Here is a 55,179-nt window from a genome sequence, read left to right as displayed (position 1 = left end):
TAGGTGGCGTAGAGGTAGTCGCCGACTGACAGCAGGGCGGTCAGTGACGTGGAAGGGAGTCCGGTGGCGATCTGGGTGGCGGTGCCGGTGGTGGTGTCAGCGCGATTCAGGGTGCCGTAGTAGCCGGGGAAGTAGATGTAGGTGTTGTCGGCGGCGATGGCTCCGCCGGGCCGGTAGGTGTTGCTCACGCCGAAGCGGGTGGCGGTGCCGCCGCTGGTCAGGTCGTAGCGCCACAGGTAGGTCTGGGTGTCGTGCAGGTAGAGCCACTTACCGGCGATGGTGCCGTAGACCAGCGGGTAGCTGGCGCCGGCCAGGCGCTGGGCGACCGGGGTAGTGGTAGCGCCAGTGGCCGGGTCGACGCGGCGGACACCGCAGTTGTCGATCAAGTAGATAAACCGGCCGTCGGAGCCGACGATCCGGATGACACCGCCGGGCATGGCCACGAACCGGACCTGGCTACCGGTCGAGCCGTCCTGGCAGGTGGTGGTGTCGGCGGAGCCGGCGATCACGCTGGTTGCGCCGGTGGCGCGGTTGACCCGCATCAGTTCGGTGCCCTTGTTGAGGTAGGCGTAGTCGTCGAGGACCGCGACACCGTTCGTGCTCGCGCTGCTCCCGCTCAACGCCCCGTCAGCGGGGACCGTGGAAACCGAGCCGGCCTCCATCACTGGACCCTCAGCGGCGGTGGGAGTTGTGGCCTCCTGGGCGAGGGCTAGAGTAGTCGCGTTGAAGCCTGTTGGCAGGGCAGAGAACCGGTATGCGCTCTGCACGGCTGAAGTTCGCAATGAGGCAACCGATTCAAGATCAGCCCACATGGTGCCGGTGACGGCTGCGGTAGCGGCTATACCGTGCGCTGCGGTCAGCGCCACGCGCGCCATGTGGCTGGCTGCTTGGATCGTGGCAAGAGGAACCGCCTTAGGCGCCGAAGTATCGTTCGCGCCGCCTGACGCCGCGCGATTGCCGAGGCCTGCGGGCACACCCGGGATACCGACCGACTGTGCAGCCTGCGCTGGTGCCGCTGCGAGGCTGCTGATCAAGACCGCGACCAGTGCGGACGCCACCACCGAACACCTGCGCGAGCTCACTACTACGGATCGGTTAGATCCCGCACGCACCCAGCGACTTGTCATCTTCAACCTTCCACATGACCAGAACGAGAAAAAAGTACGCATTCTGCGTCCTGGGCGGGAGCAACTCGGGTGCACGACGCGTCTATAGTCGGCGGCCCTTCGAACCCGGCCCGCTGGAAGTTGGTAGACGAAAGGACGACGCGAACCTCATCAGGACCTCATTGCACGCCACACAAACCGACAGGGGTACCAATACTCACGCCTGCGCCGGCGACGGCGACCGTTGATAGGAACCTCTCAGCCAAGAGACCTAAAGTGATGCGACGTTGTAGGCCACTGGTCAGCTCCCGAAGAGCAAACCCGCATTTCGGCCTGAAAAGTGTCCGTACGCACGGCTGAACATGCGAGCGGCACGAGTTCCAGTGCACTCACATCGGCAGATCCGTGCGTCGATCATGCCGCTCGAGCAGCCACCGTTGCACGAAGCGTGAGGACCGCGGGTCATCGGTCCACGCTCATCGCCGCCACGTCGACGACAGCGGCAACAAGCCGGCCGCGCTGGAGCCCACCCCGGCAACCACCCACCCCAACGCCGTCCACGCACGCTCGGCACCGACGCAAACACCTACGAGACCAAGGGCTCGAAGCGAGTCGCCCACTCCCCTGTCGGGCAGAACATCGACCCCAACCCACGACCACACCGGCCGACCGGCGCCTACCCCAGCACACCAGCCCATCGACGGGACAACCACCGACAACCCGGGACAACCGCCGTCAACTTTTGCACCCGGCCACCAAGCGCGATCGTGGAATCACCGGCCCGACCGGCTCACCAGCCCAAGATCACCGTACGAGCGTCCGTGTCTTCCAGGTGTCACGATCATCCACAGTAGACAGCAGCGTCCTCGACAACCACGGCCACCTTCGGAACCCGAGCCAACCACCCAGAGTCACGTATCCCCAGCTCAGCGCCCCGCCCCAGGAAAGCAGGACCCGAAGCAGCACCGCACCACAAGCGGAAAAGGAAGAGCCGATCAACGACAGATGCGTAAACCGTACGCGCGTTCGTGCAAAAATGCGTGTCGCGATGATCGAAATACAGTTACGCTGGCAAATGAAAAAGGCCAGCTGAGCTGGCCTTTCACAACGTCGGGCTGACAGGATTTGAACCTGCGACCCCTTGACCCCCAGTCAAGTGCGCTACCAAGCTGCGCTACAGCCCGATGCCACGCCCCGAGATCCCCCAGTGCGCGGCAACACGACTACCCTACCCCAGCTCCTCAACCCGATTCACACCGGCATGCCGGGAAGCACCCGGCAGGCTGGAGACCACCGGCAAGCCGGGCAGCCGAGACACCGGCAAGGCCACGGTCACCCGTGTGCCTTGCCGCGCCCACCAGGGCCGAGCTTCTTCCGGGGCCGTACGGCAACCTCCACCGGACTCCCCTCGAACCCGAACTCCTCCCGCAGCTTCCGCTCCACGAACCGCTGATACCCGGCATCAAACGGCCCGGTCGTGAACAGCACAAACCGAGGCGGAGCCACCCCGGCCTGCGTAGCGAACAGCACCCGAGGAGCCCGCCCACCCCGTACCGGGTGCGGCGTGGCCTGCGTCAGCGCCGTCAACCACTGGTTCAGAGCACCCGTCGGGATGCGCTTCTCCCAGCTGGCCAAGGCGCGCCGGATAGCCGGCGCCAGCTTGTCGACAGCGCGGCCGGTCTTGGCGGAGATGTTCACCCGGATAGCCCACGGGATGCGCTTGAGCTCCCGGTCGATCTCCTTGTCGAGGTAGAACCGCCGGTCATCATCGACCAGGTCCCACTTGTTGAAGGCGATCACGAGCGCCCGCCCCGCCTCGACCACCGAGGTCAGCACCCGCTGGTCCTGCTCGGAGATCACCTCCCCGGCGTCCAGGAGGACCACAGCCACCTCGGCGGCCTCGACCGCGCCGGCGGTGCGCAGGGACGCGTAGTACTCCGTGCCCGAGGCCTGGTTCACCCGTTTGCGCAGGCCCGCGGTGTCGACGAATTGCCAGATTTCGCCGTCCATCTCGACCAGGCTGTCGACCGGGTCGACCGTGGTGCCGGCTACCGAGTCGACCACCGCTCGCTCTTCGCGCGCCAGGCGGTTGAGCAGGGACGATTTGCCCACGTTGGGGCGGCCCACCAGCGCTACCCGGCGGGGGCCGCGGGGGCCGCCCTCGATGATCGGGGGCGCCGGGGGCATCGCGTCGAGGATGGCGTCGAGGAGGTCGCCGGAGCCTCGGCCGTGCAGGGCCGAGATCGGGTACGGCTCGCCCAGGCCCAGGGACCACAGCGACGTGGCCTCGAGCTCGATGGTCTGGTTGTCGGCCTTGTTGGCGACGAGGATCACCGGCTTGTTGCTGCGGCGCAGCATGCGGACCGCTTTTTCGTCCATGTCCGTCGAGCCGATGGTGGCGTCGACCACGAAGACGACCACGTCCGCGGTCTGCACGGCGATCTCGGCCTGGGCGGCGATGGCGGCCGCGCGGTCCTTGGCGTCCGGTTCCCAGCCGCCCGTGTCGACCACGGTGAAGCGGCGGCCGTTCCACTGGGCGTCGTACGGGACTCGGTCGCGGGTGACGCCCGGCACGTCCTCGACCACCGCCTGGCGGCGGCCGATGATGCGGTTGACCAGCGTCGACTTGCCCACGTTGGGGCGGCCGACGATGGCCACGACGGGCTGCGGGCCGGCCGGCTCGTCGCCGTCGCCCGTCGTGCCGTCGCTGAAGGTCACGTCGTCGAACTCGGAGAGGTCGACGGGGAAGTCAGTCACTTACTCACCTTGCTGTTCAGCATGTCCAGGAGCCGGTCGACGACCTCGTCGATGCCCAGGCCCGTGGTGTCGAGCTCGGTCGCGTCGGCCGCCTGCTTGAGCGGGTCGGTCGCGCGCGACGAGTCGAGCTTGTCGCGCCGGGCCAGGTCGGCCTCGGTCGCGGCCACGTCGGTGGCGTCCTCGGCGCTGCGCCGCTGCGCGCGGGCCGCGGCGGACGCGGTCAGGTACACCTTGAGGTCGGCGTCGGGCGCCACGACGGAAGCGATGTCGCGGCCCTCGACAACGATACGCGGGGCACCGTTGATGATGTCCTGCTGGAATTGCACGAGCATGGCTCGTACCTGCGGGATCGCGGCGACGGCCGAGACCGCGCCGGTGACCTCGGGCCCGCGGATGGCCGCGTCGACGTCCACCCCGTTGGCCTCGAAGTGCGGCGCCAGCGGGTCGGTGCCGATCGAGAGGTCCGTCTCCTGGGCGACCTTGACGATCGAGTCGGTGTCGGTGAGGTCGACGCCGGCCTGCAGAACGGCCCAGGTCACGGCCCGGTACATCGCGCCGGTGTCCAGGTAGATGCCGTCGATCGCCGTGGCGAGACGCCGCGAAACGGTGGATTTGCCCGATCCCGAGGGACCGTCGACGGCCACCACACACCGCTCGGGCCGTACACCTTGCGCCACCGTGACCTCCAAAGCCGGGGAAGACGAACGGTCCTATTGTGCCCGGTGCCTCCGACAGGATTGCGCCCGCCCGCGTCGTGGTCCGGCAGAGGAATTCACAAGTACGGCTGACGGCGCGCAGCGCAAGCGGCGGGGCGGGAAGGTCGGCAGCGGCCGGCGAGGCGGAACAGCCAACGGAAGGTGGTGGTCGGGCGGCGCGAGGGCCTCTCGGCGTAAGGCCTCCCCCTACCCAGCCGGCTCGTCCCGGCTGAACAGGGCCATCATCAGCGCTGCCAGGCCGGCCAGCAGCAACGTCGCGTGCACCGCCGGCCACGCCCGCTCCCAGTCGGTTTCCGGGTCGAAGACCGCAGGCGTCCACGACGGCGGACCCGCGACCGCCTCGATGTCGCGCACCTCCGGCGGTGCTGGAGGTGCGGGAGCCCACGCCGCGAGCACGGCAAGGTCCGGCGGGGGCGACCACCGGGCATCGCTCACGCCATACGCCGGGACGTCGGGCTGGTACTTCTGCCAGACCGCAGAGTCGACCGTGGGGGCGATCACATTGTTGTCGCTGATGTAGCCGAGCCCCGCCATCGCCATGGACACGACGGCGAGGACGCCGGCGGAGGCCTGTCGCCGCACGCGGCCGGACACCAGTGCGGCATTGGCCGCCATCACCAGAGCGGCAACGACGACGGCGGCCGTCAGAAGGATCGGAACCTGGGGCACCAGTGCCGGCGGCCGCATCCACCCCGAGATGATGCGGGGACGCACCATGAACTCCGCCACGGCGAAGACGTACAGGGCGGCCAGGAGCGCGGCGGGCACGTTGCGCCACCGCCACGGAGACCCCGTGCGGCCGAGCACCGCGGCGGCCAGGGCTGCGCCTGCCGCCGTCAGCAGCGCCGGTTCCGTCATATCAGCCCAGTGGTAGCCGTATCCCGCGGCGAACTCGGCCGGCCAGCCGTACCCGCCCGTACGGTGGTCCACCAGGAACGCGGTCAGCGTGAGCAGGGCCAGGCCGGTGAGCGCCGCGCGGTGGGTCCACCGGCGCGGGCCGCGGGGATCCGGGTCGAGCCGGTCCGACGGATCGGGGCCGGAGGCGGCCAGGGCGAACAGGGCGGCCATGGCGACCGTGCCGCTGTACGGGACCAGCCGGCGATCGAGGAACAGGGCGGCAACCTGCAGGCCACTCGCGGCAAGAAAGCAGAGCCGTAACCACCACGTCGCGAGCACCTCGTGATCGTGGCGATTGCGGCGTCGGCAGACCATCGGCGTCCGGTCCTGCACGGGGGTGCGGCTGGTCGGCAGGAGATCACCGTCGGTCGAGCTTGAGCGGAAAACGGCTGGCAAATCGGTCGACAGGCCGCCGGGCCGGCGCGAGCATGGCCGCATGGACGTCGATGGCTTCGTACGCGACGGCTACACCGTGGTCCGCGGCGCGTTCGATGCCGCGACCGCTGCCGCCTGCCGGGATCGCATCTGGGACGAGCTCGCCGAGCACGGCGTCCGCCGCGACGATCGCGGCACCTGGCAGCGCCCGGCCATCAGGATCAACACTCCGGCCGGGCCGTCGTTCCAGGCTGCCGCGGCGTCACCCTCCCTGAGCGCGGCCTACGACGAGCTCATCGGGCCGGGAAGGTGGAACGCCAACCCCGACGTCGGCGGCACGGTGCCGGTCCGGTTCCCGTCCGAGGCGTACCCGGGCGAGGTGGGGTGGCACATCGAGGGGTCGTGGTGGGGCGGGTCGGACTGGTGGGCGAACGTACGGTCACGGGACCGCGGGCTGCTCGCCCTGTTCCTGTTCTCGGACGTCGGACCGGACGACGCGCCGACCAAGCTGATCCTGGGCTCGCACCGGTACGCCGCTGCGGCCTTGGCCACGAAGGGTGAAGCCGGCATGCCGGGCGGCGACATCGCGTTGCTGCTGCGGGAGTCGACGTTCTGCCGGACGACGGCGGAGGCGACCGGCGCGGCCGGGGACGTGTACCTGTGCCATCCGTTCGTCGTGCACACGGCGACGTGGCCGCATCGGGGCAGCGAGCCGCGGATGATGGCGCAACCCGCGATCCACGCCGACGGGTTCGCGCTGGATGGTTCCGACCCGTCGCCGGTCGCCCGCGCGATCGTCGAAGGCGTCCGCGACACCAGCCAGCTCCGCCCCTGAGAAACCCGTCAGCCGGTGTCGGTGCCCGCGAGCACGGCCAGCTTCCGCCGGTCGGGCAGCCTGCCAGGGCCGGGCACGCGACGGGGGCCCCGCGCGACACGACGGTAGGCCGAGGTCCCGGGACTAGTCGCCGACCGCCTTGAACAGCGCCGCGATCTCCGCGTTGGACAGGTGCCGGAAGCCGCCGGGCCGCATGTCCCCCAGCCGGATCGGGCCGACCGCCGTGCGGATCAGCCGGGACACCGGGTGGCCCACCTCGTCCATCATCCGCCGGACGATGTGCTTGCGGCCCTCGTGCAGGGTGATCTCGACCTGGGCAGTCTTGCCGATCGCGTCGACCAGCTTGAACGCGTCGACCTTCGCCGGGCCGTCCTCCAGCTCGACGCCGGCCAGCAGGCGCCTGCCCACGGTACGGGGCAGCGGGCCGGCGACCTCGGCGAGGTACGTCTTGGAGACGCCGTACGAGGGGTGCATCAGCTTGTGGGCCAGCGCGCCGTCGTTGGTGAGCAGCAGCAGGCCCTCGCTGTCGGCGTCGAGCCGGCCGACGTGGAAGATGCGCTGCTCGAACGTGCCGAGGAAGTCGGCGAGCTCGTTGCGGCCCTTCTCGTCGTCCATGCTGGAGACGACGCCACGCGGCTTGTTCATCGCCAGGTACACCAGCTTGGTGTCGGTCACCACCCGCTGCCCGTCGACGTGGATCTCCGCGGTGGCCGGGTCGACCTTGTCGCCGAGCTTGGCCACGCGGCCGTTGACGGTGACGCGCCGGCGGAAGATCAGATCTTCGCAGGCGCGCCGGGATCCGACCCCGGCGGTTGCGAGAACCTTCTGCAGCCGCACGGAGTTGTCCGGATCAACCTGAGGCATCGAGCACTTCTTCCACGTCGTCGGGCAGGAACGGGGCCAGCGGGGGCAGCTGGTCCACCGAGTTGAGGCCGAGCTTCTCGAGGAACAGCGCCGTGGTCCGGTACAGGAATGCCCCGGTCTCACCCTCGGTGCCGCATTCCTCGATGAGGCCGCGCGTGACAAGGGTACGCATGACCCCATCACAGTTCACACCGCGGATGGCCGAGATCCGCGACCGCGTCACCGGCTGCTTGTACGCGACCACCGCGAGCGTCTCCAGCGCGGCCTGCGTGAGCCGCACCGACTGCCCGTCGAGCACGAACCGCTCGACGTACGGCGCGTACTCCGGCCGGGTGTACAACCGCCACCCCCCGGCGGCCCGCCGCAGATCGAACCCGTGCCCGGCCGCGGTGTACCGCGCGGAGATGTCCTCCAGCATCGCGGCGACCCGCTCGGTCGGCTGCTCCATGATCTGTGCCAGCTGCATCTCGGCGACAGGCTCGTCGACGACGAGCAGAATCGCTTCGAGCGCCGCGCGCAATTCCTGATCATCGAGGGGCTTGAGCTCTACTTCTTCAACTTCTTCGACGGTACGGGTCGAGGCGTCAGCAGAAGCAGCACCGGCTGACCGGCCGCGCCGCCCCTGCCCGGGCACCGAGGCACGGGAAGAGCCCCGCCCAGCCGGCTCCGCAGCGGCGTCCAGCTCGACCCCCCGGCCGTCCCCCCGCGCCGCGCCCCCGCGGGCCTGCGCGTCTGCGCCGGCCTGCGCGTCCCCGGCGGCCCGCGCGTCCCCGGCGGCCCGCGCGTCTCCCGCCGGTTGGGCGTCCCCGGCGGCCCACGCGTCCCCGCCGGCCTGCGCTTCCTCCGCACGCTGCGCGTCCCCGCCGGCCTGCGCGTCCCCGACCGGCTCCGGGTCGGGCTCGTCCTCGTCGTCGACCGGCTCCGCGGCGGCGCCGGGCACCTCCTCGGCGAACAGCAGGTCCCCCTCGGCGTCGTCGCTCAGGTCGTCGTCCGCGGCATGGTCGAACACATCACCGGCGTCGTCCCCGTCGGCCGGCAACGGCGCGTCGACCAGCGGCGCCGACCCGATCTCGTTCTCCGCGGCCTCCTCGATCGCCCCGGGAATCGGCACCTCCGGCCCGACGCCGAGATCGGTGGGAGCGAGCTCCTCCTCCCCCGGCACCTCCCGCGGCGCGTCGACGGTGGCAGGCCCGCCGGCCTCCCCCGGCACGGGCGGCAGCTCCGGCGGAACCTCACTGTCCGCGGCCGGCTCGCCCTCCGCGGCCGGCTCAGCCTCCGCGGCCGGCTCGACCTCGCTGACAGACTCGGCGTCGCCGGCAGCCTCGGCGTCCTCGGCCGGGTCGGCGTCGTCCGCCTGGTGGGCCGCGGCGTAGGCGGGGTCGGGCGGGCGCTGCGCCCGTTCCCAGGGCGGGACCCAGGAGGCCGCCTGTGCGGCCAGCGAATCGGGGCGTTCGTCGGTCATGCGTCCTTCTCCGAGTCCTGGTCCGATGAAGCTTCCGCCCGGTCGTCCTGCTCACCGTCGGCCGATCCCGCGGCGACGGCCACCGGCTCCGCGTCGACGTCCGGGTCCAGGGCGGCGGTGTCCGGTTCGGGCGGCGTGCCTTCGTAGTCGTCGATGTCTATGTCCGTGCCCGCGTCGTCGCCGCCGATCCAGCGGACGGTCAGCTCGTCGAGGGAGACCGGCTGCTCGAAGTCGACAAGGCCCTCGCGGTACAGCTCGAGCAGGGCCAGGAAGCGGGCCACCACCTCGAGGGTGTTCTCGCAGTCCGCGACCAGCAGCGTGAACGTCGCCGTGCCCGCCCGGCGCAGGCGTTCGCGCAGGAGGGTGGCGTGTTCGCGGACGCTGACGCGTACCTGGTGGATGTGGGCGATCGAGACCTGCGGCGGGCCGGGTTTCGGGGTGAACTGCTTGAGCGCGAGCTTGAAGAGCCGTTCGGCGCCGATGCCGAGGACGAGCTCGGGCAGCGCTTCGGCGTAGCGGGGCTCGAGCGACACCGCGCGTGGCCAGCGGCGGGCTCCGGTGCTCTCGAGCTCGGAGATGTGCGCCGCGGCTTCCTTGTACGCCTTGTACTGCAGGAGGCGGGCGAACAGCAGGTCGCGGGCCTCGAGCAGGGCCAGGTCCTCCTCGTCCTCGACCTCCGCGGCGGGCAGGAGGCGGGCCGCCTTGAGGTCGAGGAGGGTGGCCGCGACCAGGAGGAACTCGCTGGCCTCGCCGAGGTCCCAGTCGTCGCCCATGCCGCGGATGTACGCGATGAAGTCGTCGGTGACCTGGTGCAGCGCCACCTCGGTGACGTCGAGCTTGTGCTTGCCGATGAGCTGCAGCAGCAGGTCGAACGGCCCGGTGAAGTTCGTCAGCCGCACGGTGAACTTGCCGCTGTCCGCCTCGTCGGCCACGGGAGTGCCGTCCGCGGCATCGGAAAGGCCGACGGGCGCGGCGTCGACCGAACCGGCGAGCGCGGCATCGGGCGACCCGGCGGGGTCGCCGGGCGGGGGGATGACGGGCTCTTCAGGCACGTGCTGACCGTAGACCACCGGTCCGACAAGCTGTTCCCGGCTCACTGCTCGCACCCCCACACCGTCGGCCGCGGCGCCGGCCGGGCAGCTCTCGCCAAGGTCAACGTCACGGCGCCGAAGCGGTAACTCGCCGCCGGGCTCAGTCCGGCAGGTGGAGCTGGGCGAGGCTGACGGCCACCCCGTCGCGGGTCTGCAGCCGGACCAGCTCCTCCCCGTCGCCGAGCCACTCGTCGAAGTCGGCCGCGGACGCCCGGCAGGTGGCGGCTCCCGTGCTGTCCGCGCACCGGGCCGGGTCGTCGGGGTCGAGCAGGGCCAGGCCGCCGTCGTCCGCGCGGGGCAGGGTGATCGTGGCTTCGCTGCCGGCGATGTTCCAGGGGTACGTGCAGCGCTTGTCGTCGGCCGGGATGCCGAACGCCTGGCAGAAGCCGGGGTTCGTCATGAAGACGACCGGTTCCACGACGACGGCGGTGTTCCGGCCCGGCCGGAACGACATCAGCTTCACGATCGAGTCGGTGTCGCCGCGGCTCACGTCGGTGAAGCCCGGCGCGGTCGCCGGCGCGGGCGAGGCCGTGTCGCCGAGGGTACGGATCTCCAGATCCCGGGACGCCACCCCACCGTCCTGCCCGTGATTGTCCAGCCCCAGCTCGACCCAGCCGGTGATCAGGTCCCGGTCGTCCACCCGGGCCGCGACCACCGGTGTGTCGTCGAGCATCGCGGTCGCCACGTCGTCGCGGATCACGAGCTGGAACCGGTGGTCCTTGCCGTCGGCGAGGGCCGCGGTCCGGACCGTACCGATCGGGGTGCTGGTGTCGTCCCCTTCGTGCGAGAGCGTCACCTCGTCGCCGCACAGCGATGCCACGTAGCCCAGGCCCTCGCCGATGCGCCGGAATCCGAGGGAGGCGCAGCTGTCCGGCTTCAGCAGCGCGACGGTGACATCGATCGACTGGTCACCGGCGAACTTGTCCTCCGGCCCGTGGCAGACGTAGTACTGGGAGTCCTCGCTGCTCACGACGAGCCGGCCGCCGGTGAACGCGCAGGTGCCGACCTCGTCCTCGGACGCTCGCCACTGCCCGGCGCGGTCCAGCCGATCGATGATCACCGGGCCGTTGCCGATCGCGGGTGCCGCCGGGGGCGGGGCCGAGGCGGAGACCGTCGGCTTCGGGGCCGGGCTGCTGGTCACCGCCCACGCGCCGGCTCCGGCCAGAACCGCCGCCGCCACGGCGGCACCGGCGACCACCATCCGACGCCGGCCCCGGCGGGGCCGGCCGGGAACCCGCGGAGGCCGGGTCGCGCGGGCCGCCCGGGCGGCCTTCTGCAGTTCGGGCCGGCCGGCCAGCTCGGCGAGGCTGTGCGAGCCGGTGTCCAGCAGCAGCTCCAGCAGCTCCGCCGCGGTGGGCCGGTCCGCCGGGTCCTTCGCGAGCGTCAACGCCACGATGTCGCGCAGCGGGGACGGCAGTTCGCCGAGGTCGGGCGGCTGGGTGAGGATGCGCGCGGCGGTGGCGGCCGGGGAGTCGGCGCGGAACGGGGTACGGCCGGTCCCGGCGTACGTGACCACCACGCCCCAGGCGAAGACGTCCGCGGCGGGGCCGACGCCGGGCCGCTCGGTGTCGAACCGTTCCGGCGCCATGTACGCGACCGTCCCGACCATCTGGTCCGTACGCGTGTGGTTGCTCGTCGCGTCGAACGCCCGGGCGATGCCGAAGTCGATCACTTTCGGGGTGCCGAGCGAGAACAGCACGTTGCGCGGCTTGAGGTCGCGGTGGATGACCCCGGCGCCGTGGATCGCGGTCAGCGCCGTCGCCACCCCGATCGCCACGCTGTGCAGGTCGCCGCCGGTGAGCGGGCCGCGCTGGGCGACCACCTCGGCGAGGCTGGGCCCGTCCACGTACTCGACGACCAGGTACGGCGTGGCGTGTTCCGGGTCGGCGTCGAGCACGGGGGCGGTGCAGAACGACGGCACCGCGCGGGCCCGGTTCACTTCGCTGCGGAACCGGGCCCGGAACTCGGGCTCGTCGGCGAGCTCCGGCCGGATCGCCTTGACCGCGACGAGCCGCCGGTCGGGGCCCTGTCCCAGGTAGACGGCGCCCATGCCGCCCTGACCGAGCCGGCCCAGCAGCCGGTAACCACCCAGTGTCTGGGGGTCACCGGGGCGCAGCGGTTCGGTCGGCACGGGTTCGCAGGTTACCGCCGCGACCTCACCGGATGCCAGCAGCGCGGGCCGTCGCGACTCGTTCCCGGGACACGAGGGCCATCGCGAGCACCGCCACCAGGCTGATCACGGGAGCCAGCAGGAACCCGTACCGGATCTGCATCCCCACCAGCGTGCCGGTCAGCGCCGCGCCCAGCGCGCTGCCCACCGTGAACGCGGTCATGATCCAGGCGAACGCCTCCACCGCCGTGCCGCTCGGCGCGAGCCGGTCGGCGGCGAGGAACACCGCGGTGAGCAGCGGCGGCAGCGCCAGCCCGCTGACCGCCACGAGCACCGCCATCACCCCGGCACTCGGCGTGAGCAGCAACGGGACGTACCCGATGACGAAGGCGACCGCGAGCAGCGGCAACCGGCGCGCGTCGCCGGGAGTCGCGCGGGTGTAGAGCAGGCCCCCGATCAGCGCCCCGCCGGCCTGCGCCGCGAGCAGCCATCCGGTGAGCGACCGGTCACCGGCCGCCTCCGCATACCCGGTGAGCGCGACGGGGAGGCTGCCCACCGCCGCGCCGACGCAGACGATGCCGCCGACCAGCAGGGCGAAATGCCGGACCCGCAACGGTCCGGCCCAGTGCCGGTGCGCCGGCATGCCGTGCCATTGGCGTACGGCGGGAGCGAGCGTGAAAGCCGCCACACCGGCCAGCTGGAGCGCCGCCGCGGCGAGGAGTCCCGCCGCAGGTCCGGCCAGCGCGACCGCCGCCAGCGTGATCAGCGGCCCCACCACGAAGATGATCTCCTGAACCGCGATGTCCAGGGTGTACGCGGCCGGCACCAGAGCCGGCGGCACCAGCGCGGGCCACAGCGCACGCAGGCACGCCTCGAGCGGCGGCGTGCCGAGGCCCGCGACGACAGCGCCGACGAGCGCGACGGGCAGCCGGTCACCGCCGTACGCGACGAGGACGAACCCGCACGCCGACAGCGCCGCGGACCCCCACAGCACGGGCGGCTGCCGCCAGCGGTCCACCGTACGCGCGAGCAGCGGCGCGCTGACCGCCATCCCGGCGGTGTAGACGGCGACGATGATCCCGGCGAGCGCGAGGCTGCGCTCCTGCCGGGCGTGGATGAGCAGCGCCAGCGGCGCGGACGCCAGCGGCAGGCGGCCGACCTGGCTGGCGGCGAGGACGAGCAGCACCTGCGGGGCACGGAGCACGGCTCGGATGCCGGATTCGGGCATGGGAAATCGCTCCCGGAGATCGGGGACAGGGACTCGGGCGTGAGGAGGGACGCCCGGTCAGGGAGCGAAGTCGCCGCGGTCGTGGTCGTCGCCGTACAGCGGCAGATCAGGGGTGACCCACTGCGCGTACGCGGCGGCGACGGCCTCGAGCGGGATCACGCTGCGACCGTAACCCGGATCGCGCCGCAGGCATAAGGGATTCAGCCGGTCTCGAGGCCGAGCGTGCCGAGCAGGGCGAAGAACTGACTCTCGACGAAGTCCCGCTCCCGCGCGAGCGCCGCCTCGACCTGCGCCACCGGCGACGGGCTCAGCCCGGCCTCCTCGGCCCACGCCACCGCGGCGGGCATTCACTCACGGCGATGGAGCTGCTGCCCTACCTAGACTGGGACATGGGATCGACGATGGGCGCAGTGGCGCGAATCCTCAGCGACAGTGACCGTAACGACGACATCCCGCTGGTCTTCTACGCGTTCAGCGTGGCCGATCGCGCGCACCGGGGCCAGCGCCGCCGCAGCGGGGATCCGTACATCACGCATCCGGTCGCGGTCGCCACTATCGTGGCGGGCAACGGTGGATCCACTCCGGCGATCTGTGCGGCCCTGCTGCACGACGTCATCGAGGACACCCCGGTGCGGCCGGCCGGTCTGCGGGCCGAGTTCGGTGCGGAGATCACCGGCACGGTCGAGGCGCTCACCGCCGGCGCGATCCGTACGCCTGATCCGATCGGCCGTGAGGTGATGCTGGTGGCGGTCGCCGACCGGCTGCACAACCTCCGGACGTTGCGGCCGTGCCCGCCGGCGAGCCGCCGCCGGGTCTCGCTGGACACCCTGGTGCTGCACGTGCCGATGGCCCGGCGGCTCGGTGTGCCGGCGGTGGCCGCGGAGCTGACCGAGCTGGCCTGCACGGCCCTCGAGGATCTGGACCGTGGCCCGGCTGCCCGGCGCCGCAGGCTGGTCGCGGGCGCGGTCCGCCGGGTGGATCCGGTACGGGCGGCCGAGGCGGTCGCGGCCGCCGGCGGGGCGGCCGTGCTCGGCGGAGGGATCGATCCGGAGCTGGCGCTGGCCACGGGTGGCGCCGGTCTGGTCGCGCTCGCCGCCGCGGTGCTGCTGGGCCGCGACCCGGAGGCGGCCCGGCGGCTGGCGCGGCTGCTGGAGGCGTGGCGGCGGCGGTAGGTCAGCCGACGCGCCAGACCCAGGCGTCGGCGTACTGCTCGCCGGGGCCGACGAGCTGGTTCACCATTTCCCGGACGTTGTCGTTGGCCGGACGGGCACGCAGCACCAGTACCGACCCGCGGAACCGCCGGATGTCGTCCTGCACCTGCGCCCGCACCTTCGGCGTGATCAGCGGGACCTTGTTCTCCTTGACGGTGCGGTTCACCAGCCTCGTCAGCATGCTGGAGGCCACGCCCGCGCGGCCGATGCCGTTCTCGTTCGGGCCGAGGAAGTAGCCTTCCGGCACCGGGAATTCGTGTTCGGCCCAGGCGCTCCAGCCGAGCGCGTCGCGCCCGGCGAACTTGTTGGGCGGGGGCAGGGGGATGAGCGAGCGGCCCTCCGGGACGTACGCCTTCCACGCCCCGGAGGTGATGAACAGCGGCGGCCGTTCGTCCACGATGGCCGGCAACGGCTTCGGGATCAACGGCACGAGGGCCGCGATGATCGCCAGCATGCCGGCGCCGGACGCCAGGCGGACCGGCAGGCTTTTCCGGGGTACGCGGCTGAGCGCGTCGAACGCCACCGCGATGATCAGGGCGAAGATGCCCACCACGCCGAACGTGAGGCGGCTGGGCACGAGCAGGCCGATGACCGGGAGGTCGTCCGGGATGTAGTGCCAGATCCCGGCGACATCGGTGTACGTGCCGGCCCAGCGGATCCGCGGCCCCATCGAGAAGACGGCCAGCACGATCGCGGTGATGGCGGCGACCCGTACGGTGACCGAGCGCCACACCAGCGCCAGGATCGCGATCACCACGACGGTGGTCAGCGGCCAGCCGAACCAGCTGTTCTGCTCCGGGCGCCCCATCGTCTTCTCGACGATCGGGTCGCCGACGATCGTGTCCCGCGCGAACGTCACGTACGTGACGAGGTCCTCGCCCCACGACTGGTACGTGGGCAGCGACGCGAACGACTGCGGCCCGTTGAACTGGAACCACAGCGGGTACGCGCACAGCGTGCCCGCCACGGCCGTGGTGACGGCGGCGGCGAGCAGGAAGTGTTTCGCCCGCCGCCAGGCCGCCCGCGGTCGCAGGGCCGCGTACACGATGATCGCCACACCGCAGCTCAGCGCGGTGACCGTCAGGTTCTCCTCGTTGATGAACACCTGGTAGGTGACCAGCAGCCCGAGGACGATCCCGTCGCGCAGCCACCGCCCGGTCACGCCGAGGCGCATCACCGCGATGATGATGAACGGCAGCACGAAGTTGCTGACGAAGTTGGGCTGCCCGTTGGCGTGGTGCACGACGCCGGGCGCGAACCCGGCGAACGCCCCGCCGAGGAACGCCGCGGTCCGGGAGCGCACGACCCACCGCTGCAGCACCCAGTACGTGGCGAAGGCCGTGCCGGCGAGCCCGAGGACCATCCACACCACGTACGCGACCTTCGGCCCGAACAGCATCGTCACCGGCGCCAGGGGCAGCGTCACGCCCAGCACGGACGTGTTCGCCATCATGTTCACGCCGGCGGGGTAGTTCTGGCGTACGGAGAAGAGCGGGTCGCTGAGGTGCCGCACGCTGTACGCCCCGTGCGACAGCAGCCACTCGAACCAGGTGTTGTCGTTGGCGAGGTGGCCGGAGACCCGGTCGTTGGGCGCGCCGACGAAGTGGGCCATGACGAGCAGCCCGAGCCCGAGGTAGACCAGCGCCGCCGCGAGGTGCCAGGGCCACCGCCGCGGGCTGCGGGCCGGCGGCTCCGGGGTGGACGCGGGCTCGGCGACCTCGGGCGCGGCGTCCGTCACCGCTGGTTGCACAGACACCTGTCGCCGCCCCTGTTCCACTCCCCCGCCAAGAACCCGTCCATCGTTTGGGGCCCCGGTCCGGGTGTCAAGGCGGGAGCCGTCGGTGACCGGGCAACTACGTCGCAGGTGCGCACTGGAGATGCCTCGCGGCGGTGACCAGAGTGCTGAGGATGCTGACCAGACACGACATCCCGTCCCCGGTCCGCGAGACCCCCCGGCCCCCGATGGAAGCCATGCTGCAGAGCCTCCCGGACCGGCACCGGGAAATCATCATCGCGACCTATTTCCAGGGCCGCACGACAGGGGACGCCGCGCGGGCGCTCGGCCTCGCGCCGGACACCGCGAAGGCACGGCTCTACCACGCGATGCGCGTCCTGTCCTGGATGGTCGACACGTACCGTCAGGACGTGCCGTACCGGAACTGACCGGCCGGCGCACGCCGTCCGCCCGGCATGATCGTTGATCTCGGTAGCAGTCCACCGGTCGATGCCGAGGAGCCCGATCACAGATGTTCTCGCGCCATGTTCTGACGCTCGCGGTCGCGGGTGCCACGCTCGCCACCGGAATCGGGTACGCCGTCCCGGCCGCGGCCTCGGTGCGCTACGACCCGGCGGCCAAGGCCGGTTTCGCCGACGCCGCGGACGTCCGTAAGGCGTTCGGGTGGAGCGAGGCGGCGCTGACGGCACACGCCGCCGGCCTGGACTTCGGCCACGAGTTCTGGACCGAGGACACGTACACGGTGTCCTGCGGAGCCGGCTCGTTCACGGTGCGCCACCAGCGGGAGTTCGGCCGGTTCGCGCTGGCCGACCGCGTGGTCCGCGAGGCTCGCCGTGGCGCGCCGGCCGGGTACGGCGCCCCCGCCCGCCTGGCCGGCTTCCGGATCACCGGCCCGTACGCGGGCATCTCGGGCACCTCCGTGCCGCCGGCGGTCGGCGGGCCCTGCCCCGAGCCTCGCGGCCAGAAGGTCACGCGGGCCACGCTGACCGCCACGACCGCCGGGTGGTCCCTCACGGTCAGCTCGGGCGCGGCGACCAGGGTCCTGCGGCGCGGCCCGGGCGGCCTATGAGCCGGCCGGGAGATGCTGGACGGCGACGATGCCCGGCATGCCGCTGACCTCGTGGGCCATGCCCCCGAACAGGCCCGGGCTGGCGAGATCGATCTCCCAGTAGTACGGCAGGGTCTCGGCGACGCCCGCTGCGACGCGGCCGTCGTCGCAGTACGCGTCCGTGAACCCGGGGGTGGTCGTCCAGCTGAACGTGTAGCCGCCGCCGAAGCCCCGCCGGAACGCCGCCTCGATGAGGTTGCGGTCCTCGGCCCTGGTGGCCGGGTCGATGAAGATCCGGGACCGGTAGCTCAGGCGGGCGCTCGGCGGGTCCACGACCCCGGAGGGCACGTCCGGCGTGCACAACTCAGCCGCCACGGGCCGGGTGTCCGACCGGTACAGCCCCAGCCCTGCCACGACCACAGCGGCGGTGACCAGCGAGGCGAGCAGGCCCGGCCGGTGCCGCAGCCGGCCCGCCGAGCCCGCCGCGCGGCGCACCGCCCGGGCCACCGGGGCCGGCGGTTTCACCACGAACACCACCGCGACCATCAGGGCGGCGAGCATCCCGGCGAGCAGGGCGGGGCCCGCGCCGAGGTAGACGAGGCCCTGCCAGTACGGCGAGGCGGTCTCGTCCGCGTCGCCGCCGCCCGGCAGGGCGAGCAGTGCCGCCGGGAGGATGCCGAGCAGGCAGCAGATCGTGCCGGTCACCCCCAGCGCGGCGCCCAGGTCGGACTGCACGCGACGGCTCATCCAACCGGTGAGCAGCCAGGACAGCGCCGCGGTGAGCAGGCCGGCGAGCCAGGCGACGCCGGTCAGCCACCACGGCTGCCGGTGCCAGATCGTGTACATGGCGTTGCCGTCACCGTCGTACCAGGGCGCGCCGGGGTAGAGGTAGTCGGCGAAGTGCAGCACCAGGGCGCCGCGTTCGGCGGTGAAGCCCTCGGCCCGGTCGGCCGGGTTGGCCCCGACCATGTCGGTCTCGTCCAGGGGCGGGTCGACGGCGGTGATCCGCCAGCCGGCCGCCTCGAGCCGGGCCCGGGCGGCCGCGGTGTAGGCGGGCACGTCGCGGGTGGCGGGGGTGGACTTGACCCAGTTGACGGCGTACCCGTATTCGACGCCCTCGCCGTCGCCCTGGGTGACGATCTTCTCGGCGTCGCCGCCGCCCCAGACGGTCAGGCCGGGGAAGACGGTCCCGTTGATCTCGGCCGCCTCGGCACCCACCGGCAGCGACCCGACCGCCTCGAGGCCGAGCCGGCTCGCCGCGCAGGAGCCGACGAAGCCCGCGGCCGCGGCGACGAGCAGCGCCAGCACGACGATGCCGCGGCTGCGCGGCCGGCCGAGCCGGGCCCGGCTGCCGTGCCGGACCAGGTTGACGGCCTCGGACACCGTCGGCCGCCGCCGGCCCGGCGGCGCGCACTCGAGCAGCGTGTCGAGCAACTCCTCGCGCCGCGGTCCGGGCGGGTAGAACCGGATCAGCCGGCGGTACGCGCGGACCAGCCGCGGGTCGGCGCTCACCACGCCGGGCGCCCGGCCGGCGGGAATGCTGCGCCGCGCGCGAAAGCGTCGCCCGGCTGGAAGGTGGCGGTGCCCGGCCGGAACCGCTTGAGCTGCGCGGCCGCGGCATCGGCGCTGGCCCGCAGACGCTCGGTCTCGGCGCTCAGGGCGGTCGCGCCGGAGCGGGTGAGCCGGTAGTAGCGCCGGGTCCGGCCCTCGACGAGCTCCTCCCGGTCGACCTCGATCAGCCCCTCGTCGGCGAGCCGGTCGAGGGCGGCGTAGAGGGTGCCCGCCTGCAGCGTGACCCGCCCGCCGGACAGCGCGGCAGCCTCGCGGATGACGCCGTACCCGTGCCGGGGCTCGGGCGCCAGCGCGGTGAGGATCCAGAACGTGGGTTCACGCATCGAAGCGGCCATGCCGGCCAATGTATAGATCATCTGACTATGCGGCAAGGGGGCCGTGTCGATCCGCGCTCCGCCCGTTCGACGTTAGGGTGCGAGAGCCGAGACGCGGCCCGCCGGACGAGGAGAACGCGATGGCGAAGTACCTGCTGATCATGCGGGGCACGGACGAGTCGAACGCCGCCATGATGGCCGACATCGACAAGGCGATGGCCGACACCCGCATGTACATCGAGGAGATGGTGAAGGCCGGTGTCCTGCTCGCCGCGGAAGGGCTGGACGACCCGAGCCGGGGTGCCGTGGTCGATTTCAGCGGCGAGACCCCGGTGGTCACCGACGGCCCGTACGGCGAGACCAAGGAACTCTTCGGGGGCTTCTTCCTGCTCGACGTCGCCTCGCAGCAGGAGGCGGTCGAGTGGGCCCGGCGCATGCCGGCGGCCCGCGGGTCCAAGATCGAGGTACGCCGGGTGCCCGGGGACGACGAGGTCCCGGAGCAGGACGGCACGTTCGCGCCCGGCACCGCCGAAGGCGTCTGATGGACACGGCCGGCGTCGAGGCCGTCTGGCGGATCGAGTCGGCGCGGATCGTCGCCGCGCTGACCCGGTTCACCGGCGACTTCGGGCTGGCCGAGGACGCGGCCCAGGAGGCGGTGGCCGAGGCGCTGGTGTCGTGGCCGCGGTCCGCCCCGGCGAACCCGGCCGGCTGGCTGACGGCCACGGCCCGGCGGCGGGCGATCGACGCGATCCGCCGCCGGGCCGCGCTCGAGGACCGGTACGCGCTGCTGGCGGCGGACCTGGCAACCGGCGCGGCGACCGGCCGCGCCCTCGACGAGGACGTGGATCCCGACCGCATCGACGACGACGTCCTGGCCCTGATGTTCATCAGCTGTCATCCGGTGCTCTCCCGCGAGGGCCGGGTGGCGCTGACCCTGCGCGTGGTCGGCGGCCTGTCCAGCGAGGAGATCGCCCGCGCCTTCCTGGTGAGCGTGCCGACCGTGCAGGCCCGCATCACCCGGGCCAAGAAGACGATCGCGGCGGCCGGGGTGCCGTTCGAGCTGCCGCCGCCCGCCGAGCGCCGGGAACGGCTGGGCGGCGTGCTCAGCGTCCTCTACGTGATCTTCACCGAGGGCTCGACGGCCACCTCGGGCGACCGGCTGCTGCGCCCCGGCGTCGCGTACGAGGCAATCAGGCTAGTCCGCACGCTGGCCGCGCTGCAGCCGGACGAACCCGAGGTGCACGGCCTGCTGGCGTTGTGCGAGCTGACGGCTGCGCGCTTCCCGGCCCGGACCGCTCCGGACGGCTCGCCCATCCTCCTCGAGGACCAGGACCGGCGGCTATGGGACATCTCGGCGATCCGCCGTGGACTGACCGCGCTCGCCAGGGCCTCGGCCCGCGGCCTCGGCCCGTACGGCCTGCAGGCCGCGATCGCCGCCGCCCACGCGTCGGCGCCCTCCGTGGAGGCGACCGACTGGGACCGCATCGTGGTGCTCTACGAGGCGCTCGGACGGGTCGCGCCGTCGCCGGTGGTCGAACTCAACCGGGCCGTCGCGGTGGCCATGGCGTCGGGCCCGGCGCCGGCCCTGGCCATCGTGGACGAGCTGGTCGCCACGGACCGGCTCGCGGGCTCCCACCTGGTCCCGACCGTACGCGGCGAGCTGCTGACCCGCCTCGGCCGGCGACCGGAGGCGCGCGCCGAGCTGGAGCTGGCCGCCCGGCTCTGCACGAACCACCAGGAACGCTCGGTACTCCTGCGCAAGGCGGCCGCCCTGGGCTGAGGTGGCGGTCAGGCGTACAACGCGGTCGCCCCGCCCCACAGGGCTCCCGCGTTGAGCCGGTGCGGGAAACGCCTGAGCATGGCGTTGAAGAAGTCGAGAGCCGTGTCGTTCTCCTTCAGCAGCTCGGCGGCGGCGTTCAGGTAGGACCGGGTCTCCTCGATGGTGCGCGCCGCGTCGTCGTCGAGATTCCTGTCCTTGTGACCGGCGACGACGAAGCGCGGGCGCAGGGACTCGACGGTGTCGATCGCCCGCAGCCAGCGGGCGATGCCGTCGCCCTGTGCCTCGCGCAGGAACTGGTGAACGCCGTTGTAGATGACGTCGCCCGCCACGACGAGATCGAGGGCCGGCACGTGGAGCACGCTCGTCTCGTCGGTGTCGCTGTGCCCGACCTCGACGATCCGCAGCGCGTGCCCCTCCAGCTCGAATCGGTTGCCCGCCGGCACGACGGCGGTCACGGGCGTGCCGGCGATCTGACCTGGGAAGAGCGTGTCCCAGAATTGCGGCCGGATCTGCACGTTGAGCCTCATCTGCTCGATGGTTCCCGCCGAGGCGACGACCCGGGCGCCGAAACGCTCGGCCAGCGCCGGCGCACCGAACCAGTGGTCGCCGTGCCCGTGCGTGACGACGATGTGCGTCAAGCGCTTGCCCTTCGCCTCCACCCAGTCGCCCACCACCTCGGTCTGCTCGCTCGTCAGTGGCGGATCGACGAGGACCGCGTCGCGCTCACCGGAGACGAGGGTGATCGAGAGCGGCGAGAAGATCCGCCTGTCGCCGTTCGGCACCAGGCCGGTGACGTTCTGGGGGATCTGCTCGGTGACAAGGACCTCATAGCGCAGAGGTGTGGACATTTCTTCTCCTCGGTTGCCGGGAAGGCTGCCCATCCGAAACTACACCGCTAACTTCATTATTTGAAGTCAGATGAGCTGCAGTCGTCATGTGAAGTCAGCTACGGTCGTGGCATGGACGCCATGTTGCTGCCCGCCAACAGGTCCTGCCCCATCGCACGGACACTCGGCGTGCTCGGCCAGAAGTGGAACCTCCTCCTGCTGCGCGAGGCGTTCCTGGGGCGCACCAAGTACGCCGAGTTCCTGCGCATCGGCGTTCCGACCGCGACGCTCGGCGCCCGGCTGCAGGATCTCGTGGACGCCGGACTGCTGACGCGGCACGCCTATCAGGAGAAGGGCGAGCGCGCCCGGGACGAGTATCTGCTGACCCAGGCCGGCCGCGATGCCATGCCGATCCTGGCGGCCCTGATCGGGTGGGGCGAGACCCACCTCCCGCCCGTGACCGCGTACGCCATGACGACCGGCGACGGCCGCCCCGTGCGTCTGGCGTTCGTCGACGACACCGGCACCGTGGTGGACGCTGACGCCGTGGCCATCGCCAAGAAGCCGGAAGGCGCCGCGACGCCGGGCTGACACCCGCCGATGGCCCACCGCGCCGATCGCGCGACGAGCCGGCCGCGAGGGCTGACGGCCGGACAACTCGGCACAGTTACGCAGAGATAGATCAATGTTGATATTTCAGGGCCTAACTGCTTCACTGTCTGGGAGCGCTCCCATGATCTGTACCGAGAAACGGAGGTCGTCCTGTGCTTTCCCCCAAGCTCGATCGATCCGCCGCCCGATCCCGATCCGCCGCGCGCCAGCCCCTGCGCGTGTTCGTTCTCCTGCTCGCCCTTGTCGCAGGCATGCTGCCCTTCACCGGCGCGGCCCAGGCCCACGGCACCATCGTCGGCCCGGCCACCCGGGCGTACCAGTGCTGGCAGACGTGGGGCAGCCACCACACCGATCCGGCCATGCAGCAGCAGGATCCCATGTGCTACCAGGCGTTCCAGGCGAACCCGGACACCATGTGGAACTGGATGAGCGCCCTGCGGGACGGTCTCGGCGGCCAGTTCCAGGCCAAGACCCCTGACGGGCAGCTGTGCAGCAACGGCCTCTCGAGGAACGACAGCCTGAACCAGCCGGGCGCGTGGAAGACCACCACGATCGGCCGCAACTTCTCGCTGCACCTGTACGACCAGGCCACCCACGGCGCCGACTACTTCAAGGTCTACGTGAGCAAGAACGGGTACAACCCCGCCACCCAGAAGCTCGGGTGGGGCAACCTCGACTTCATCACGCAGACCGGACGGTACGCGCCGGCCAAGGACATCACGTTCAACGTGTCGACGTCCGGCTACACCGGCAACCACATCGTGTTCGTCATCTGGCAGGCGTCGCACCAGGACCAGACGTACATGTGGTGCAGCGACGTGACGTTCGCCTGATCGCACCCGCCGCACAGCTCCGGCCCGGGACGTCCGCGTCCCGGGCCGGAACTTTATGGTGATCCCATGGAGATCCCCGGCCTGGGCCCGGTCACCCGGGACGACGACGCCTACCTCAGCGAGCCGCTCCCCGTCCCGGTGCTCGGCGCGGGTCCGTGCCGGTTCGTCGTCGAGGGGTACGACGATGACGAGGCGCCGGAGGACTTCCACGCGGCGATCCGCACCTTCCTCGCCGCCGGCCCCGACACACTCCGGGCCGCGGCGCCGCACATCTTCGCCTACTACCGCGACGTCATGAGCCAGTTCTCCCCGGGCGACGAGGAGTACGTCGAGATCGCCGGCCCCGACGACGTGCTCGATCACGTACGGCCGGGCGCGGAGCCGGTGGTCAGCCGCGACCGGTACGGCGACGGGCGCGTCCACGTGTCCGTCGAGTGCGAGTGCGCCTGGGAACCCGAGCACGGCCTGCAGATCGTGTTCCGCGAGGGCCGTACGGTGAGCAAGGTCGGCCCGTACGACGGGCACCTGAGCACCGGGTCGGCGGAGGTCTACCGCTCCTTCAACGCCTGAGCCAGCACCGTCGTCACCACGGTGCGCACCGCGGCCGCATCCGGCGCCCCGCCCGCGAACCTCAGGTGGGCCGCCCCGATCAGCATCGCCGCGAGCGTGTCCGCGTCCGCCTCCCCCGGGATCCGGCCCAGGTCCTGCTCCGCGGCCAGGTACTCGCCGATCATGACCGCCGCGTCCGTCAGCACCGGGATACCCGCCGGCCAGGCATGCCGCAGGCGGGCCCGCAGCTCGTCGCGGAACGCCACGAGCGGCACGATGGCGAGCGCCACCGAGCCGAACACGGCCGTGAGCGCGTCGGTGAGGTTGCCGGCGACCGTGCCGGTCCCCGCCGAGTCGCGCAGCCCCGCGGCGTCCATCCGGTCGAGGCGGTCCAGCACGAAGTCGGCGAGGAACGCGTCGAAGTCGGCGAAGTGCCGGTGCAGCACGCCCTTCGCGACGCCCGCCTCGGCGGTGACCGTACGGCTGGTCAGCGCGCTCGGCCCGGCGCGCAGCAGCACCCGCTCGGCCGCGTCGAACAACTGCTGGCGTACGTCTCTGATCGCGACCCCGGTGGGCACCCAGAACTCCAGATGGTTGACGAGTGGGCGCATGCCCACTAGGAATGGGCACATGCCCACTTTACCGTCGGAACCCCACCGCGAACACCAGGTCTCCCGCTCGTTCGGCGTGGACCCCGACCGCTACGACCGGGCCCGCCCGCGCTACCCGGCCGCCGTCCTGGACCGCATCGTGGCCGCCGCCCCGGGCAAACACCTGCTCGACGTCGGCTGCGGCACCGGCATCGAGGCCCGCCAGCTGCGCGACGCCGGCTGCACGGTGCTCGGCGTCGAGCCGGACGAACGGATGGCCGCGTTCGCCCGGCGTACCGGGATCGAGGTCGAGGTGGCGCCCTTCGAGGACTGGGACGCCGCCGGGCGGACCTTCGACGCGGTCGTCGCCGGGACGGCCTGGCACTGGATCGACCCGGTCGCGGGCGCGGTCAAGGCCGCACAGGTGCTGCGTCCGGGCGGCCTGCTCGCCCCCGTCTGGCACATCTTCGAGCCGCCGGCCGACGTGGCCCGGGCCGCCGCCGAGGCGTACCTGCGGGTCGTGCCCGACTCGCCGCTGCGGCCCGGGGTCGCTCAGCCGGGAGTGCCGGGCTACCAGCCGCTGCTCACCCGGGCCGCCGACGGCATGCGGGCGGCGGGCGCGTTCGAGGAGCCCGAGCAGTGGCACGTCGAGTGGGACCACGCCTACAGCCGGGACGAATGGCTGGAGCAGATGCTCACGACGGGAGGCATGACTTCCCTGCAGCCGGAGCAACGCGACGAGGTCCTCGCCGGCGTCGAGGCGGCTGTCGGCGACACCGTGACCGTCCACATCAGCACCGTGGCCGTGACCGCGAGGCGTCAGACCTGACCCCAGATCCGCAGGAACAGCACCCCGAGGACGTCCAGGATGGTCAGCAGCAGCGGATAGCCCAGCGGGAAGAAGCAGAAGATCAGCAGGATCAGCACGCCGAGGTTCTTGTCCTCGAACCACAGCCGCATCCACTGCATGCCCGGCCCGGGCCGCTTCTGCGCCGACCAGAGCGCCCCGAACCCGTCGAGCGGCGGGATCGGGATCAGCGCGAGCAGGCCGAACGCGAGCAGGCCCGTGGCGAGCGACAGCAGCACCTGGTCGAGCACCGGCAGGCCGAGGCCGGCGTGCAGGATCTCCCCCGGCCGTAGGTACGTGAGCAGGTTCAGGTCGGTGCTGAGGGCGTACGCCGCGAAGCCGAGCTGGGCCACGACGATGCAGGTCAGCGGGCCGGCCAGGAAGACCGCCGCCGCGCGTCCCCGGCCGCGGAAGCGCGGCACCTCGTCGACCGTGATGACCTTGCCCCAGCCGGTGCCGCCAACGGCGGCCGCCACCGCGCCGAACGGGTCGATGTCCTCGCGCAGGCGCGGGCTGACGGTCTCCCGGCGGTCGGCCAGGCCAAGCGTACGGGCGGTCAGCCGGATCGCGACCGCGCGCAGCACGAGCGCGAGCAGGAAGGCGACGACGAGCGCGGCGAACGCGACCGGCTCGCCGAGGGCGAAGAGCACTCCTAGCCTCGCTCCACCTTCGCGGCGATGACCTCGCGGGCGAGCTGGCGGTAGTTGCGGGCGCCGGAGGAGGCCGGGTCCAGCGTGGTGATCGGCGCGCCGGCCACCGTGGACTCGGGGAACTTCACCGTCTTGGTGATGACCGTCTGGTACACCTTGTCGCCGAACGCCTCCACGACGCGCTGCAGCACCTGGCGGCAGTGCGTGGTGCGGGAGTCGTACATGGTCGCGAGGATGCCCTCGAGCTCGAGGTCGAAGTTGAGCCGCTCGCGGACCTTGTCGATGGTGTCGAGCAGCAGGGCCACGCCGCGCAGGCTGAAGAACTCGCACTCCAGCGGGATGAGCACGCCGTGGGCGATGGTCAGCGCGTTGATCGCCAGCAGGCCCAGCGAGGGCTGGCAGTCGATCAGGATGAAGTCGTACTCCTTGCGCACGGTGCGCAGCACCCGGGCCAGCGCCATCTCCCGGGCGACCTCGTTGACCAGCTGGATCTCCGCGGCCGACAGGTCGATGTTGGCCGGCAGCAGGTGCAGACCGGCCACATCGGTCTTGATGATGACGTCCTCAGCGGTGACGTCGTCCTGCATGAGCAGGTTGTAGACGCTCAGGTCGAGGTTGTGCGGGTTCACGCCCAGCCCGACCGAGCAGGCACCCTGCGGGTCGAAGTCGACGAGCAGGACCTTGCGGCCGTACTCGGCGAGCGCCGCACCCAGGTTGATCGTCGTCGTGGTCTTGCCGACGCCGCCCTTCTGGTTGGCGAGCGCGATGATCCGCGCCGGGCCGTGCCGGTCCGTCGGCATCGGCTCGGGGATCGGCCGGCGCATCGTGTACGCCGTCGGATCCGCCGGGCCCAGGTCCGCGCCCAGGTCGAGGGAATTCTGCTGATCCCTCAGGGCCGAGGTCCAGGCCTCCGCGCGCTGCTCGTGTCCCGCCATGTCCCGCTAGCCCCCTCTCGACCCGCAGCCGGAGCCGATGCCCGACTGTACGCCACGAGGACAGCCCATCCCGGGTCACCCGTTCGGCGTGTCGTGATGGCGTGTCGTGGACTCGTGCGCATCGACTAACGAGCACGCGGGTGTGCGGTGGCGTACACCTCACGCAGCCGGTCCACTGTCACCAGCGTGTAGACCTGCGTGGTCGTCACCGAGGCGTGCCCGAGCAGCTCCTGCACCACGCGGACGTCGGCGCCGCCGTCGAGCAGGTGGGTCGCGTACGAGTGCCGCAGTGTGTGCGGGGACACGGCGTGCGCCCCGTCCACCGGCAGCCCCGCGGCGGCCGCGGCGCGGCGCAGGACCGTCCAGGCGCTCTGCCGCGACAGCGCTCCCCCGCGCGCGTTGAGGAACACCGCCGGGGTGCCCTTGCCCGCCGCGACAAGCACCGGCCGGGCCCGGACCAGGTACGCGTCCAGCGCGGCGCGGGCGTACGACCCCAGCGGCACGAGCCGGGTCCGGCCGCCCTTCCCGCGCAGGGTCACCACCGCGGCGTCGAGGTCGTCGACGGCCAGCCCGACCGCCTCGGAGATGCGCGCGCCGGTGCCGTACAGAAATTCCAGCAGTGCCCGGTCGCGCAGCGCGAGCGGCTCGTCGCCGGTGACCGCGGCCAGCAGCCGCGACACCTGGTCGACGTCGAGGGCTTTCGGCAGGCGCTTCGGAGGGGCGGGCGGCTTCACGTCGCGGCTGACGTCGTTGCCGGTGATGCCCTCGCGCGCGGCAAAGCGGTGCAGGCCGCGGACGGCGCTGACCGCCCGGGCCGCGGAGGCCGCCGACAGCGCCTGGTGCTCCGGCGTGCCTTCCCGCAGCTCGGCCAGGTGGCGGGTCAGGTCGGCGGGGGTGACCGCGGCCAGCTCGGTGACGCCGGCCGCGGTCAGCGACTCCAGATAACGGTCCAGGTCCCGGCGGTACGACGCCAGGGTGTTGCGGGACAGGCCGCGCTCGACCGTGAGGTGGTCGAGATAGGTCTGCACGGCCCGCCGCAACTCCGGTGACGTCACCGGTTTTCGCTTCGGTTTTCCGCCGCGGTCAGGCTCAGCTCAGCACCTCGTCGACGGTGAGCGCCTGCATGCCGTGGGCCTCGGCGACCGGCCCGTACGTGACGTGCCCGGCGTGCGTGTTGAGGCCCAGGGCCAGCGCCGGGTCGGCCTTGAGCGCGTCGCGCCAGCCGCGGTTGGCCAGCTCCAGCGCGTACGGCAGGGTCACGTTGGTCAGCGCGTACGTGCTGGTGTGCGGCACCGCGCCCGGCATGTTCGCCACGCAGTAGAACATCGACTCGTGGACCTGGTAGACCGGGTCGGCGTGCGTGGTGGGCCGCGAGTCCTCGAAGCAGCCGCCCTGGTCGATCGCGATGTCGACGAGCACGCTGCCCGGCTTCATCCGCGACACGAGCTCGTTGGAGATCAGGTTCGGGGCCTTCGCGCCGGGCACCAGCACCGCGCCGATCACCAGGTCGGCGTCGATGACGGCCTTCTCGATCTCGTACGCGTTCGACGCGATCGTCTGCAGGTGACCGCGGTAGTCGGCGTCGGCCGCGCGCAGCCGGGCGATGTTCTTGTCGAGCACGAGCACCTCGGCCTGCATGCCCAGCGCGATCGCCGCCGCGTTCATGCCGGACACGCCCGCGCCGATGACCACGACCTTGGCCGCGTACACGCCGGGGACGCCGCCCATGAGCACGCCGCGCCCGCCGCCGGAGCGCATCAGGTGGTACGAGCCCACCTGCGGGGCGAGCCGCCCGGCGACCTCGGACATCGGGGCGAGCAGCGGCAGCGAGCGGTCGGGCAGCTCGACGGTCTCGTACGCGATGCCGGTGACCTTGCGGTCGATCAGCGCGTCCGTGCACTCCTTCGAGGCGGCCAGGTGCAGGTACGTGAACAGCACCTGCCCCTCGCGCATGCGGCCGTACTCCTCGGCGATGGGTTCCTTGACCTTGAGCACGAGGTCAGCGGTGGCCCACACGTCGTCGGGCCCGTCGAGGATGGTGGCGCCGGCGGAGGCGTAGTCCGCGTCGCTGATCGAGGAGCCGGCACCCGCCCCGGCCTGCACGTACACCTGGTGGCCCGCGCGGGTGAACTCGAAGACACCCGCGGGGGTGATCGCCACCCGGAACTCGTTGTTCTTGACTTCGCTCGGAATGCCGACCTTCACGAGTCGACACCGTCCTTTCCGGGAGAGACGTCGATGGCTCATACCCGAGACGGGCTGCTTCGCAGATTACCGTCCCACCAAGTGGAAGATACTGCCGATCCGTTGCCCGAAGATCAAGAAGTCGGCACCGGCGGGTATCCGGGCCCGGTCAGACCGCCACGATTCCCCGGATGACGTCCATCGCGCGCAGCCGCTCGGCGCCGGTGCCGAGCAGCCGATCAGGCACGATGAGCTCGTCGAGGCCGATCGCCCGGTACGCCTCGATCTCCTCGGTCAGCTTCGCGACAGAGCCGCCGATGGCCGGCATCGGGAGGTCGCCGGGCAGGTCCCCGCCGACCTGGGTCAGCGCCTGGGCGGTGCGCGCGATGGCCTTCGGCTCGCGCCCCACCGCGGCGCAGTGCTCGTCGAGCACCGCGGACTTGTGCGCGATCAGATCCGGACGGCCCCACGTGTTCCACGCGTCGGCGTACTCGGCGACGATGCGCAGCATGCGCTTCTCCCCGCCCCCGCCGATGAGGATGGGCAGCGGGTCCTGCACCGGCTTGGGCTCGCAGATCGCGTCGGTGAGCCGGTAGTACTCGCCGTCGAAGGTCGTGCGGGGCTGCCGCAGCAGGCCGTGCAGCACCTGCAGCGCCTCGACGAACCGGTCCAGCAGCTGCCTCACCGGGGGCAGCTCGATGCCGTACTGCTCATGCTCGTTGACCTGCCACCCGGCGCCCATGCCCAGGGTGAACCGCCCGCCGGTGATGTGGTCGACAGTGGCGGCCATGTTGGCCACCACGGCCGGGTGCCGGTACGTGTTGCCGTAGACCAGCGTGCCGATGCGGACCCGGGGCACGCTCGCGCCCAGCGCGGCGACCAGCGAGCCGGCCTCCAGCGTCGGGGTGAACGGGTGCCGGCCCGGGGCCGCGTTGGGCATGAAGTGGTCGGCGACCCAGACGCCGTCCCATCCGGTGTCGGCGGCGTGGCGGGCCACCTCGAGCATGTCGGCGTAGGGCTGCCCCGCGCCGGGCCAGATCGACAGTCGCATACCCGCCACCCTGCCACCGCCGGCAGGCGTCGCCGCAGCCGGGCCCTGCGGGGTCACCAGCCGCGCGTGCCGGGGCCGGCGGGGTCACCAGCCGCGCGTGCCGGGGCCGGCGGGGTCACCAGCCGCGCGTGCCGGGGCCGGCGGGGTCACCAGCCGCGCGTGCCGGGGCCGCCCTTGAACGGGCCGGTGATGTCCGCGGTGATCCACCCGCCGTAGAAGTCGCCCTCCTGCGCGCGGACCACCTCGCCGTCGACGCGGCACTCGTCGACCCGGCCCGGATAGAAGGCGACGGCCTCGGTGAGCTGCGCGTACTCGGGGGTGGGCCGCTCGTACGACCAGGCGGCGGCCGGCACCTCGGCGTCCGCCACGACCAGGTCCCAGTAGGTCGCCGTGCCCTTGAACTCGCACCACGACTGGCCGGACGCGGGCCGCAGCACACCCTCCGCGACGTCCCCGCGGGGCACGTAGTAGACCGGCGGGTGCGAGGTCTCCAGCACCCGCAGGCATCGGCGGCTGTCCGCGACCACCTGCCCGGCGTGCGTCACGGTGATCCGGGCGGTGCTGCGCTCGACCCGGGGCGGACGCGGGTAGTCCCAGACGGATTCCACCGGTCCACCGTACGTCGGCTCACATGGTTTCCAGCGCCGCCGCGATCAGGGCCGCCGACGCCAGGGCGACCATCGCGTACGCCGCGACGCCGCTCCACGCCGCCGCCTTCACGCTCCCGAGCCTCCGCACCACCACGTACGCGAGCAGCGCGGCGACGAACGCGGCCAGCGCCAGATAGAGGATGAGGAACCAGCACAGGCCAACCGCGAGCCCCGCACCCGCCGAGACCGCCACGGCGGGCCCGGGGCGCAGGTCGCGGCGCACCACCAGGAACGTGAGCGCGGCGCTCAGGACGGTCAGGACGACGGCGATGACGATGATCAGATCCACGCCGGCATCGTGGCAGCCGGCGGGCCGGGCGGGCCGGTCCTGCACACAACCTTCACAGGACCCGCCCGTCCCGTCCCCGGGTCAGGCCAGCGGCGGGGTGACCACCGGGCGCAGCGTCGCCCAGCCGTCGTCGCGCGCCCGGGCGGCGGCGAGCAGGCCACCGACCGCCGCGGCGTTGGTGACCTCGCCGCGCAGCACCATCGCGACGGCCTCGTCGAGATCCACCCAGCAGATCTCGATGTCCGCCTCCTCGTCCTGCCGCTCGTGCCGCTCGTCCTCCGGCACGGCCGACAGCTCGCGGGCGAGGAAGATGCGGATCGTCTCCGCGCTGAAGCCCGGCGAGGTGTGCAGGTCGACGAGCAGGTCGAGGCGGGCGGCGTTCAGGTCGGCCTCCTCGGCCAGCTCCCGCCGGGCGGTCACCGCGAGGTCCTCGCCGCGCACGTCGCACAGCCCGGCGGGCAGCTCCCACAGGTGCCTGCCGACCGGGTGCCGGTACTGCTTGATGAGCACGACCCGGCCGACCTCGTCGACGGCGACCACGCCGACCGCGTTCGTGTTGACGACCACGTCCCGGTGGGCCGTACCGCCGCCCGACATGGTGATCTCATCGGTGTAGACCTTGAAGACCGGCCCGGAGTACTTCTCCTCCCGCGACCTCGTCTCGTGCCGGAACCTGGTCATGAGGCGGGCACCGCCGCGACGGTGGTGTCGGGGTCGGCGGAGGCCGCCACCTCGACCGGGAGCTCGTCGGCGGCCGCGTACGCGACGGCGGCCTTGACGAACGCGGCGAACAGCGGGTGCGCCCGGGTCGGACGGCTCTTCAGCTCCGGGTGGGCCTGGGTGGCCACGAAGAACGGGTGCGTCTCGCGGTCCAGCTCGATGAACTCCACGAGCCGCCCGTCCGGCGAGGTGCCGGAGAACGTGAGGCCGGCCTTGGCGAGCTTGTCGCGGTACGCGTTGTTCACCTCGTAGCGGTGCCGGTGCCGCTCGGAGATCTCGGTGCTGCCGTACGCCTCGGCCACCACCGAACCCTCGGTCAGCTTCGCCGGGTACGCCCCCAGCCGCATCGTGCCGCCCAGGTCGCCCTTGCCCGCGACGATGTCCTCCTGGTCGGCCATCGTGGAGATCACCGGGTACGGGGCCCGCTCGTCGAACTCCAGCGAGTTGGCGCCCTGCAGCCCGGCCAGGTTGCGGGCGGCGTCGATCGTCATGCACTGCAGCCCGAGGCACAGCCCGAGGATCGGGATGCCGTTCTCCCGCGCGTACCGGGAAGTGTTGATCTTGCCCTCGATGCCGCGGATGCCGAAGCCGCCGGGGATGACGATGCCGTCGACGCCCTTGAGCGCGGCGGCGGCGCCGGCCATGGTGTCGCAGTCGTCGCTGGGCACCCAGCGCAGCTGCACCTTCGCCGTGTTGGCGAAGCCGGCCGCACGGATCGCCTCGCTGACCGACAGGTACGCGTCCGGCAGGTCGACGTACTTGCCGACCAGCGCCACGGTGATCGTGCGGCGGGGGTGGTGCACCCGCTCGAGCAGGTCGTCCCAGCTGGACCAGTCGACGTCCCGGAACGACAGGCCCAGCCGGCGCACGACGTACGCGTCGAGGCCCTCGCGGTGCAGCACCTTGGGGATGTCGTAGATGCTCGGCGCGTCCGGGCAGGCCACGACGGCCTCGGCGTCGACGTCGCAGTACAGCGAGAGCTTGTGCTTGAGCTTGTCCGGGATCTCCCGGTCGCTGCGGCAGACCAGCGCGTCCGGCTGGATACCGATGTTGCGCAGCGTGGCCACCGAGTGCTGGGTCGGTTTGGTCTTCAGCTCGCCCGACGGCGCCAGGTACGGCACCAGCGACACGTGCAGGTAGAACACCCGGTCGCGGCCGATCTCGTGGCGCACCTGGCGGATCGCCTCGAGGAACGGCAGCGACTCCATGTCACCGACCGTGCCGCCGACCTCGGTGATGACGACGTCCGGCACCCGGCCGTAGTCGTCCGGAGCGGCCATCGCGAAGATGCGCTCCTTGATCTCGTTCGTGATGTGCGGGATGACCTGCACGGTGTCGCCGAGGTACTCGCCGCGGCGCTCCTTGGCGATGACGGCCGAGTAGATCTGCCCGGTGGTCACGTTGGCCTTGCCGGACAGCGCCCGGTCGAGGAAGCGCTCGTAGTGGCCGACGTCCAGGTCGGTCTCGGCGCCGTCGTCGGTGACGAACACCTCGCCGTGCTGGAACGGGTTCATCGTGCCCGGGTCGACGTTGAGGTAGGGGTCCAGCTTCTGCATGACGACCCGCAGGCCGCGCGCGGTCAGCAGGTTTCCGAGGCTGGAGGCGGTGAGGCCCTTGCCCAGCGAGGAGGCGACGCCCCCGGTGACGAAGATGTGCCGCGTCTCGCGCACTGTTGCTGCCAAGGCCTGCTCCCGTGGTCCGTCAGTTCGGTCTTGCAGACCGGCGCCGACCGCCTCCGGAAATCTCCGGATCGCAGGTCGGGCCATCCACGGGATTTAACCGTAACACCCCCGCCCGCGCGCGCACGTCCGGGCTGCTCGCGCGCGTGTCAGCGCACGGACGCGCCGGATTTGTCCGGCGCCGGGGTGTGCCGGGCGGACAAGCCGGGCCCGCCCGGGCCGTCGGTCTCACCGTCCGGGCGCGTCCGGTCGGCCGCATGCTCCAGAACGCGCATCGTGGTCAGCACCATCACGGGTACGGCCACCGCCGCGGCGGCACCGGCCACGGCGAACGCCGCCCCGCCGAAGATCCCGGCGAGCACCACGGCGACCGTGGTGCCGGCCAGCGCCGCCCGCAGCGCCGGGTGCAGCCCGAAGACCCGGTTGAGCCCGCCCCACGGGGAGAACTGGCTGAACGCGAGCATGAGCGCGCCGCCCACCGCCAGGAACGTCAGCGGGCTGTCCAGGGCGAGCCCGCTGGCGGCGGCGGCACGCTGGATCGCCGGGCCGGCCGTACCGTCGCCCAGGGCGGTCAGGAACCGGCCCACGCTGCCCTGCTCGAGGGCGGGGCGGCGCAGGTCCAGCACGGCGAAGCCGATCGTCACCGCGAGCCCCGCGACGGTGGCCCAGGCGAAGCGCGGGAACGTGAGCCAGCCGCCGGTGCTGATCGCGGCGGCCACGCACACCCCGGCGGTGACCGCGATCGCCCCGACCGGGTCGGCGCCCAGGTACGGGCTCCCCACCATGATCACCGCGAAGCCGCCGACCAGCACGACCACGACCGGGCGCCAGGGGCGGCGTACCCACTGGGCGGCGCAGCCGGCGACCAGCAGCGCGCCCGCGACGAAGACGCCGAGCCCGACGCTGCCCACGCCCGAGTAGCGGGCGCCCTCGACCGCCGAGTAGCCGGCGACGCCGTTGAGCTGCAGCCGGGCCCCGGTGAGCAGGTCCGCGCCGACCACCACGGCCGCGCCGGCCGCGATGACCCCCATCGGCCACAGCGTGCGCGGGTAGCGCGGGGCCAGCCGGACCGCGGCCGTGCCCGCCGCCACGACCGCGAACGTCAGCAGGGCGAACACGATGCCCGGCCGGCCGGTGCGCCACCACGGCAGCGCGTCGGTCAGCAGCGCCGCCGGGATCGCCAGCGCCGCCGCGATGAGCAGCACCTCCACCGAGCGCACCATCAGCCGCGGCGCCGAGGCCGGGCCGGTGGGGCCCGCGTGCCGCCGGGCCCGGATCATCAGCGGCACGACGAGCAGGAACAGCGCGACCTGCACGGCGGCCAGGCCGGTGAAGAACATGCCCGCGATGCCCCGCTGGGCGGCCGAGCGCCGGTCGGCGTCGTGCTCGCCGAGCACCGAGCCGGCCAGGTCCGCGGGACGCCCGTCGACCGAGCTGGCCGTACGCCCGCTGAACAGCCCTTCCGGCGCGGGCCGGCCGATCGTGGTGAGGACCGTCGGCGCGAGGTCGACCAGCTGGAGGTAGCCGTCGCGGCCGGTGCCGGCGGAGGTCAGCCAGCCGCCACGCCACCCGGGCCCCTCGGCGATGGCCACGTGCAGCCGCGACGAGGTGTCGGTGTCCGAGACGCCCGCCACGACGACCAGGGACTGCTGGGGGCGGGCGGCCAGCACCCGGGCCAGGGTCGAGTCCGCCAGCGCCACCTGCGCCTGCCGGGCCGTACCGGTCGCGGTGATCGAGCCCAGGTCCACCAGGCTCAGCGGGCACTGGGTGAACAGGCCCTGCGGGTCGTCGGGCAGCGCGGGGGCGTACCGGTCGACGCGCCCGTACGGCCGGGCAGCGCCCACCGCCGCACCCGGGCCCACCGCCACCGTGCACCGCACCGACTCGGACAGCGCGCCGGGCACCGCCCCGTACGGCTGGTTGTCGGCGTTGGCGCGTACGACGCGGGCCATCTCGGGCAGGTTGGCGCCGATGCCGTCGGGCTGCTCCACCACGGGCGCGAGCGCCGGGCACTTGCCCGAGACGCGGCGGGCGTTCCAGACGGCATAGTTGCCGGCGCCCAGGGTCAGCCATCCGTCGGCGGGACAGGTCGCGTGGTGCGCGGAGCGGACCGACAGCCAGCCGATCGAGCCCTGCGTGGCCTCCTGCCACAGCGCCGGGGTGCGCTTCGGGTCGAGATCGTCCCAGCGCAGTCCGGCCGCCCCGGCGACGATCACGTAGTCGGCCGTGTCGCCGGGCACCCCGGTGGGCGGGCGCACCGAGAGGCCGGCCAGGCTGGCCAGGGCCGCCAGGACCACGAGGGCGTACGGCACCCACGCCCGCCGGCGCGGCGACCGCGACGGCGGGGCCGAGTCCGGACGGTCCCCGCGCCGTACCGAGGCGAGCAGGCGCCGCAGCAGCTTCACCCCTGCCCCGCCCGGGCGCCGGTGACGGAGGCGTACGCGGCCAGCACGTCCGCCACGGTGTCCGCCTCGTTCGGCCAGGTCGCGGCCTGCCGGGGCCCGCGCGCGGCGTAGTCGGCGAGCTTGCCGGCGTCGGCCAGCATCTCGCGGACGGCGATATCGAGCGCGTCCACGTCACCCGGCGGGATGAGCACGGCGGCGTCACCGACCAGCCCCGGCAGCCCGCCCACCGCCGTCGCGATCAGCGGTACGCCGGCCCGCAGCGCCTCCTGCGCGAACAGCTGCCGCGCCTCCCAGTCGCTGGTGATCACGGCGAGGTCGGCGCCGGCGAGCAGGTCGGGCACGTCGGTGCGGTGCCCGAGCAGGTAGAACTTGGCGTGCAGCTCGGAGGCGCGCTGGGCCAGCAGCATGTAGCTCGGCCCGGAGCCGGCGATCACGGTGACCGGCTGGGGATCCAGCTCCCGCCACCGCCCGGCCGCCTCCAGCAGCACGTCGTAGCGCTTCTGCGGGTGCAGCCGGCCCACGGACAGGATCAGCGGCGCGCCCGGCGCCAGGCGGAACTCGGCGCGCACGGCGGCGCGGCTGCGCTTCGCCGCGGCGAACTCGGGCGAGGCCACGGCACCGAGGCGGGCGCTGCGGGCGCCCAGCGACAGGGCCCGCTCGACGAGGTCCTCGGAGGCGCCGAGGGTCAGCGCGGCGGAGCGCGCCACGATCCGCTCGACCAGCGCGGAGGCGCTGCCCCGCAGGCCGCGGGCCAGGACGGCGTTGTGCCAGGTCACCACCAGCGGCGCGGGCGGGCGGGCCAGCGCGGCGACGAACCCGGCGCGCAGGCCGTGCGCGTGCACCACGTCGAGCTCCCGGCCGGCCAGCGCCCGGCGCAGCGAGCGGATCGCGCCGGAGTCCTGCGGGCCCGGGCTGGCCGGGATCTCCACCGGCGCGAATTCGGCCCCGGCGGCGGCGAAGCCGAACAGCTCGTCGGTGGCGGCCGGCCCGCAGACCAGCACCCGCCGGCCCGCGGCGAGCAGGCCGCGGGTCAGCGAGGAGACGTGCCGGCCGACGCCGCCGGTGCTGGAGCCCAGCACCAGCGCGACCGTGCCGGAGGTGGCCTGCGCCGCGTCGCTCACCTGCGGTTCCTCCCGGTGACTCTCGAGACCAGCGGACGGAGATCGCGGCGGGCCGGCGGGTACGCCACCGCGGCGAAGACGACCGCGACCGTGATCCCGCCCAGCATGCCCTGCAGGAGGCTGGTTCCCGCTGCCGGGGTGCCGCCGGACGCGTGGCGCAGCGCCTCCGCCACGCCCCACCCGGCGAACCCGGCCGCGACCGCCGCCACGATACCCACGGCGGCGGCCCGCGGCAGTCCCGTGAGCGCCAGTGGGCCGGCGTGGCGGCGTACGGCCAGCGCCAGCAGCAGTCCGATCGCCGACATGCCTACCGCGTTGGCGGCGCCGAGTCCGATGAGCTGACGGTCGGCGGGCAGCACCGCGGAGAGCACGACGGCGGCCACGGCGGCGATGCCCCATCCGGCCGCGGTGGCGGTCGCGGCGGCCACCGTGGCGCCGCGCGCGTACAGGGCTCGCGACAGCAGGGCGAACAGCGCGTAGCCGAGCAGGCCGGGCGCGAAGGCGACGATGCCGGGCGCGGCGGCGGGCGCCCCGACCAGGTACGCCACCGGCCACGCCAGGGCGGCGATCGCGGCGGCGCCGAGGCACGCGAGCAGCACGACCGGGCGGGCGGTGGCGGCCAGCGATCCGGCGTACGCGTCGTCGTCCCCGCGCGCCACCGCGGCGGCCAGCCGGGGGTAGACGGCCGTGGCCAGCGGCACCGCCAGCACGGCCCAGGGCAGCAGGAACACCGTCTGCGCCGCGTTGTACGCCGTCAGCGGCCCGCCCACGGCCACCGCCACGACGACCAGCACCATGATCTGCTGCGAGCCCACGGTCACCGCCCCGGCCCAGCCGAGCCGCAGCGCGCGCCTGCCCTCGTCGCCCGGGAACCGGTAACCCGGCCGTAGCCGCAACCGCAGCCGGCTCAGCGGGATCAGCAGGCACAGCGCGAGCACGACCACGCCGAGCGTCGTACCGGCGGACAGGATCAGCTCCCCGGTGCGGCTGAGTCCCGCGAAGTCCGTCCGCGCACCGTCCGCCACCGCGTAGCTCAGGTACGCCCCCATGACGGTGACACTGGACAGCAGCGGCGCGATGACCGGCCAGGCGAACCGGTGGTACGCCTGCAGCACCCCGGTCAGCACGATGCCGATGCCGTACAGGGGCAGCTGCGGGGCGAAGACCCGCAGCATCCGCGCGGCCACCACCTGGTGGTCGGGTGGCACGTCGAGCAGCCCCGCGATCGGGCCGGCCAGCAGCGCCACCAGCACCGCCAGCGGCACCATCAGCGTGAGCACCCAGGTGAGCAGCGCGGACGCCACCGCGCCGACCCGTTCGCGGTCCCCGGCCTCGGCGGCGCCGGCGATCAGCGGCACCACGAGGCTCGCCAGCGCGCCGCCGGCGACCAGCTCGAACACGATGTTCGGGATGGTGTTGGCCGCGTTGTAGACGTTGGCCAGCCCGTCGGCGCCGACGGTGTGCAGGAAGACGAACGTACGCCCGAAGCCGGCCAGGCGCGACACGACGGTCAGCACCGTGATGACGGCGGCGGCGCCGGCCACCCCCGCGCGGGTGCGGGCCGCGGAGGTCACGAAGCCGGGCGGCGGCCCAGCGCGTCGAGCTCGCGCAGCCACGGGGTGTCCTGGATGACCTTGGTGAAGCTGACCTTCTCGCTCGCCGCGGTCAGGCCCGCGAGCACGGTCAGCGCCAGCGCGCGCCCGGCCGGACCGGTCCGCGCCGCGAGGGCCACCCCGAGCAGCGCGCCCAGCGCGTTGGCACCGGCGTCGCCGAGCATGATGGTCTCCCCCAGGTCGTCGGGGAGCAGCGCCGCGCCCGCGCCGAGCGTGCCGGCGGTCATCGCGCCCCCGCGGCCGGCGACCAGCGGCGTACCGATGATCGTGGCGGCCTTGATCGCCCGGCCGGGCCGCAGGTCGAGCAGGTTGAGCAGGTTGGCCGTGCCCGCGATGACACCCGCGCCGAGCAGCACGTCGCCCGAGCGGCGCAGCACGCCGCCGCGGGCCCGCGCCCGGTGCGAGCGCACGCGCGGGTCCCGGGCCAGCAGCGTGGCCGCGACCAGGCTGGCGGCACCCACCCCGGCGATCTTCACGAGGCCGCTGGTGACCCGCCCCTCGCGCAGCGCGCCGAGGTGGCCCTTGAAGCCCTTGGCGGTCTTCTGCTCCGGGCGGTTGCCGACCACGTCGTCGTAGAAACCGACCGCTCCCGAGGCCGCTCCCGCCACGACGGCCGCCGCGGCGGCGGAGGCGCTGGCGGCCCCGGCGGCGGCGCCCAGCGTGGCGCCGGCGGCCAGGGCGGGCCCGCCGGCGAGCGAGACCGTCCGGCCGTGGAAGTTCGTGCGCTCGAGCTCGGCGGAGCGCGGATCGCTGCGCACCCAGGCCAGGGCGGCGCGGGCGGCGAGCGCGCCGATGCCGGACGACTTCACCCTGCTGGCCATGCGTGTGTTCTCCTGACTCGCCGGGGCCGCGCCCACGGCGGCCGACCGCTGAGTCTAGGTGGTGCGTGCCTGCCGGGGGCGGCGGCGGTGCCGGGTCAGCCGACGGCCTTCGGGAGCAGCGCCGACGCACCGGCGGACACGCCGTACTGCCCGACCTTGGCGGCCACGACCCGCTCCACGGTCACCATCGCGGTGGCCAGCTGGCCGTACGCAGTGGTCACGTTGTCCACCGTGGACACCTCCTTGACCAGCTTCGGGTCGCCGCGCACCTCGGAGATCAGGTTGCCCTCGCCGATGCCGTTGCCGGCCACGACGACCGGCCGGTTCACCGAGAACTGGGTCGTCAGCGTGACGGCGTTCTGGTTCTTCTTGCCCGCGTCGCGGTCGACCGGCGGCAGCCCGGAGACCACCACGGTCGCCTCCGCGCCCGGCACCATGTCCTTGGAGACCCCGATGTACCCCGGTTCGGTGTACGCCGTCAGCACCGCGGTCAGGTCCTGATCGGTGACCGCGGGCGCCTTCTGCAGCAGCGCGAGCGCGAGCAGGGCGCTGGACGTCTCCACGCCGTCGCTGTTGAGCGGGAGCTTGTCGGCGGGCACGGTGGTCTGCGACGCCCGCTCGGCGAGGTCGAGCAGCTCGTACGCGTTCGCCGGGTCGAAGAACTTGTCCTCGATCGTGACCCGGCCGGTGATCGTGGCCCCGGCCACCTCCAGCATCGAGGACACGCCGTCCGCGTAGTCCTTGCCGCTCGGCAGCACCACGACGAGGATCTTGCGGCCGGTGAGCTTGCCGTTGAGCAGCGCCGGCGACACCTGGGTCGCGAACTCCTGGCTGCGGTTCAGCTCGTCGCGGTACTGGTTGGCCTGGTCGCGGTAGTTGCTGTTGTCCTTGCTCAGCGCGTCGACGCGGTCCTTGAGGGTGTCGACCACCGGCCCGTTGAGCGCGGCGGTGCCCACCACCAGCCCGATGGCGAGGGCGAGGAAGACCGCGGTGAGCGACACCACGTGGTACCGGAAGTTGATCACGGGAGAAAGCCTCTTGGTCGTTTCGCAGGCGGGTGGCCGGCTAGAAGAGCTGTCCTAACTGGAAGACGAGATTGTCCCACCACTCGGAAGCCACGGAGAGGTACGCCTGGCCGACGGTCGACACGGCCACCGCGGAGGCCATCGCCGCGACCGCGGACAGCACGAGCAGCAGCAGCGACGACCCGGAGATGTTCTGCTTGTAGAGCCGGCTCACGCCCTTGGCGTCGACGAGCTTCCCGCCGACCTTGAGCCGGGTGAGGAACGTCGACGCCATGCCGCCGCGCCCCTTGTCCAGGAACTCCACCAGGTTGGCGTGGGTGCCGACGGCGACGATGAGCGAGGCGCCCTTCTCGTCGGCCAGCAGCATGGCCAGGTCCTCGCTGGTGGCGGCCGCCGGGAACGTGGTCGCCTGCACCCCCAGCCCGTGCACCCGGTCCAGCCCGGGGGCGCGCCCGTCCGGGTACGCGTGCACGACCACCTCGGCACCGCAGCGCAGCACGTCGTCGGTGACCGAGTCCATGTCCCCGATGATCATGTCGGGCGTGTACCCGGACTCCACCAGCGCGTCGGCGCCGCCGTCCACGCCGATGAGCACCGGCTTGAACTCGCGGATGTACGGCCGCAGCACGTCCAGGTCGGCCTTGTAGTCGTACCCGCGCACGACGATGAGCACGTGCCGCCCGGCGATGCGGGTGTCGATGTCCGGCACGCCGACGCCGTCGAGCAGCAGGTCCCGTTCCTGCTTGAGGTAGTCCATGGTGTTCGCGGCGAACGCCTCGAGCTGCACGGACAGGCCCTCACGGGCGTCGGCCATCGCGGCGGCCACGCTCTGCGCGTCCTGCCGCACGCCGGTGGCCACGGGCTCCCCGTTGAGCAGCACGGAGTCGTTGTCGAGGCTGACCAGGTCGCCCTCGCTCAGCCGGTCGAAGACGCCCTCGCCGAGGTCGTCGATGAGCACGATGCCGGCCTGCACGAGCACCTCGGGACCCAGGTTCGGGTAGCGCCCGGAGATCGACGGCTTGGCGTTGAGCACGGCGGCCACCCCGACGGCGACCAGCGAGTCGGCGGCGACCCGGTCGATGTCCACGTGGTCGATGACCGCGATGTCACCGGGGCGCAGCCGCCCGACCAGGCGCTTGGTCCGGCGGTCGAGACGGGCGGTGCCGGAGACAGCCCCGGGTTCGACGCTCCGGGTCCGGCGCAAGGTGGGAAGTCGCATCCCGGCCATCCTGACACGGCCGATCGAGAGCCTCGTACGCGACATGCACAAGGTCACCCCCAAAAGGGGCAAAACGATCGCCCCGTCAGGCCCGCTTCTCCCGGTCGGCCACCGCCAGCAGTTCCTCGGCGTGCGCGATACCCAGGTCGGAGTCGGGCAGACCGGCCAGCATCCGGGCGAGCTCCCGGGCCCGGTCGGTCTCCTCCACGATCTTCACACCGCTGGTGGTGATGGCGCCACCCGTGTCCTTGGCGACCACGAGGTGCCGGTCGGCGAACGCGGCCACCTGCGGCAGGTGCGTCACCACCAGCACCTGGTGGGTACGGGCCAGCCGGGCCAGCCGGCGCCCGATCTCCACCGCCGCCTGGCCGCCCACGCCCGCGTCCACCTCGTCGAAGACCAGCGTCGGCGGTCCGCCCGCCCCGGCGAACACCACCTCGATCGCCAGCATGACCCGGGACAGCTCACCGCCCGAGGCGCCCTTCTGCAGCGGCAGCGCGGGAGCGCCCGGGTGGGCGATCAGCCGCAGCTCGATCTCGTCGGCGCCGTCCGGACCGGCCGCCAGCCCGTCGATGGACGGCTCGTCGCGCCCCGCCGAACGCGGCAGCACCACGATCTCCACGCGCGCGTGCGGCATCGCCAGCCCGGCCAGCTCGACGCTGACCTGCTCGGCGAAGCGCCCGGCGGCCTCCGTGCGGGCCGCCGTCAGCCGCCCGGCCAGCTCGGCGACCTGCGCCGCGAGCCGCTGGCGCTCCTTGTCGAGCTCCTCGAGCAGCTCGTCGGAGGTGTCCAGCGCCGCCAGCCGGGTGCGGGCGTGGTCGGCCCAGGCGATGACACCCTCGACGTCGTCCGCGTACTTACGGGTGAGCGCCCGCAGCGCCGCCCGCCGCTCGTAGATGGCCTCCAGCCGCGCCGGGTCCGCGTCGAGCTGGTCCAGGTAGGCCGACAGCTCCGACGACACGTCGGCGACGAGCGTGGCCGCCTCCTCCACCCGCGCGGCCAGCTCACCCAGCGCGGGGTCGACGCCCGACTGCGCCTCCAGGGTGCGCCGGGCGGTGCCCAGCAGCGTCGTCGCGTCCGGGGTGTCGTCGGTCGCCTCCACGCCGCCCGCCAGGGCCTGCGCCGCCAGGGCCGCCGCCGTGCGCAGCCCCTCGGCGTGCTCCAGGCGCTGCAGCTCGGCGCGCAGGTCGTCGTCCTCACCCGGCTGCGGGTCGACCCGGCTGATCTCGTCGAGGCCGAGCTTCAGCAGGTCGGCCTCCTGGCTGCGCTCGCGGGCGTTGCGCCGGCGGTCCGCGAGGTCGTCCACCACGGTGCGCCACTGCGTGTACGCCTGCCGGTAGGTCTCCAGCAGCTTCTCGTGCTCCGGGCCGGCGTAGCGGTCCAGGGCGGCCCGCTGCTCGGCCGGGCGCAGCAGGCGCAGCTGGTCGGACTGCCCGTGCACGGCCACGACCTGCTCGCCGACCTCGCTGAGCATCGCGACCGGCATGCTGCGGCCGCCGACGTGCGCGCGCGAGCGGCCCTCGATCGTCACCGTGCGGCTCAGCAGCACGGAACCGTCGTCGTCGACCTCGCCGCCGGCGTCAGCGATGCGGGTCTGCACCGAGTCGCCGAGCGCGCCGCCGAGGCGCAGCCGCCCCTCCACCACCGCCCGGCCCGGGTCGGCCCGCACCCGCCCGGCGTCGGCCCGGCCGCCGAAGAGCAGCCCGAGCCCGGTCACCACCATCGTCTTGCCCGCGCCGGTCTCACCGGTGATGGCGTTCATGCCCGTGGTCAGCCGCAACGTCGTGTCGTCGATGACGCCCAGCCCGGTGATCCGAAGTTCCTCCAGCACAGGCGAACAGTATCGGTGCCCACCGACAATTGCCCACCGCGGGCCGCTCATCAGCGTCGATTACCGCGCCAGCCCTCCACCGGCAGGTGGAACTTCGCCACGAGCGTGTCGGTGAACGGGCGCGGCTTGAGGCGTACGAGTCGCACCGGCAGCTGTCCCCGCTCGACGGTGACCTGGGCGCCCGGCGGGAGGTCCCACGTCCGCCGCCCGTCGCAGCACAGCACCGCGAACGACGTGTACGGGTCCACGGTCAGCACGAACGTGGAGGTCGGCGCGGTCACGATGGGCCGGCTGAACAACGCGTGCGCGCTGATCGGCACGAGCAGCAGCGCCTCCACCTCCGGCCACACCACGGGACCACCGGCCGAGAACGCGTACGCCGTCGAGCCCGTCGGTGTGGCACACACGACACCGTCGCACCCGTACCGGGACAGCGGCCGCCCGTCGACGTCGACGAGCAGCTCGAGCATCTGCGCGCGCTGCCCCTTCTCGACGCTGACCTCGTTGAGGGCCCACGACTCGGCGATCAGCCGGCCGTCGTACTCGGCGCGCACGTCGAGGGTGAGGCGCTCGTCCACGGTGTAGTCACCGGCGACGATGTCGCGCACGGTCTCGTCGATGTTCTGCAGCTCCGCCTCGGCGAGGAAGCCCACCTTGCCGAGGTTGATGCCGAGCAGCGGCACCTTCGCCGGCCGGGCGAGCTCGGCGGCGCGCAGGAACGTGCCGTCGCCGCCGAGCGCGAACACGATCTCGACGCCCTCCGCGGCGGTCGGGTCGTCCACCGGCGTCACGCCGGGCGGCAGCTCGAGGTCGGCCACCTCCTCAGCCAGCACCCGCACCTCGAAGCCGGCCGCGACCAGGTCGGCCGCGACGGCCTTGGCGTGCTGGGTGCTCTGCCGCCGGCCGGTGTGCGTCACCATGAGCGCCGAGCGGCTCATGCGACGACCTGCCGGGCCGGCGCGGCTGACAGCGCGGAGCGGGTCACACGTCCTCCAAGGGGGGCGAATCCGGCGTCGGTACCGACCCGGCGGAGGTTACCGCGCCGGAGGGCCCGGCGGCGACCACCGCGCGCACCCGCTCGGGGTCCACCGGCGGTGCCCCCCGCCGGAACCAGACGAAGAACTCGACGTTTCCGCTGGGACCGGGCAGCGGGCTCGCGGCGACGCCGGCCACACCCAGCCCCTGCTCCGCGGCGGCGGCGGCCACGTCCACGACCGCCTCGGCGCGCAGCAGCGGGTCACGCACCACGCCGCCGGAGCCGACCCGTTCCTTGCCGACCTCGAACTGCGGCTTGACCATCAGCGCCAGGTCGCCGTCCGGCGCGGTGCAGGCGGCCAGCGCGGGCAGCACCAGGCGCAGCGAGATGAACGACAGGTCGGCGACGGTCAGCTGCACCGGCCCGCCGAGCATGTCCGGGATCAACGTACGGACATTGGTACGTTCCATCACCGTCACGCGCTCATCGGTGCGCAGCGGCCACGCGAGCTGGCCGTAGCCGACGTCGACCGCGTACACGTGGGCGGCGCCACCGCGCAGCAGCACGTCGGTGAAGCCGCCGGTGGACGCGCCCGCGTCGAGGCAGCGGCGTCCCCGCACGGGCAGGCCCGCGAACGCCTTGAGGGCACCCGCCAGCTTGTGGCTGCCGCGCGAGACGTACTCGTCGGCCGGGTCCTCGCCGGTCACCACGACCGGGTCCGCCGGGTCGATCATGGTGGCGACCTTGGCCGCCACGGTGCCGCGCACCTGCACCCGGCCGGCCGCCACCAGGGCGGCGGCCTGCTCCCGGGAGCGGGCGAGCTTGCGGCGCACGAGCTCGGCGTCCAACCGCGCGCGGCGGGCCATCAGAACACCCTTTCGGGGGTACGGGTCATCAGCGGTCGATGCTCGCCAACGTCTCCTGCAGCACCTGGTGCGCGGCCTCGTACTCGGCGATCTGGTCGCCGGGCGCGAGCGTGGCGGCGTTGGCCAGCGACTGCAGCACGGCGTCGACGGCGGGGTGCCCGGTCGTCTCCGACCCGTCGAGGATGCCGGGGCTCGCCTCCACCCGCGGCGGCGCCGAAGCGTGCCCTGGAGGCGGCGACGGGCGGAACCCACCGGGCGGCGGCGCCGGACGGAACCCGCCGGGCGGCGGGCCCGGGCGCGGGACGGGCGGCTGCTGGTTCGGGTATGTCACGAGGCCTCCGGCGTCGAGGATTCCGGGCTCGCCGCCTTCTTGGCGGGCGCGCTCTTCGCGGGGGTGGTCTTCTTCGCCGCGGTCTTCCTCGCGGCGGCCTTGGCGACCTTGGTGGCCTTCGCCGGGACCGCCTTCTCGGGCGCCTCGGCCGCGGGACCCGTCGTGGCCGGCGTCGGCACGGCCTTCTTCGCCGCCTTGCGCACCGGGGCGGAGGTCGTGGTGCCCGCGGCGGGCATCGCGTTCGGCGTCGCCGTCTTGGCAGCCTTCTTCGCCGGCGCCTTCTTCACCACGGCCTTCTTCGCCGGCGGCACGACCGCCGCGGGGCCCGGCTCGGCGATGGTCAGGCCGGCCGGGGCGCCCTCGGCCGCATCGGCCCGGGCCTGCGCCGCGCGCAGCTGCTTCTCCAGGTCGCGGACGCGGGTGGTCAGCTCCGACACCTCGTCGGCGGTGGCCAGGCCGACCTTGCCGAGCGCGCGGTCCACCTCGTACCGGACGATGTTGGTCAGCGCCTCACGGTTGGCCAGCCCGGTGGACATGAGGTCCTCGACGAGCCCCTGCAGCTGCCCGGCGGTCGCGCCGCCCTTGGTCAGCAGCTCGGAGGCCACCTTCTGGGCCCGTTTGCGCGGCGCCTCCGTCAGCCCGAGCGCCATCTCCAGATACGCCCGCCATGCGTCCTGCATGTCCCTCTCCCCTCGCGCCCGTGCTCTATGCCGATTCGCAGTCCTCGGATCGTGCTGGTGCCACGCTACAAGGCATACCCCGCCCGCCCGTCGGGTACCGTGCGTACGGCGTCGGGTGTCGCGGAGGGAGCGGGCTGAATGGCGAGCGTGGACGAGTGCCGGCAGGCGTTGCACGACCTGGCGGCCCGGCTGGACCGCAACGCCGAGACACGCGGCAAGCTCGACCTGGACCGCACGCTCGCCTGCCGGGTGCCGGACCTGTCGACGGCGTTCCACGCCCGGCTCGCCGGCGGGCGCCTGCTCGACATCGCGGACGGTGACGACCCGAAGGCGAAGATCGCCCTGACCGCGAACAGTGACGATCTCGTCGCCCTGGTCACCGGCCGGCTGGACGTCACCCGCGCGATCGCCTCGCGCCAGGTCTCGGTCAAGGCCAACCCCTTCGACCTGCTCAAGCTCCGCAAGCTGCTCTAGGCGTACGTCCGGGGGCGTAGGAACAGGGCCGCCCGGCAACGGATGGAGCAGGCCCCGGACGCGGCGACGATGAGCGTCATGACCGCACCCGTCGAGACCCGGGGCCTGACCAAACGGTACGGCCCGCTCACCGCCGTCGACTCGCTGGATCTGCGCGTACGCGCCGGCGAGGTGTACGGCTTCCTCGGCCCCAACGGCGCCGGGAAGACCACCACGCTGCGCATGCTGCTCGGCCTCGTCCGGCCGACCGCCGGGCAGGTCCGGTTGTTCGGCCACCCGCCGGGGCGGCTGGACGCCGTGGGCGCGCTGATCGAGGGACCGGCCTTCTACCCGTACCTGAGTGGACGCGACAACCTGCGCGCGGTGGCGCGGCATGCCGGCGTATCCGTCTCCCGGGTCGCGGCGGTCCTCGACCAGGTGGAGCTGACCGACCGGGCGGCGGACCGGTACGCGGCCTACTCGCTGGGCATGAAGCAGCGGCTGGGCGTGGCCGCGGCGCTGCTCAAGGACCCGCGCCTGGTCATGCTGGACGAGCCCACCAACGGCCTCGACCCCGCGGGAATGGCCGACATGCGCCTGCTGGTACGCCGCCTCGGCGCCGCCGGGTGCACAGTCCTGCTGTCCAGCCACCTGATGAGCGAGGTCCAGGAGCTCTGCGACCGCGTCGGCGTCATCGCGAAGGGCCGGCTCGTCGCCGAGAGCACCGTCGCCGGCCTCCGCGGCGAACCGACCCTGCGGCTCGTGGCCGAACCGCTGGCCGCGGCCGCCGACCGTGCGCGCACGCTGCTCGGTGCTGACGCCGTACACGTGAACGGAAACGGCCTGGACCTGGCAGTGCCGCCGCGCCGGGCCGCCGAGCTCAACGCCGTCCTGGTCGGCGCGGGCATCGCGGTCAGCGAGCTGCGGCCGCAGGAACGCAGCCTGGAACAGGCATTCTTCGACCTGACGGGAGCGACCGGCCATGCGTGACCACATCCGCGCCGAGACCCTCAAGCTGGTACGCCGCCCCGCGACGTGGGCGCTGCTGGCGATCGCGGTCGGGCTGAGCCTGACCTTCACCTACCTCATCCCGTACGCGGGATATGCCGGCGGCACCGGCGGACCGCGGGCCGAACGCGGCCTGGCGGCGCTGCTGCCCGACCAGCTCGTCGGCAACTCGGTCGGCGGCCTCCCGGTGTTCCTGGGCGCCCTCATGCTCATCCTCGGCGTGCTCGCGGTGGGCGGCGAATACCAGTGGGGCACCTGGAAGACCGTGCTGACCCAGAACCCCGGCCGGATCATCGTGTACGCCGCCAAGCTCGCGACCCTCTGCCTCGCGGCCCTGGCCGGGCTGCTCGCCGTCTTCGCCGCGGGCGCGGTCGCGAGTGCCGTCATCGCCGTCGCCGAGGACCGCCCGCTCGCCTGGCCCGGCGCGGCCGACCTGCTCGCCGGCATCGGTGCGGGCTGGCTGATCGCGGCGATGTGGACGGTGCTCGGCGCGCTGCTCGCCATCGCGCTGCGCGGGGTGGCGCTGCCGGTCGGCCTCGGGCTCGTCTGGCTGCTGGCCGTGCAGAACCTGCTCGCGCTGATCGCCGCTCCCCTGCTGGACTGGGTCGCGCAGCTGCAGAAGGGGCTGCCCGGCCCGAACGCCGGCTCGCTGGCCGCATCCCTGGGCGCGGCCACCGACACCCCGGGCGTGCAGGCCACCGTCGGCGGGGCGCAGGCGGTCGTCGTCGTCGCGGCGTACCTCGTCGCGTTCGCGGTCCTGGGCGGTCTTCTGCTGCGCCGCCGTGACATCCTGTGAGCCTCATGCACCGGCTGCGTCCCCTCCGTGCCGACGGGCCGATCGCGCTGGCGCTGCTGGCGGTCGGCCTCTCCGGCACGGCCCCGGCCGGGCGCAACCAGGGCATCGACCACATCCCGGCCTGGGCGTACGGGTGCGTCGTGGCGGCCGCGCTGGCCATGGCGTTCCGGCGTGTCCACCCCACCCCCGCGCTCGCGACGACCACGGCCGCGACCGGGCTGTACCTGCTGGGCGGCAACCCGTTCGGCCCCGTCCTGCTCAGCCTGCTCGTCGCCGTGTACACGATCGGCGCGCACCGGCCCCTGCGCCGGGCCGCCACCGCCGCGGGCGTCGTCCTGGCCCTGCTGGTGGTCTGCGCGCTGATCGGCCTCGGCGTGGGTCTCGACGCGGTCATGCCCCAGGTGGCATGGGTCGCCGGGCCGCTCGCCATCGGCGTGACCGTCCGGGTGGGCCGCGAACAGGTCCTCCAGGCCCGCCGCGACGAGGCCCGCCGCCAGGCCGACGCCGAACGTCTCCGGGTCGCCCAGGAGGTGCACGACGTCGTCGGGCACGGGCTCGCGGCGATCACCATGCAGGCCGAGATCGCCCTGCACCTGCTGGACAAGGAGCCGGCCCGGGAGTCCCCGGCCCGCGACGCGCTGACCGCGATCAGCCGTACCAGCCGCGAATCCCTCGACGAACTGCGCGCCACGCTCGGGGCCGTACGCCGCGGCGACGACGATCGCGCTCCGGCACCCGGGCTCGCCCGCCTCGACGACGTGGTGGCGCGGACCCGGGCGGTGGGCGTACCCGTGACGGTCGAGGTCGAGGGCTCGCTCGCCGGCCTGCCCGCGGCGGTGGACCTGGCCGGCTACCGGATCGTGCAGGAGGCCCTGACCAACGTCCTGCGCCACGCGGGCACGGCGAGCGCGGAGGTCCGGCTGCGCCGCGACGACGAGCAGCTCACGGTGTCGGTGACCGACACCGGTTCTTCCTCGCCCGGCTTTTCGTCGCCCGGCGTCTCGTCGGCCGGCTCTTCGTCGTCCGGCTCCTCGGCGGCCGGCTTCTCCGGGGCGGACGGGCCTGCGGCCGGGCACGGTCTCGCCGGGATGCGGGAGCGGGTCGGCGCCCTGGGCGGGTCCCTGTCCGCGGGCCCGGGCCCGGACGGCGGCTTCCAGGTCACCGCGACGATCCCGGTCCGCCGATGATCTCCGTCGTGATCGCCGACGACCAGGACCTGGTCCGCATCGGCCTGCGCACGCTGCTGTCCAGCGAGGACGACCTGACCGTGGCGGCGGAGGCGGCCGACGGGCTCACCGCGGTCGACCTGACCCGCGCGCACCACCCGGACGTGGTGCTGATGGACGTCCGGATGCCCGGCATCGACGGCATCGAGGCCACCCGCCGCATCGCCGCCGACCCCACGCTGACCGGCACCCGGGTGATCGTGCTGACCACCTTCGAGCTCGACGCGTACGTCTTCGACGCGCTGCGGCACGGCGCCAGCGGCTTCCTCACCAAGGACACCCGGCCGGCCGAGCTGATCCGCGCGGTCCGCCTGGTCGCCGCCGGGGAGGCCCTGCTGTCGCCCTCCGTGACGCGCCGGGTCGTGCGCGAGTTCGCCTCCCGGCCGGCCCGGGTGCTGCGCCCGCACCCCCGGCTGGGCACGCTCACGGACCGGGAACGCGAGATCGCCGGCCTGGTCGGCGAGGGCCTGAGCAACGACGAGATCGCGGCCCGGCTACGCCTGAGCCCGGCCACCGCGCGGACGCACGTCAGCCGGGCCATGGTCAAGCTGGCCGCCCGCGACCGGGCCCAGCTGGTCGTCTTCGCGTACCAGTCGGGCCTGGTCGACTAGGGAATCAGGTCGGCCAGCACTTTCGCCGCGGCGTCGGAGCCGGGCTTCGGCTTCCCGCCGTCCCACACGTACGCCGCGAGCAGCCGCAACGCGTCCACGGCCGAGCCGTCGCCGTCGAGCCGCCCGTCGGTGAGCCGCCACCCGCCGGCCTCGTCCGCCCCCGCCGGGATCCGCGCGTCTTCTGCCGCACCGAACAGCCCGCTCAGGTCGGCGGCCACGTACGTCGGACGCCGCGACGGCGGGGCGGCCAGCACCTCGGCCGGCCCGCTCACCCCGGTCAGCACGAGCAGGCTGTCCATGCCCGCGCCGACCGCGCCCTCGATGTCGGTGTCGAGCCGGTCCCCGACGGTCAGCGGACGCTGCGCCTTCGACTGCGACGCAGCCGTCTCGAACAACGCCGGCGCCGGCTTTCCGACCACGACGTCCGGTTCGCGGTCCAGCGCCGTCCGCAGCACCGAGACCAGCGACCCGTTGCCGGGGAGCGGCCCGCGCGGGCTGGGCAGCGTCCGGTCGGCGTTCGTGGCGATCCACAGCGCCCCGGCCCGTACGGCCAGCGACGCCTCGGCGAGGATCTTCCAGCCGACCTCCGGCCCGTACCCCTGCACGACCGCCGCCGGGGAATCCTCGGCCCGCTCGACGACGGTGAGGCCCGCGTCGCGGACCTCCGCCCGCAGCGCCTCGGCGCCGACGACCAGCACCGGGGCGCCGGCCGGGAGCCGCTCGGCCAGCATCGCCGCGGACGCGCCGGCCGAGGTCAGCACCTCACCGGCGGCCGCCGGCACACCCATGCCGCTGAGCAGCCCGGCGACGTCGGCGGCACGCCGGGAGGCGTTGTTCGTGGCGTACGCGACCGGGACGCCGTCGGCACGCAGCCGCTCGACGGCCCCGGCCGCACCCGCGATCGGCTTGTCGATCAGGTAGATGACTCCGTCCAGGTCGAAGATGACCAGGTCGTACGCATCGACAAGCCGACCGCTCACGCGTTGCCCTCGGCCCGCGGCTCGTCCGTGTCGGCGCGCCCGCCGACGAACTCGTCGCTGCCGGCCTTCGGAGCGTCGTCCTCGTCGTCGTCCTCGTCCTCGTCGGAGCCGACGGCCGGCTCGGCGGCGATGTCGGTCTCGTCGCCGACCAGGTCGTCGTCCGCGTCGTCATCGTCGGCGTCGGCGTCGGCGGCTTCGTCCTCCGGCGAGTCGATGCCGGCGTCGACGTCGAACTCCTCGCCGTCGACCAGCTCGTCCTCGTCGTCCTCGTCGGCGTCGGCCTCCCGGTCGCCCGTCTCCTTGTCGTCGAGGAACGCCGCACCGTGGTACGCCTCATCCTCCTCGTCGTCGTCGGAGTCGTCCTCGTCGTCGAGGTCGGCGTCGTCCCCGTCGGCCACGGCGGTCTCGTCGCGGTCGCCCAGGGCGGTCTCGCCGCTGTCACCCTCGTCGTCGTCGCGGGCGGCCACAGCGGACCCGCCGCGGTCACCGTCCTCGTCGCGGCCGGCCATCGCGGTCTCGCCGCCGTCACCGTCCTCGTCGTCCTCGTCGTCGTCGCCCTCGATGGTGACGCCGTCGAGCTCGAGCAGCCGCTCCGCCGCGTCGGTCACGTCGTCCTCGTCGGCGGCCGCGGCCCGCGAGAACCACTCCCGCGCCTCGTCACGCCGGTCGGCGGCGAGCAGAGCATCGGCGTACGCGTACCGCAGCCGCGCCGCCCACTCCGCGTCCTCCTCCGAGGTCAGCTCCTTGACCTGCAGCATCGCCACGGCGGCGTCGTGCTGGCCCAGGTCGCCACGGGCACCCGCGGCCACGATCAGCAGCTCGATCGCGCCGGCCTTGTCCATCGCCTCACGGTCGGCGCCACGGAACAGATCGATCGCCCGTTCCGGCCGGCCCAGGGCGCGCTCACAGTCGGCCAGCTCGGCCAGGTGCGTCTGCCGCCCGGTCATCCGGTGGTACGTCCGCAGCTCGGCGATAGCGGTCGTCCAGTCCCCCGCGGCGTACGCGGCAAGCCCGACGGCCTCCCGCACCACGGCGATCCGCGAAGCCAACCGCCGCGCCGCAACCGCGTGCTGAAGCGCCAGCTCGGAATCCTCGTCAATGATCGTCCCGGCGGCGACAAGATGCCGCGCCACCCGGTCGGCGGTGTCCCGCGACAGGCTCAGCAGCTCGGCGCGAACCTCCTTGTCGAGGTCGCTCGCGGCGATGTCCTCGGGAATCTCGGGAGCCTGGAATGCGGGCTGCTGATCGTCCCGCCCCTGCTCACCACGGAAGCCGCCGCGCTCGCGATCCCGGTCGCCCTGGTACCCACCGCGCTCCTGGCCCCGGTCGCCCTGGTACCCGCCGCGGTCCCGGTTGCCCTGATCCCGGCTGCCCTGGTAGCCGCCGCGGTCCTGACCCCGGTCGCCCTGGTAGCCACCGCGGCTCTGACCCCGATCGCCCTGGTAGCCGCGGTCCCGGTCACCCTGGTAGCCGGTGCGCTCCTGGCCGCGGTCACCCTGGTAACCAGTGCGCTCCTGGCCCCGGTCGCCCTGGTAGTTGCCGCGGTCCCGGTCGCCCCGGAACCCGCCCTCGCGCGGCCCACGGTCGCCCTGCGGACGGTCCCCGTACGGCCGGTCCCGATCGGTCCGGAACCCGCCGCCGCCACCACCGCTGCGGTTGCCGGGCCGGTCGCCGCCCCGGAACCCGCCCCGGTCGTCCCGGAAGCCGCCCCGGTCGCCCTGCGGACGGCCGCCGGTCTGCCCCCGGTCCCGGTCGCCCCGGAACCCACCGGAACCACCCTGGAAGCTGCCCCGCGCGCCGCCCTCGGAGCGAGGCGCGTCGCCACGGTCCCGGAAGTTGCCCCGGTCGCTCTGGTAGCCGCCCCGGTCCTGGCCCCGATCGCCCTGGTACCCGCCGCCCTGCCGCGGACCCCGGTCGCCCTGGAAGCCGCCCTGACGCGGACCCCGGTCACCGCCGTCACGGGGGCCGCGGAAGCCACCTTCACGCGGAGCCCTGTCGCCGCCCTCGCGGGGGCCCCGGTCACTCTGGAACCCACCGCGGTCACGGTTGTCCCCGCGGAAACCACCACGGTCCCGGTCCCCGCCGCGGAAACCGCCCCGGTCGCCGTAGCTGCCACGCTCGCCGCTACCGCCACCACTGCGGAACCCACCACGGTCCCCGCCACCGCTGTATCCGCCACGGTCCCCGCCGCCGCTGTATCCGCCGCGCTCGCCACCGCCGCTGCGGAAACCACCCCGGTCCCCGCCGGCGCTGCCACCGCTACGGAAGCCGCCACGATCGCCACCGCCGCTGGAGGAACCGCCACGGTCCCGGTCTCCGCCGCGGAAGCCACCCCGGTCGCCGCCGCCGCTGTAGCCACCCCGGTCCCGGTCACCGCCGCGGAAGCCGCCACGGTCACCACCGGAGTAACCACCCCGGTCGCCACCACCGCTGCGGAAACCACCCCGGTCCCCGCCGGCGCTGCCACCGCTACGGAATCCACCACGGTCGCCGCCGCTGCTGCCTCCGCTGCCTCCGCTGCGGAAGCCACCACGGTCGCCGCCGCCGCTGTAGCCGCCGCGGTCGCTGCTGCCACGTTCGACGCTGTTGCCGCGGAACCCGCCGCGGTCGCCGTAGCTGGGGCGCTCGCCGCTGCCACCGCTACGGAACCCACCACGGTCACCGCCGCGGTCAGCACCACGGAACCCGCCGCGGTCACCACCGGATGAGCCGCCCCGGTCGCGGTCACCGCCGCGGAAGCCGCCCCGGTCACCGCCGGAGTACCCGCCCCGGTCGCCACCGCGGTCCCGATCACCGCCGCGGAAGCCACCCCGGTCACCACCGGAGTACCCACCACGGGATCCCCCGTCCCGGTTGCCGCCGCTGTATCCGCCGCGCCCACCGTCCCGGTTCCCGCCGCTGTACCCGCCACGGTCACTGCCGCCGCTGTAACCACCGCGGTCGCCGCCCCGGCCACCGTCACGGTCGCCGCGCGGGGCGCCGCGGTCGCCCTGGTATCCGCCACGCGATCCACCGTCGCGACGGGGGGCACCCCGGTCGCCCCGGTCACCGCGGGGGTTCGCGCCGGATCCGCCGTCCCGACCGCCGCCTGGCCGGCCCTCGTCGTCGCGGTTGCCGCCGTCCTGCGGTCCTGGGTTCACGGGTCAATTCCTTCCAACGTTCGGCATTGCCGTCGCACTATGGTCGATGGCCGCCGGAGCACTTCCGCCACGGGGGGCACTACGGGTACGTCTGATCAAGGTCCACGGCGCACCGGGCGCCGCGGCCGAGCCGCTCGGGCGTGCACGGGCACACCGGTCGAGCGTCCGTCCAACGCTACTAGGCGCTGGACGCACAAAAGCAGTCGAGGGCCAACCCCCGTAGGGGAAGGCCCTCGACTGTACGTTGAGTCCGGCGGCGTCCTACTCTCCCACACCCTCCCGAGTGCAGTACCATCGGCGCTGGAGGGCTTAGCTTCCGGGTTCGGAATGAGACCGGGCGTTTCCCCTCCGCTATAACCACCGAAACACCTATCAGCGGCACAACCAACATTCCCCAGATCCCACACCCCGGGGTTAACCCAGAAGATGTGGGGGGGTGGTTGTTTGCTGTGAATCACACAGTGAACGCATATCGAGCACCAAATTTTAGGTGGTTAAGCCCTCGGCCTATTAGTACCGGTCGACTGAACCAGTTACCTGGCTTACATCTCCGGCCTATC

53 protein-coding genes, 1 tRNA gene and 1 rRNA gene are annotated in these 55,179 nt (G+C 73.1%); 16 read left to right on the top strand and 39 right to left on the bottom strand.

The annotated features are described in order from the left end of the window. The 5 genes from IT780_RS40265 to IT780_RS40245 all read right to left on the bottom strand — a co-directional run. Nucleotides 1-875, bottom strand: an 875-nt coding sequence (locus IT780_RS40265) for a hypothetical protein (protein WP_199517150.1), incomplete at its 3' end; no start/stop codon positions are given. Nucleotides 876-2,216: 1,341 nt separating this feature from the next. After that, nucleotides 2,217-2,290 (bottom strand) — tRNA-Pro (locus IT780_RS40260). Between the two features lie 148 nt (nucleotides 2,291-2,438). After that, nucleotides 2,439-3,824, bottom strand: coding sequence for a ribosome biogenesis GTPase Der (gene der / locus IT780_RS40255; protein WP_199517158.1), 1,386 nt, complete (start codon nucleotides 3,822-3,824; stop codon nucleotides 2,439-2,441). Between the two features lie 35 nt (nucleotides 3,825-3,859). Then, nucleotides 3,860-4,540, bottom strand: coding sequence for a (d)CMP kinase (gene cmk, locus IT780_RS40250; RefSeq protein ID WP_199517149.1), 681 nt, complete (start codon nucleotides 4,538-4,540; stop codon nucleotides 3,860-3,862). 225 nt (nucleotides 4,541-4,765) lie between these two features. Next, nucleotides 4,766-5,755 (bottom strand): hypothetical protein, encoded by a 990-nt coding sequence (locus tag IT780_RS40245; RefSeq protein WP_199517148.1) that lies wholly within the window; start codon nucleotides 5,753-5,755, stop codon nucleotides 4,766-4,768. Nucleotides 5,756-5,912: 157 nt separating this feature from the next. Here IT780_RS40245 and IT780_RS40240 point away from each other — a divergent pair, with 157 nt between their 5' ends. Beyond that, nucleotides 5,913-6,686 carry a phytanoyl-CoA dioxygenase family protein gene (locus IT780_RS40240; protein ID WP_199517147.1) on the top strand — a complete coding sequence of 258 codons (774 nt, stop codon included), beginning with the start codon at nucleotides 5,913-5,915 and terminating at the stop codon, nucleotides 6,684-6,686. 123 nt (nucleotides 6,687-6,809) lie between these two features. On the opposite strand, the gene IT780_RS40235 is transcribed toward IT780_RS40240, so the two are convergent. From IT780_RS40235 to IT780_RS40210, 6 genes are all read right to left on the bottom strand, one after another. Then, complete coding sequence (locus IT780_RS40235) at nucleotides 6,810-7,550, bottom strand: pseudouridine synthase (protein ID WP_199517146.1); 741 nt, start codon at nucleotides 7,548-7,550, stop codon at nucleotides 6,810-6,812. After that, nucleotides 7,537-9,012: an SMC-Scp complex subunit ScpB gene (gene scpB, locus IT780_RS40230; RefSeq protein ID WP_199517145.1), complete on the bottom strand. Its 1,476-nt coding sequence runs from the start codon at nucleotides 9,010-9,012 to the stop codon at nucleotides 7,537-7,539. The genes IT780_RS40235 and scpB overlap by 14 nt, the downstream gene beginning before the upstream one ends. Then, nucleotides 9,009-10,082, bottom strand: coding sequence for a segregation and condensation protein A (locus IT780_RS40225; protein ID WP_372443921.1), 1,074 nt, complete (start codon nucleotides 10,080-10,082; stop codon nucleotides 9,009-9,011). Before IT780_RS40225 ends, scpB begins: the two co-directional genes overlap by 4 nt. Before the next feature lie 121 nt (nucleotides 10,083-10,203). After that, nucleotides 10,204-12,234, bottom strand: coding sequence for a serine/threonine-protein kinase (locus tag IT780_RS40220; protein ID WP_307831648.1), 2,031 nt, complete (start codon nucleotides 12,232-12,234; stop codon nucleotides 10,204-10,206). A gap of 25 nt (nucleotides 12,235-12,259) precedes the next feature. Continuing rightward, nucleotides 12,260-13,441: an MFS transporter gene (locus tag IT780_RS40215; protein WP_233414320.1), complete on the bottom strand. Its 1,182-nt coding sequence runs from the start codon at nucleotides 13,439-13,441 to the stop codon at nucleotides 12,260-12,262. Nucleotides 13,442-13,641: 200 nt separating this feature from the next. Next, nucleotides 13,642-13,788, bottom strand: a complete 147-nt coding sequence (locus IT780_RS40210) for a hypothetical protein (RefSeq protein WP_199517143.1) — start codon at nucleotides 13,786-13,788, stop codon at nucleotides 13,642-13,644. 12 nt (nucleotides 13,789-13,800) lie between these two features. Here IT780_RS40210 and IT780_RS40205 point away from each other — a divergent pair, with 12 nt between their 5' ends. After that, nucleotides 13,801-14,613: an HD domain-containing protein gene (locus tag IT780_RS40205; protein WP_199517142.1), complete on the top strand. Its 813-nt coding sequence runs from the start codon at nucleotides 13,801-13,803 to the stop codon at nucleotides 14,611-14,613. 1 nt (nucleotide 14,614) lies between these two features. Here the strand turns inward: IT780_RS40205 and IT780_RS40200 are convergent, their stop codons facing one another. Next, nucleotides 14,615-16,390: a glycosyltransferase 87 family protein gene (locus tag IT780_RS40200; protein WP_199517155.1), complete on the bottom strand. Its 1,776-nt coding sequence runs from the start codon at nucleotides 16,388-16,390 to the stop codon at nucleotides 14,615-14,617. Between the two features lie 170 nt (nucleotides 16,391-16,560). Between IT780_RS40200 and IT780_RS40195 the strand changes: the two genes are divergently transcribed. Together IT780_RS40195 and IT780_RS40190 are read left to right on the top strand one after the other, a co-directional pair. Beyond that, nucleotides 16,561-16,815 carry a sigma factor-like helix-turn-helix DNA-binding protein gene (locus tag IT780_RS40195; RefSeq protein ID WP_233414318.1) on the top strand — a complete coding sequence of 85 codons (255 nt, stop codon included), beginning with the start codon at nucleotides 16,561-16,563 and terminating at the stop codon, nucleotides 16,813-16,815. Nucleotides 16,816-16,898: 83 nt separating this feature from the next. Then, nucleotides 16,899-17,456: a hypothetical protein gene (locus IT780_RS40190; RefSeq protein ID WP_199517141.1), complete on the top strand. Its 558-nt coding sequence runs from the start codon at nucleotides 16,899-16,901 to the stop codon at nucleotides 17,454-17,456. Here the strand turns inward: IT780_RS40190 and IT780_RS40185 are convergent. Continuing rightward, a complete protein-coding gene (locus IT780_RS40185; RefSeq protein WP_199517140.1) occupies nucleotides 17,451-18,950 on the bottom strand; it encodes a hypothetical protein in 1,500 nt (499 codons plus the stop codon). The two genes, IT780_RS40190 and IT780_RS40185, sit on opposite strands and share 6 nt — an antisense overlap. Continuing rightward, the gene (locus tag IT780_RS40180; protein ID WP_233414317.1) at nucleotides 18,944-19,342 is read right to left on the bottom strand and encodes a PadR family transcriptional regulator; all 399 of its coding nucleotides are present in this window, start codon (nucleotides 19,340-19,342) and stop codon (nucleotides 18,944-18,946) included. The genes IT780_RS40185 and IT780_RS40180 overlap by 7 nt, the downstream gene beginning before the upstream one ends. Before the next feature lie 119 nt (nucleotides 19,343-19,461). Here IT780_RS40180 and IT780_RS40175 point away from each other — a divergent pair, with 119 nt between their 5' ends. Together IT780_RS40175 and IT780_RS40170 are read left to right on the top strand one after the other, a co-directional pair. After that, nucleotides 19,462-19,863, top strand: a complete 402-nt coding sequence (locus IT780_RS40175; protein ID WP_199517139.1) for a YciI family protein — start codon at nucleotides 19,462-19,464, stop codon at nucleotides 19,861-19,863. Further along, nucleotides 19,863-21,101 carry an RNA polymerase sigma factor gene (locus tag IT780_RS40170; RefSeq protein ID WP_199517138.1) on the top strand — a complete coding sequence of 413 codons (1,239 nt, stop codon included), beginning with the start codon at nucleotides 19,863-19,865 and terminating at the stop codon, nucleotides 21,099-21,101. Before IT780_RS40175 ends, IT780_RS40170 begins: the two co-directional genes overlap by 1 nt. Before the next feature lie 8 nt (nucleotides 21,102-21,109). On the opposite strand, the gene IT780_RS40165 is transcribed toward IT780_RS40170, so the two are convergent. Continuing rightward, on the bottom strand, nucleotides 21,110-21,949 hold the full coding sequence (locus IT780_RS40165; RefSeq protein WP_199517137.1) for an MBL fold metallo-hydrolase: 840 nt from the start codon (nucleotides 21,947-21,949) through the stop codon (nucleotides 21,110-21,112). 111 nt (nucleotides 21,950-22,060) lie between these two features. Between IT780_RS40165 and IT780_RS40160 the strand changes: the two genes are divergently transcribed. From IT780_RS40160 to IT780_RS40150, 3 genes are all read left to right on the top strand, one after another. After that, entirely contained in the window at nucleotides 22,061-22,519 is a 459-nt protein-coding gene (locus IT780_RS40160) for a winged helix-turn-helix transcriptional regulator (RefSeq protein WP_199517136.1), read from the top strand. 239 nt (nucleotides 22,520-22,758) lie between these two features. After that, a complete protein-coding gene (locus IT780_RS40155; protein ID WP_307831643.1) occupies nucleotides 22,759-23,373 on the top strand; it encodes a lytic polysaccharide monooxygenase auxiliary activity family 9 protein in 615 nt (204 codons plus the stop codon). 66 nt (nucleotides 23,374-23,439) lie between these two features. Beyond that, a complete protein-coding gene (locus IT780_RS40150) occupies nucleotides 23,440-23,943 on the top strand; it encodes a DUF6985 domain-containing protein (RefSeq protein ID WP_199517134.1) in 504 nt (167 codons plus the stop codon). Here the strand turns inward: IT780_RS40150 and IT780_RS40145 are convergent. Next, the gene (locus tag IT780_RS40145; RefSeq protein ID WP_233414316.1) at nucleotides 23,922-24,533 is read right to left on the bottom strand and encodes a TetR/AcrR family transcriptional regulator; all 612 of its coding nucleotides are present in this window, start codon (nucleotides 24,531-24,533) and stop codon (nucleotides 23,922-23,924) included. The two genes, IT780_RS40150 and IT780_RS40145, sit on opposite strands and share 22 nt — an antisense overlap. 19 nt (nucleotides 24,534-24,552) lie before the next feature. On the opposite strand from IT780_RS40145, the gene IT780_RS40140 reads away from it, so the two are divergent. Beyond that, the gene (locus IT780_RS40140) at nucleotides 24,553-25,341 is read left to right on the top strand and encodes a class I SAM-dependent methyltransferase (RefSeq protein WP_199517133.1); all 789 of its coding nucleotides are present in this window, start codon (nucleotides 24,553-24,555) and stop codon (nucleotides 25,339-25,341) included. On the opposite strand, the gene IT780_RS40135 is transcribed toward IT780_RS40140, so the two are convergent. The 20 genes from IT780_RS40135 to IT780_RS40040 form a co-directional block, all read right to left on the bottom strand. Continuing rightward, nucleotides 25,332-26,009, bottom strand: a complete 678-nt coding sequence (locus IT780_RS40135; protein ID WP_199517132.1) for a zinc metalloprotease — start codon at nucleotides 26,007-26,009, stop codon at nucleotides 25,332-25,334. The two genes, IT780_RS40140 and IT780_RS40135, sit on opposite strands and share 10 nt — an antisense overlap. A gap of 2 nt (nucleotides 26,010-26,011) precedes the next feature. Then, on the bottom strand, nucleotides 26,012-26,944 hold the full coding sequence (locus IT780_RS40130) for a ParA family protein (protein ID WP_199517131.1): 933 nt from the start codon (nucleotides 26,942-26,944) through the stop codon (nucleotides 26,012-26,014). A gap of 125 nt (nucleotides 26,945-27,069) precedes the next feature. Next, nucleotides 27,070-27,999: a site-specific tyrosine recombinase XerD gene (locus IT780_RS40125; protein ID WP_199517130.1), complete on the bottom strand. Its 930-nt coding sequence runs from the start codon at nucleotides 27,997-27,999 to the stop codon at nucleotides 27,070-27,072. Nucleotides 28,000-28,033: 34 nt separating this feature from the next. Next, nucleotides 28,034-29,149 (bottom strand): alanine dehydrogenase, encoded by a 1,116-nt coding sequence (gene ald, locus IT780_RS40120; protein ID WP_199517129.1) that lies wholly within the window; start codon nucleotides 29,147-29,149, stop codon nucleotides 28,034-28,036. 148 nt (nucleotides 29,150-29,297) lie between these two features. Further along, nucleotides 29,298-30,179, bottom strand: coding sequence for a TIGR03560 family F420-dependent LLM class oxidoreductase (locus IT780_RS40115; RefSeq protein WP_199517128.1), 882 nt, complete (start codon nucleotides 30,177-30,179; stop codon nucleotides 29,298-29,300). A 146-nt stretch (nucleotides 30,180-30,325) separates the two neighbouring features. Continuing rightward, nucleotides 30,326-30,787, bottom strand: coding sequence for a DUF427 domain-containing protein (locus IT780_RS40110; protein ID WP_199517127.1), 462 nt, complete (start codon nucleotides 30,785-30,787; stop codon nucleotides 30,326-30,328). A 19-nt stretch (nucleotides 30,788-30,806) separates the two neighbouring features. Further along, nucleotides 30,807-31,118 carry a hypothetical protein gene (locus tag IT780_RS40105; protein ID WP_199517126.1) on the bottom strand — a complete coding sequence of 104 codons (312 nt, stop codon included), beginning with the start codon at nucleotides 31,116-31,118 and terminating at the stop codon, nucleotides 30,807-30,809. 81 nt (nucleotides 31,119-31,199) lie between these two features. Further along, nucleotides 31,200-31,799 (bottom strand): NUDIX domain-containing protein, encoded by a 600-nt coding sequence (locus IT780_RS40100; protein WP_199517125.1) that lies wholly within the window; start codon nucleotides 31,797-31,799, stop codon nucleotides 31,200-31,202. After that, nucleotides 31,796-33,520: a CTP synthase gene (gene pyrG, locus IT780_RS40095; protein WP_199517124.1), complete on the bottom strand. Its 1,725-nt coding sequence runs from the start codon at nucleotides 33,518-33,520 to the stop codon at nucleotides 31,796-31,798. The genes IT780_RS40100 and pyrG overlap by 4 nt, the downstream gene beginning before the upstream one ends. Nucleotides 33,521-33,666: 146 nt before the next feature. Beyond that, nucleotides 33,667-35,922: a hypothetical protein gene (locus IT780_RS40090; protein WP_372443919.1), complete on the bottom strand. Its 2,256-nt coding sequence runs from the start codon at nucleotides 35,920-35,922 to the stop codon at nucleotides 33,667-33,669. Then, nucleotides 35,919-37,043 (bottom strand): glycosyltransferase family 4 protein, encoded by a 1,125-nt coding sequence (locus IT780_RS40085; protein ID WP_199517123.1) that lies wholly within the window; start codon nucleotides 37,041-37,043, stop codon nucleotides 35,919-35,921. The genes IT780_RS40090 and IT780_RS40085 overlap by 4 nt, the downstream gene beginning before the upstream one ends. After that, the gene (gene murJ, locus IT780_RS40080) at nucleotides 37,040-38,659 is read right to left on the bottom strand and encodes a murein biosynthesis integral membrane protein MurJ (protein ID WP_307831642.1); all 1,620 of its coding nucleotides are present in this window, start codon (nucleotides 38,657-38,659) and stop codon (nucleotides 37,040-37,042) included. The genes IT780_RS40085 and murJ overlap by 4 nt, the downstream gene beginning before the upstream one ends. Beyond that, entirely contained in the window at nucleotides 38,614-39,477 is an 864-nt protein-coding gene (locus IT780_RS40075; protein ID WP_199517122.1) for a hypothetical protein, read from the bottom strand. The genes murJ and IT780_RS40075 overlap by 46 nt, the downstream gene beginning before the upstream one ends. Nucleotides 39,478-39,572: 95 nt before the next feature. Then, entirely contained in the window at nucleotides 39,573-40,502 is a 930-nt protein-coding gene (locus IT780_RS40070) for a copper transporter (RefSeq protein ID WP_199517121.1), read from the bottom strand. A gap of 40 nt (nucleotides 40,503-40,542) precedes the next feature. Then, on the bottom strand, nucleotides 40,543-41,721 hold the full coding sequence (gene steA / locus IT780_RS40065; protein ID WP_199517120.1) for a putative cytokinetic ring protein SteA: 1,179 nt from the start codon (nucleotides 41,719-41,721) through the stop codon (nucleotides 40,543-40,545). An 85-nt stretch (nucleotides 41,722-41,806) separates the two neighbouring features. Beyond that, nucleotides 41,807-43,552 (bottom strand): DNA repair protein RecN, encoded by a 1,746-nt coding sequence (gene recN, locus IT780_RS40060; RefSeq protein ID WP_199517119.1) that lies wholly within the window; start codon nucleotides 43,550-43,552, stop codon nucleotides 41,807-41,809. A gap of 50 nt (nucleotides 43,553-43,602) precedes the next feature. Beyond that, entirely contained in the window at nucleotides 43,603-44,490 is an 888-nt protein-coding gene (locus tag IT780_RS40055; protein ID WP_199517118.1) for an NAD kinase, read from the bottom strand. A gap of 43 nt (nucleotides 44,491-44,533) precedes the next feature. Further along, nucleotides 44,534-45,394 carry a TlyA family RNA methyltransferase gene (locus tag IT780_RS40050; RefSeq protein WP_199517117.1) on the bottom strand — a complete coding sequence of 287 codons (861 nt, stop codon included), beginning with the start codon at nucleotides 45,392-45,394 and terminating at the stop codon, nucleotides 44,534-44,536. 28 nt (nucleotides 45,395-45,422) lie between these two features. Then, complete coding sequence (locus IT780_RS40045) at nucleotides 45,423-45,725, bottom strand: hypothetical protein (protein WP_199517160.1); 303 nt, start codon at nucleotides 45,723-45,725, stop codon at nucleotides 45,423-45,425. Beyond that, nucleotides 45,722-46,405 carry a phasin family protein gene (locus IT780_RS40040; RefSeq protein WP_199517116.1) on the bottom strand — a complete coding sequence of 228 codons (684 nt, stop codon included), beginning with the start codon at nucleotides 46,403-46,405 and terminating at the stop codon, nucleotides 45,722-45,724. Before IT780_RS40040 ends, IT780_RS40045 begins: the two co-directional genes overlap by 4 nt. Nucleotides 46,406-46,543: 138 nt before the next feature. Here IT780_RS40040 and IT780_RS40035 point away from each other — a divergent pair, with 138 nt between their 5' ends. From IT780_RS40035 to IT780_RS40015, 5 genes are all read left to right on the top strand, one after another. Then, on the top strand, nucleotides 46,544-46,879 hold the full coding sequence (locus tag IT780_RS40035; RefSeq protein WP_199517115.1) for an SCP2 sterol-binding domain-containing protein: 336 nt from the start codon (nucleotides 46,544-46,546) through the stop codon (nucleotides 46,877-46,879). Nucleotides 46,880-46,957: 78 nt separating this feature from the next. After that, nucleotides 46,958-47,848 carry an ABC transporter ATP-binding protein gene (locus tag IT780_RS40030; RefSeq protein WP_233414313.1) on the top strand — a complete coding sequence of 297 codons (891 nt, stop codon included), beginning with the start codon at nucleotides 46,958-46,960 and terminating at the stop codon, nucleotides 47,846-47,848. Further along, the gene (locus tag IT780_RS40025; protein WP_199517113.1) at nucleotides 47,841-48,662 is read left to right on the top strand and encodes an ABC transporter permease; all 822 of its coding nucleotides are present in this window, start codon (nucleotides 47,841-47,843) and stop codon (nucleotides 48,660-48,662) included. Before IT780_RS40030 ends, IT780_RS40025 begins: the two co-directional genes overlap by 8 nt. 5 nt (nucleotides 48,663-48,667) lie before the next feature. Continuing rightward, the gene (locus tag IT780_RS40020) at nucleotides 48,668-49,849 is read left to right on the top strand and encodes a sensor histidine kinase (RefSeq protein ID WP_199517112.1); all 1,182 of its coding nucleotides are present in this window, start codon (nucleotides 48,668-48,670) and stop codon (nucleotides 49,847-49,849) included. Further along, complete coding sequence (locus tag IT780_RS40015; RefSeq protein ID WP_199517111.1) at nucleotides 49,846-50,499, top strand: response regulator transcription factor; 654 nt, start codon at nucleotides 49,846-49,848, stop codon at nucleotides 50,497-50,499. Before IT780_RS40020 ends, IT780_RS40015 begins: the two co-directional genes overlap by 4 nt. Here the strand turns inward: IT780_RS40015 and IT780_RS40010 are convergent. Both IT780_RS40010 and IT780_RS40005 read right to left on the bottom strand, forming a co-directional pair. Next, on the bottom strand, nucleotides 50,496-51,479 hold the full coding sequence (locus IT780_RS40010) for an HAD-IIA family hydrolase (RefSeq protein ID WP_199517110.1): 984 nt from the start codon (nucleotides 51,477-51,479) through the stop codon (nucleotides 50,496-50,498). The two genes, IT780_RS40015 and IT780_RS40010, sit on opposite strands and share 4 nt — an antisense overlap. Beyond that, entirely contained in the window at nucleotides 51,476-52,528 is a 1,053-nt protein-coding gene (locus IT780_RS40005; RefSeq protein WP_307831641.1) for a tetratricopeptide repeat protein, read from the bottom strand. Before IT780_RS40005 ends, IT780_RS40010 begins: the two co-directional genes overlap by 4 nt. Nucleotides 52,529-52,546: 18 nt before the next feature. Here IT780_RS40005 and IT780_RS40000 point away from each other — a divergent pair, with 18 nt between their 5' ends. Further along, a complete protein-coding gene (locus IT780_RS40000; protein WP_199517159.1) occupies nucleotides 52,547-54,187 on the top strand; it encodes a hypothetical protein in 1,641 nt (546 codons plus the stop codon). 680 nt (nucleotides 54,188-54,867) lie between these two features. Here IT780_RS40000 and rrf read toward each other — a convergent pair. After that, nucleotides 54,868-54,984, bottom strand: a 5S ribosomal RNA gene (rrf, locus tag IT780_RS39995). Nucleotides 54,985-55,179 lie beyond the last annotated feature (195 nt).

It is taken from the genome of Nucisporomicrobium flavum, assembly GCF_016464385.1.
Classification (GTDB): Bacteria; Actinomycetota; Actinomycetes; order Mycobacteriales; family Micromonosporaceae; genus Actinoplanes; species Actinoplanes flavus_A.
The sequence above is the reverse complement of the archived record's forward strand: the minus strand, read 5'-3'. Positions and strand labels throughout refer to the sequence as shown.

Bases quoted from the DNA above. Each gene is read 5' to 3' on its own strand.
- IT780_RS40240 (WP_199517147.1), top strand. From the start codon at position 5,913: ATGGACGTCGATGGCTTCGTACGCGACGGCTACACCGTGGTCCGCGGC.
- IT780_RS40235 (WP_199517146.1), bottom strand. From the start codon at position 7,550: ATGCCTCAGGTTGATCCGGACAACTCCGTGCGGCTGCAGAAGGTTCTC.
- scpB (WP_199517145.1), bottom strand. From the start codon at position 9,012: ATGACCGACGAACGCCCCGATTCGCTGGCCGCACAGGCGGCCTCCTGG.
- IT780_RS40215 (WP_233414320.1), bottom strand. From the start codon at position 13,441: ATGCCCGAATCCGGCATCCGAGCCGTGCTCCGTGCCCCGCAGGTGCTG.
- IT780_RS40210 (WP_199517143.1), bottom strand. From the start codon at position 13,788: ATGCCCGCCGCGGTGGCGTGGGCCGAGGAGGCCGGGCTGAGCCCGTCG.
- IT780_RS40205 (WP_199517142.1), top strand. From the start codon at position 13,801: ATGGAGCTGCTGCCCTACCTAGACTGGGACATGGGATCGACGATGGGC.
- IT780_RS40195 (WP_233414318.1), top strand. From the start codon at position 16,561: ATGCTGACCAGACACGACATCCCGTCCCCGGTCCGCGAGACCCCCCGG.
- IT780_RS40190 (WP_199517141.1), top strand. From the start codon at position 16,899: ATGTTCTCGCGCCATGTTCTGACGCTCGCGGTCGCGGGTGCCACGCTC.
- IT780_RS40180 (WP_233414317.1), bottom strand. From the start codon at position 19,342: ATGGCCGCTTCGATGCGTGAACCCACGTTCTGGATCCTCACCGCGCTG.
- IT780_RS40175 (WP_199517139.1), top strand. From the start codon at position 19,462: ATGGCGAAGTACCTGCTGATCATGCGGGGCACGGACGAGTCGAACGCC.
- IT780_RS40170 (WP_199517138.1), top strand. From the start codon at position 19,863: ATGGACACGGCCGGCGTCGAGGCCGTCTGGCGGATCGAGTCGGCGCGG.
- IT780_RS40165 (WP_199517137.1), bottom strand. From the start codon at position 21,949: ATGTCCACACCTCTGCGCTATGAGGTCCTTGTCACCGAGCAGATCCCC.
- IT780_RS40160 (WP_199517136.1), top strand. From the start codon at position 22,061: ATGGACGCCATGTTGCTGCCCGCCAACAGGTCCTGCCCCATCGCACGG.
- IT780_RS40150 (WP_199517134.1), top strand. From the start codon at position 23,440: ATGGAGATCCCCGGCCTGGGCCCGGTCACCCGGGACGACGACGCCTAC.
- IT780_RS40145 (WP_233414316.1), bottom strand. From the start codon at position 24,533: ATGCGCCCACTCGTCAACCATCTGGAGTTCTGGGTGCCCACCGGGGTC.
- IT780_RS40140 (WP_199517133.1), top strand. From the start codon at position 24,553: ATGCCCACTTTACCGTCGGAACCCCACCGCGAACACCAGGTCTCCCGC.
- IT780_RS40130 (WP_199517131.1), bottom strand. From the start codon at position 26,944: ATGGCGGGACACGAGCAGCGCGCGGAGGCCTGGACCTCGGCCCTGAGG.
- IT780_RS40115 (WP_199517128.1), bottom strand. From the start codon at position 30,179: ATGCGACTGTCGATCTGGCCCGGCGCGGGGCAGCCCTACGCCGACATG.
- IT780_RS40100 (WP_199517125.1), bottom strand. From the start codon at position 31,799: ATGACCAGGTTCCGGCACGAGACGAGGTCGCGGGAGGAGAAGTACTCC.
- IT780_RS40075 (WP_199517122.1), bottom strand. From the start codon at position 39,477: ATGGCCAGCAGGGTGAAGTCGTCCGGCATCGGCGCGCTCGCCGCCCGC.
- steA (WP_199517120.1), bottom strand. From the start codon at position 41,721: ATGCGACTTCCCACCTTGCGCCGGACCCGGAGCGTCGAACCCGGGGCT.
- IT780_RS40055 (WP_199517118.1), bottom strand. From the start codon at position 44,490: ATGAGCCGCTCGGCGCTCATGGTGACGCACACCGGCCGGCGGCAGAGC.
- IT780_RS40050 (WP_199517117.1), bottom strand. From the start codon at position 45,394: ATGGCCCGCCGCGCGCGGTTGGACGCCGAGCTCGTGCGCCGCAAGCTC.
- IT780_RS40040 (WP_199517116.1), bottom strand. From the start codon at position 46,405: ATGCAGGACGCATGGCGGGCGTATCTGGAGATGGCGCTCGGGCTGACG.
- IT780_RS40035 (WP_199517115.1), top strand. From the start codon at position 46,544: ATGGCGAGCGTGGACGAGTGCCGGCAGGCGTTGCACGACCTGGCGGCC.
- IT780_RS40030 (WP_233414313.1), top strand. From the start codon at position 46,958: ATGACCGCACCCGTCGAGACCCGGGGCCTGACCAAACGGTACGGCCCG.
- IT780_RS40025 (WP_199517113.1), top strand. From the start codon at position 47,841: ATGCGTGACCACATCCGCGCCGAGACCCTCAAGCTGGTACGCCGCCCC.
- IT780_RS40020 (WP_199517112.1), top strand. From the start codon at position 48,668: ATGCACCGGCTGCGTCCCCTCCGTGCCGACGGGCCGATCGCGCTGGCG.
- IT780_RS40015 (WP_199517111.1), top strand. From the start codon at position 49,846: ATGATCTCCGTCGTGATCGCCGACGACCAGGACCTGGTCCGCATCGGC.